Here is a 57,671-nt window from a genome sequence, read left to right on the forward strand (position 1 = left end):
GAGGGGGTGGGCGGGGGGGGGAGGGAGACGGGAGGGAAGTCAGCCGCGGACGCCGCGGAGGGACATGGCCACCGCCGCCTCCGTGATCTCCGTCGGATCCTCCGCCGCTCCCAGTTCGATCCGGCGGACCGCGGCGTCGACGACGCCCTGCAAGAGCATCGCGGCGAGGCGCGGCTGCTCGTGGCCGAGCGCCGCCAGGGCCTCGACGATCATGGCGATGAGGCCGCCGTGCGCGGCGCGGATCTTCTCGCGGGCGCCGGCGTCCAGCTCACCCGCCGAGATCGCCACGACGGCGCGGTGCCGGCGGTCGCCGACGAGGGCGAGCTGCTGCCGTACGTACGCCTCGATCTTCTCCTCGGGCGTCTCGACGCGCTCCATGGCGGCTTCGACCTCCGCGGCCCAGACCGGGAAGTCGACGGCGCAGAGCTCTTCGACGACGGCGGCGCGGGAGCGGAAGTACTCGTACACGGAAGAGCGCGCGAGGCCCGTTCGCTCGGCGAGGGCGGGGAAGGACAGAGCCTCCGTACCGCCTTCGGACAGCAAAGTACGCGCAGCGTCCAACAGGGCGTCGCGCTGCATGGTCCGGTGCTCGGCCACTGAGGCCGCTCGAATCCTGGGCACGTCACCACTGTACGGATGCGTCCCCGGCAGTGGCACTCCGCGGCACGATGTAAACCGCGGCGTGCCGCGTCAGCAATGGTCAGCGGCCCACGTCGGCCAGCTTGGCGCGCAGCTGGAGAACGGACTTGGTGTGGATCTGACTGACCCGGCTCTCGGTAACGCCGAGGACGTTGCCGATCTCGGCGAGGGTGAGGCCTTCGTAGTAGTAGAGCGTGACGACGGTCTTCTCGCGCTCGGGGAGCGTGTTGATCGCTCGGGCGAGCAGTCGGCGCAGCTCGCGGTCCTCGGCGATCTCGACCGGGTTCTCGGCCGCCGTGTCCTCAAGGGTGTCCATGAGGCTCAGCCGGTCGCCACCCTCACCGCCGGCGTGCAGCAGCTCTTCGAGGGCGACGACGTTGGCCAGGGACAACTGGCTGAAGACGGCATGCAGTTCTTCGAGGGCGATGCCCATCTCCGCGGCGACCTCGGCTTCGGAGGGGGTGCGACGCAGCTGCGCTTCGAGCGTGGCGTACGCGCGCTCGACGGCCCTCGCCTTCTGGCGGACCGAGCGGGGGATCCAGTCGAGGGCCCGCAGTTCGTCGATCATCGCGCCGCGGATGCGGGTGATGGCGTACGTCTCGAACTTGATGGACCGTTCCGGTTCGAACTTCTCGATGGCGTCGATCAGCCCGAACACGCCGCTGGAGACGAAGTCGGCCTGCTCGACGTTGGGCGGCAGGCCGACGCTGACGCGGCCCGCGACGTATTTGACCAGCGGTGAGTAGTGCAGGATCAGCTGCTCCCGCAGCCGTTCGTCGCCCGTCGCCTTGTAGGAGCGCCAGAGCTCCTCTAGCGAGGTGGGCGCTGCCGGGCGCACGCTGCCGCGGGCGGCGGGAGGTACCGCCGCGCGGTCAGACCCGGAAGTGTGCTGGGGCATTCGTCGCCTTGAGCCGTTCTGCCGAGACGCTGGTGAAGAGGGGCGTGAGGGTCGGGTGGTCCGTGGAGGGCGGATGCCTTGCGAGCGTAGCGTTACTACGGTGTCGCTGTGTGCGATCAGAGCGTGTTCGGGTGTGCGCAGATTCGTCCGGTAGTCCGCACCCTCGGATGACGTCGGGCGACTTCGCAGTCGTCCACGCGAAACTCGCAAAGATGCATCCTGCGGTCATCCCTCTCACCTTTTCACCCGTTCGCCCCAGGTCAAGAACCGCCTCGCCGGTAACCTCCCGCCGAAGGGTCGCGGGGCGGCAACTCCCAGCGAGGTCCGCACCTTTGAACGAATCCGAGCGCCTGGAGTTCGAAGAGCTTCGCTTGGGTCACTTCGAGGGCCGTGCCCGAGTCACAGGCGATCTGCCGGGCCTCGGCGGCTCCCCGTACGGGAAGCGCTTCGAGCAGACGTGCGGCCGTCGGGTCCAGCAGGTCGCGCGCCAGGACCGGTCCGCGCCGTTCGGGAGCCAGGTCGCCGATGCTGCCGACCAGTTCGATGATCTCGGCCGCGTCGGCGACCACTGCGGCCTCGCCTCTGAGTAGTTGGTGGACTCCGGCCGACAGGCCGCTGGTGACCGGGCCGGGCACGCCCATCGTGAACCGTCCCAGCTCGGCCGCTCGGCGGGCGGTGGCCAGTGATCCGCTGCGCAGCGCGGCCTCGACCACGACCGTGCCGCGAGTGAGTGCGGCGATCACGCGGTTGCGCTGGATGAATCTGCTGCGGGTCGGATGATCGCCGGGTGGTAGTTCCGCGATGATCAATCCCTGTTCGGCGATGCGCTCGAGCAGCTCGGTGTGCCCGCTCGGGTAGACGCGGTCGACGCCCGAGGCGAGGACCGCGACAGTTGCCCCGCCTGCTGCCAGTGCGCCCCGATGCGCGGCGCCATCCACGCCGTACGCGGCACCGGACACCACCGACCAGCCGCGTTCGGCGAGCCCCGCAGCCAGAGTGGCCGCGACGTGTGCGCCGTACTCCGTGCAGGCGCGGGCGCCGACGAGGGCTACGGAGCGCAGGGCCCACAGCCGGAGGTTCGCCGTACCGCGTACCCACAGGCCCACGGGGCGGGCGTCGCCCAGGTCGTCCAGCTGTCGGGGCCACTCGTCGTCGCCTGGGCAGAGGAACCGGCCACCGAGCGCGGTGACGGTGGCCAGGTCGGCCTCGGGCGACGCGCGCTCGGCACGTAACCGCAGGCCCGCCACCTTTGTCTCGCCGGCGCCTTCGGGCGGGTCGTCCGCGCCGAGGAGCGAGCGCCAGAGGGCTATCGGTCCCATTCGCCGCAGCCATCCCCCGGTGACCTCGTCGCCGGGTTCCAGGACGCGGGTGAGGGCTGCCCGGGCGAGCCGCTCCGGCTCGGGATCGGAGCTTGCGCCCGTACCCGGCCCGGGCACCCGGCCTTTGCGCCCGTCGCCCGATGCGCTGCCGAGAAGGCTCATGATCGGCTCACCGCCAGGGGTACGCCGCGGTGCACGCCGGTGCGCAGTTCCAGGGCCCAGTCGACGTCCTCGGCCGTCGGCCGGTCGCGGCCGGCGAGATCGGCAGCGGTCCATGCGACGCGCAGTACGCGGTCCAGGCCGCGGGCGGTGAGCAGGCCGTTCTCCAGGTCGCGCTCGGCCTGGAGGAGTGCCCCCGGGGCCACGGACCACCGGGTGCGCAGCTCATGCCCGGGCACTTCGTTGTTCGTCCGCCAGGGGGTGCCCTCGAAGCGATGGGCGGCGCGCTCCCTGGCGGCGCGGATCCGGTCGGCGACGACGGCGGTGGATTCGCCGCGCGTGCCCGCGACCAGTTCGCTGCGGGCGACCGGTTCGACGGCGATCCGCAGGTCGACGCGGTCCATCAGCGGTCCGGAGAGCCGGGCGCGGTAGCGAGTGATCGAGGAGGGGCGGCACTCGCAGCCGCCCGTGGTGGTGCCGTAACGCCCGCAGGGGCAGGGGTTGGCGGCCAGGACCAGCAGGAAGGACGCCGGGAGCCGCATCATTCCGGCGGCGCGGGCGACCACGATGTGGCCGGCTTCGAGGGGCTGGCGTAGCGCGTCGAGCACCTTGGCGCTGCATTCGGCGGCCTCGTCCACGAACAGGACGCCGCGATGGGCGAGGGACACCGCACCGGGTCGGGGCAGCCCGCTGCCGCCGCCCACGAGGGAGGCCATGGTGGCGGAGTGGTGCGGTGCGCAGTACGGCGGGCGGCTCACCAGGGGCTGGCCGGGTGGGAGCATGCCCGCCACCGAGTGCACCGCGGTGACCTCCAGGGACTCCTTGGGCGAGAGGGGCGGCAGGAGTCCGGGGAGCCGTTCGGCGAGCATGGTCTTGCCCGCGCCCGGTGGTCCCTTCAGGAAGATGTGGTGCCGTCCGGCGGCGGCGACCTCCAAAGCGCGCCGTGCACCGTGCTGACCTGCGACGTCCGCCAGGTCCGGCGGTCGTCCCTCGGGTGGCGGTCCGACGCAGGATCCGGCGCCCGGTACGACCAGTCCGGCGAGCAGCGGGTCCGGGCGGCCGGGCTCGTCGCCTTCGTCCTCCTCCTCGGGGACGGGTCCGTCGGTGAGGACGGCGATGAGCTGGCGCAGGCTCCGGACGCCCAGGACGGAGATGCCGGGGACGAGCGAGGCCTCGGCGGCGGTCCGCTCGGGGACGACCACCTGGCGGTATCCCGCGTCGGCGGCGGCGAGGACGGCGGGCAGTACGCCACGTACGGGGCGCACCCGGCCGTCGAGGCCCAGCTCGCCGATCATGACGAGGTCAGTGAGCTCCCGGGGGTCGATGAGCTCGGCGGCGCCCAGGACGGCGCAGGCGACGGCCAGGTCGAAGCCGCTGCCGCCCTTGGGGACGGAGGCCGGGCTGAGCCCGACGGTGAGCTTCTTCTGTGGCCATTCGGAGCCCGAATTGACCACGGCGGCGCGCACCCGGTCGCGCGATTCGATGAGGCTCTTGTCGGGGAGGCCGACGAGGGTGAAGGCGGCGACACCCGGTTCGAGGTCGGCCTGGACCTCGACGACGACGCCTTCGACGCCGACCAGCGCGACCGAGCAGGTACGGGCGAATCCCATCAGGTCACCCCCCGTACGTGAGTCACGACGGGAGCGCCGCGGGTGGGGAGCTGCACGCCGATCACGTCGATGCGTACGCCGCCCGCGGGCGGGCCGCCGTGCGCCGCGGTCCAGTGCTCGGCGAGGAGGCACAAGCGGCGGGCTTTGGTCGGCGTGACGGCCGCCATGGGATGTTCGTACGGGCCCGCGCGCCTGGTCTTGACCTCGCACGCCACGAACGCGTCGGCTTCGGCGGCGACGATGTCGATTTCTCCGAAGCGGCAGCGCCAGTTGCGGTCGAGGACGCGCATGCCGTGGGCCGTCAGCCACCTCGCGGCGAGGTCCTCGCCGTACCGCCCGAGTCCTGAGCGGCGGCTCCCCGCTCGGGCGCGGCCGGCCGGGCCGCCCCGGCGCCTCGGGTGCCTGCGTCGTGTCCTCGCCGGGCCGACCGATCTCGTCGAGCCGGAGTCCACGCGTCCCGGTCCGGTGCCTGTCCGGCCCGAACCGGGATCTGCCCGGTCCGGTCCGGGATCTGTCCGCTTCGATCCGGGATCTGTCGTACCGCTTCCGACCGCGGTGTTTCCTGCTGTGGCGTTCATCCGGCACCACCTCCGGCACCGACTGTGACGCCTCAGCCACCAAGTATTGGATCTTGGTGGACAACTCGACGGCTGTGCGTAACCTCGTCACCCGTCGGAGTGAACCGACCCGCTCCTCGGCCGGTCACGCGGAAACGGTCACTCAGCCGCTCGGCAGTTCGAGGTCGCTCTTGTTCAGCTCCTCGATGTTCACGTCCTTGAACGTGAGCACGCGCACCTGCTTCACGAACCTGGCCGGCCGATACATGTCCCAGACCCAGGCGTCCGCCATCGACACTTCGAAAAAGACCTCACCCTGCACCGAGTGCACCTGCATCTCGTAGTCGTTGGTGAGGTAGAACCGACGCTCTGTCTCGATCACGTATTTGAACAGTCCGACGACGTCTCGGTACTCCCGGTAGAGCTTCAGCTCCATCTCGGTCTCGTACTTTTCGAGGTCCTCGGCGCTCATGGCAGATCCCCTTCAGCCGTGCGTCCCCCTATTGTGCGTCAGGCACTCTCGGTCTCCAGGACCACCGGCGCACTAGGGGGGCCTTCGTCGAGCAGCGTGCGCAGCAGCTCGGCGAGTCTGGTCGGATACACCGTCTCATGGGAAGCGGAAAGTTCCGCCACCGTCCACCATCGCAGACCCGCCACGCTGCGCCGTTCCAGCTCCGTCAGGCCGCTCAGCCGGGTCGCGGTGCTCCGCGTACGTGCCAGGTAGTACCACTCGTCCTGGTCCCAGCGCCGCCCGTCGAACGGGAACGAGCAATGCCGCTGCCACAGCACGGGGCCGAGCTCCGCGTCCGTGATCCCGGTTTCCTCGGCCAGCTCCCGCAGCGCGGCCTCCTCCCGGCTCTCGGCGCCCTCCAGGCCGCCGCCCGGCGTGAACCACCAGGTCCTCGACGGTTCGTCCGGTTCGAAACCGTGCATCAGCAGGACCCGGTCCTCGGGGTCGAGCAGGATCACCCTGGAGACACGCCGCAGCGCCGTGTCCGAGAGCGCCTCGGCGTGCTCCTGTATGCCGGTGTCCGCCTCAGACACGCGTCCGCCTCCTCCGGTTCGCGATCGGCCCGTAGGCCGCTCCCCCCAGTATCAGCACCGCGCCGGCCACGATGGCCACCATGATGGGCCGCAGGGGGCCGGGCTGGGAGGTGCCACCGGGCAGGTCGGAGAAGCCCGTGGGCCGCTGCAGCATCCCGAAGCTGCCGACCGGCCAGGCCTCGGCGTCGACCCGGGCGTCGACGGCACTGCGCGGCACGGCGCCGTGATCGCCGTCCGTGAGGTGCACCCGCGAGTCCATGGAGTCACTGCGGTGATCACCGAGGAGGAAGAGCTGTCCCTTGGGGACCTCGGCCTTGAAGCCCACGGGGGAGGCCGGGCCGCCGCCCTGGAGGTACGGCTCCTCGATCGGCTTGCCGTTGACGGTGAGCTTGCCGTCGGTGTTGCAGCAGGCGACCTTGTCGCCGCCGACGCCGACGACCCGCTTCACCATGGGGACGTCCCCCCACACCGAGTCCTGGAAGACGACGACGTCGCCGCGGCGCACTTCCGAGCCGTCCACATGCTGCGCCAGAACGCGGGCGCCCGCCTCGATGGTGGGCGCCATCGAATCGGTCGGCACGGTGTAGGGCCGGTAGAGCACCGCGCCCCATATGAATCCGCCGAGGAACAGCACACAGCCGACGGCCACCGCCAGCCCGGACAGCACACTGCCCGCGGTCCGGACGTGGCCGTCCCCCGTACGCACCCTGGTCCCGCTCATCCCGCGCTCCTGCCCCGCGGGCGAGCCCCGCGTCGAAGATCCGGGACGGCACATTACCTGGGGTTACGCGCCCTGGTCAGCCTCCGGCCGACGACCCGATCGGGCATCCCGGACGCCGTTGCGCAACGTCCGCCGCACATCGACCGTCCGTCCGCCGGAAGCACACACATCCCTCACCTGCGGGATGTGCTCAGCCCTCGCGGGGCTCCTTGCCGGTCGCGCCCACAGCGACGTTCGCCGGCAGCTTGGCGAGCACCCGCCGGCGCCGCCAGAGCACGATCGGCACCGCACCGGCAAGGCCCAGCGCCGCCGGCGCCGCGGCCATCGCCTGGCTCAGGCCGGGCTGGTCGAAGGTGTCCGGCACCGGGAGCAGCGACCAGCGGTTGACCGGCCAGGCGATCGTGAAGGCGCGGCCCACGACCTCGTCCTCCGAGACCGTGCCGTTGCCCTTGAGGTCCTGGTGGTAGCGCGAGTCCAGGGAGTCCTGGCGGTGGTCGCCCATCACCCAGATCCGGCCCTCGGGGACCTTGAGGGGACCGAAGGGCTTGTCGCCGCACGGGGTGTTCCCCGCGAAGAGGTACGAGTCCTCCTTGAGCGCCTTGCCGTTGACCTTCACCGGGCCCGTGCCCTTGCACTCCACCGTGTCGCCGCCGACCGCGATGACCCGCTTGATCAGGTCCTTCTCCTCCGCGGACGGCATCAGGCCGATCCAGCTGAGGACCTTCTGGACCGGATTGGGCGCCGGAGTGGGCACCTCGTTGAGCCAGCCGCCCGGGTCGTGGAACACGACGACCTCGCCGCGCTCCGGCTTCGAGCCGAACCACGGGGTCAGCTTGTCCACCAGCACCCGGTCGCCGCGCTGCAGGGTGTTCTGCATCGAGTCGGACGGGATCGAGAACGCCTGGACCAGGAAGGTCTTGATGACCAGCGCCAAGGCCAGCGCGATGAGGATCAGGAGCGGCAGCTCCTTCCAGAAGGAACGCGGCTTTTTCTCCGACGTCACGCCGCCGTTCTCCTCTTCCCTGTCCTGTCGCGCGTGCTGCGGCTGCTGTTCCGGATGCGCCGCGCCCGCCGCGGGGGAACTATCGCGCCCCTCTGGTTCTTCGGGCTCTTCGGTTCCGGACCGTGCGCCGACCGCCAAGTCCCCCACATTCACTCCTTACTCCAAGCCGCCGCCTGCTCGTCAAACGGTGCAGGCCCACCACTCCCATAACGAGCGGGAGTTCCGCAGGGGTCGGGAGTACGGTCAAACCTTCGGGTGACACACTATGCGGCGCTGCGGCCTGCGTCGTCGGTGCACCCGGCGCGTCGCGCACAGAAGCGTACGTATCGGGCTCTTCCAGGCGTCGCCAGTGGCTGAACGGCCAGGCGATCACGACGGCGCGGCCGACGACGCTGTCCTCCGACACCGTGCCGCGGTACGGCTCGTCCAAGTGGTAGCGGGAGTCCGCCGAGTTCGACCGGTGGTCCCCCATCATGAAGAGCCGTCCGGTCGGCACGGTGACCTCGAACCTCAGTTGCGAGGGCGGGTTGCCCGGGTGGATGTACGGCTCGCTCAGGGGCGTGCCGTTCACGGTGACCCGGCCGCTCTTGTCGCAGCACTTGACGGTGTCGCCGCCGACCGCGACCACGCGCTTGATCAGGTCCTGCTCGTCCGCCGACGGCAGCAGCCCGATGAAGGTGAGGGCTTCCTTGACCTGCTTCACGCCCACCGCGTCGTCGGCCACGGTGGTGCGCTCCCCCTTGAGCCAGTGGTTCGGGTCCTTGAAGACGACCACGTCGCCGCGCTTCGGCTCGGCGCCGAACCACGGGGTCAATTTGTCGACCAGCACTCGGTCGCCGATCTTGATCGTCTGCTCCATGGAGCCCGACGGGATCACGAAGGCCTGCACGAGGAACGTCTTCAGGACCAGCGCGATCGCCAGCGCGACCCCGATCAGGATCGGGATCTCCTTCAGGTACGACCGCTGCCTGCGCCTCTTGATGCGCTTGGCTTGGCGTCTCCGTTCGGCCCGGCCACCGGTCGCCGGCAGGGTCGTACGCGTCGCCGAACCGCTCGTCCGCACGTCGGCCTCGTAAGGAGCGGCACCGGCCGCTCCGAGGTCGTGCGCACCGTCCGCCCCGGAGGCGTGCGCGTCGCGCTTCTCTTGTGGTGCGCCTTCCCGATGGTGTCCGTGGCGCGGGCGCCCTCTGTTACCCATGCGCCCCTGCCGGAGCCGGTATGCCGTCGAAGTCGTGCGGCCGCTTCAGGGACGCCCAGCGGCTCACGGGCCAGCCGATCCAGTCGGCGCGGCCGATCACCTTGTCCACCGGTACGGTGCCGCCGCCCGGGTCTCCGAGGTGATCGCGGGAGTCGCTGGACCTGGCGCGGTGGTCCCCCATGACCCAGAGCTTCCCTTCGGGGACGACCACGTCGAAAGGCACGTCCGAAGCGCTGTCCCCGGGATGGAGGTAGGGCTCGTCCACCGGTTTGCCGTTCACCTTGATCCGCCCCCGTTTGCCGCAGCAGGTCACCCGGTCCCCGCCGACGCCGATCACACGCTTGATGTAGTCCGTCTCCGCGGCGGGCACCAGTCCGACCGCGGCACCGGCACCGCGCAGCAGCCCCGTCACCGGGTTGCCTCCCGGCGCCTCCTGGACGAATGATCCGGTGCCGTCGAACACGACGGCGTCTCCCCGGCGGGGCTCATCGCCGAACCGGTACGCCAGCTTGTTCACCAGCACCCGGTCGCCGACCTGGAGCGTGTTCTCCATCGACGAGCTGGGGATCAGGAACGGCTGGACGACGAAGGCGCTCAGCAGCCCCACGAACGCCAGACAGGCCAGCACCAGCAGAACCGGCCCACGGCGCAGCAGCGGGCGCGCCTCGGCCTCCTCGCGGCCTTCCTCGTGGCTCTCGCCGGGCTCCTCCGACGCGCCGTCGCCGGTCGTACCGGCGGGCCGCTCACCGACCCACTGCCGCCGCCGGAAAAAACGCGCGGAGCGCGCCCCCTGCCCCACCCCGTGGTCGGGGGCGGAAGAGGGGTCGCGCTCCGGAAGCGTTGAAGACTGTGCGTCGGTGTCCATCGAGCCCAGAGCCTATCCGGCCCCGGCGTAAGGACACCGTACGGCCGCTCAGTTCTCGCGCTTCTCCTTGATCTTGGCGGCCTTGCCGCGCAGCTCACGGAGGTAGTACAGCTTGGCGCGACGGACGTCACCGCGGGTCACGACCTCGATCTTCTCGACGATCGGGGTGTGCACCGGGAAGGTGCGCTCGACGCCGACGGAGAAGCTGACCTTGCGGACCGTGAAGGTCTCGCGGACGCCGGCGCCCTGGCGGCGGATGACAACGCCCTTGAACTGCTGCACACGGGAGCGGTTGCCCTCGATGACGCGGACGTGGACGTTGACGGTGTCACCCGGACGGAACGCGGGGACGTCCTCGCGCAGCGATGCGGCGTCGACGGAGTCGAGAAGGTGCATGACCTACTGCTTTCTTCGCTGATGCCACAGGTCATCAGCGGAATTCGTGATGATGTATCGGAGACCGAACGATACGTTCGGGTGCCGGTCCGTCGGGCGGGCGTCGTTCCCCCTGTGGCAGGGGCGCACGCCGGACGCACAGCAGCGGCCTATTCTTCCACGGGCTCGGTCATCCGCCCAAATCGTCCGTCGGGTCCGGGGCCCCACCCCAGTATGGAGAGGATTTCGCGGTCCTTCTTGTCGAAGGCGGCGGGGTCGGCACGTTCGATCAGGTCCGGACGGTTGGCGTCCGTACGACGGAAGGCCTCGTCGCGCCGCCAGCGGGCGATCTTCCCGTGGTGGCCGCTGAGCAGCACCTCAGGGATGCCGCGACCGCGCCACTCCGGGGGCTTGGTGTAGACGGGCCCCTCCAGGAGGTCGGCCATCGCCCCGGGGGCGAAGGAGTCGTCCTGGTGGGAGGCGGCGTTGCCCAGCACTCCCGGGAGGAGCCGGGCGATGGCCTCGACCATGACCAGTACGGGAGCCTCGCCGCCGGCCAGCACGTAGTCACCGATGGAGACCTCACGGACGTCCAGGTGATCGCCGTACTCCTCGATGACGCGGCGGTCGATGCCTTCGTAGCGGGCGGGCGTGAAGACCAGCCAGGGCTTCTCGGACAGCTCGACGGCGAGCTGCTGGGTGAAGGGCCGGCCGCTGGGCGTGGGGACGACGAGCACCGGCTTGTCCTCGCCCTCGCCCGACGCGAGGACCGAGTCCAGCGCCTCGCCCCACGGCTCGGGCTTCATGACCATGCCCGGGCCGCCGCCGTACGGGGTGTCGTCCACGGTGTTGTGCTTGTCGTGCGTGAACTCGCGCAGGTCGTGGATGCGTACGTCCAGCTGTCCACGGGCCCGTGCCTTGCCGACCAGGGAGACGTTCAGCGGTTCGAGGTACTCGGGGAAGATCGTGACGACGTCGAGGCGCATGTCAGGCGTCCTCACCGCGCGACGCCCGGTCGCCCTCGGGGGCCTGCCCCTCGTCGCCTGCGTCGGTCGTCTCCGCGTCGGCCGCCGCCTCCCGGCTGGAGGCGACCTCCGCCTGCGCGTCGTCCAGCAGACCCGGCGGCGGGGTGATCACCGCGCGCTGCTCCTCCAGGTCGATCTCGGGCACGATCTCCGCGACGAACGGGATCATGACCTCGCTGCCGTCGGCGCGCTCCACGACCAGCAGGTCGTGGTAGGGCAGGTGCGAGACCTCGGTGATGCGACCGACCTCCGTGCCGTCCGCGGTGACCACGTCGAGGTCGACCAGCTGGTGGTCATAGAACTCCTCGGGGTCCTCGGGAAGCACCTCGGGATCCACCTCGGCGATCAGGAGGGTGTTGCGCAGCGCCTCTGCAGCCGTGCGGTCCTTCACGCCCTTGAAGCGCAGCAGCAGCCGTCCGCTGTGCACACGACCGGTCTCGATGGTCAGCGGGCCGACGGACGCGGGGTCGGTGGCCAGGACCGCGCCCGGTGCGAGCCGCAGCTCGGGCTCGTCCGTGCGCACCTCCACCGTGACCTCGCCCTTGATCCCGTGGGCGCGCCCGATCCGCGCGACAACCAGCTGCACGATTGCGCCTTGCCTTTCCTTGCGGCTAATCCGCCGCCGCTCTCGCGGAGGCGGTTCTCGCCATCGTGGTTCCTCGATTGATGGTTGCGGTCGACCGCATGCCGCCGCAAAACGGCACGGGCCGGGGTGGGCCGAAGCCCGCCCCGGCCCGTGCCGGTGTTCCGATGCTCAGCGGACCTGGTCCACGTCGACGAGGTCGACGCGGATGCCGCGGCCGCCGAGGGCACCCACGACCGTACGCAGAGCGCGCGCGGTGCGGCCGTTACGGCCGATCACCTTGCCGAGGTCGTCCGGGTGCACCCGGACCTCCAGGACGCGCCCACGGCGCAGATTGCGCGAGGCGACCTGCACGTCGTCGGGGTTGTCAACGATGCCTTTTACGAGGTGCTCAAGAGCCTCCTCGAGCATGCTCAGGCCTCGGTCGACTCGGACTTGGCCGCCTCGGCCTCGGCCTCGTCCGCCTTCTTGTCAGCCTTCTTGGCCTTGGGGGTGATGGCCTCACCCTTGGGCTCGTCACCGGCGTCCTTGGCGGCGGCCTCGAAGAGGGCGCGCTTGTCGGCCTTGGGCTCGGCAACCTTCATCGGGGCCGGGGCGGGCAGACCCTTGAACTTCTGCCAGTCGCCGGTGACCTTGAGGATGGCCGCGACGGGCTCGGTCGGCTGCGCGCCGACACCCAGCCAGTACTGGACGCGCTCGGAGTCGACCTCGATGCGCGAGGGGTTCTGCACCGGGTGGTACAGGCCGATCTCCTCGATGGCCCGGCCGTCACGGCGGGTGCGGGAGTCGGCGACGACGATGCGGTAGTGAGGCGAACGGATCTTGCCCAGACGCTTCAGCTTGATCTTGACTGCCACGGGAGTGGTGTCTCCTGGTGTTGACGTGGTTGGGCACAACGAGATGCCACGTGGGGTTGCGGTACCCGAGTGCCCGATGGACGCGTCAGCCGGAGGAGAGAGGGGTCCTGTGCGACTGTCGAGTACAGCTAGCCATTGTGCCATACGAGCGGGGAACGGCTGACCCCGGGCGTCCTGCCGTCACTCCTGCCCGGCAGGGCCGCCCCTCGCCCTCCTCGGAGCCTCGGCCGGCCGCGGGCGCGGGGCGGCCGGCCTGGGCACCCGGTCAGCCGACCGCGGCCACCTCGGGGATACGGAACGGCTTGCCGCAGCCGCCGCACATGATGGGGGCCTGGGCGAGCACGGAGGGGACGACCCGGACGTTGCGCCCGCAGTCGCAGACGGCCTTGACCCGTACGCCGCCACCGGAGGAGCCGTGCCGCGCAGCCGGACCGCGGAAGCTCCGGCTGCTGTCGGCCGCGGTGGCGACGGTGTGCGCCTTGAGGGCTCTGCCGAGCCGCTCGATGGCGGGGCGGTATCGCCTTCTGGCCTCGGGGTTGAGCGTGACCAGGGAGAAGCCGCTGCTGGGATGCGGCTCGTCCGCGTGGTCCAGGCCCAGTTCCTCGGCGATCGCCAGGAATCGGCGGTTGTGGTAACGACCGGCGCGTGAGGTGTCGCGGACGCCGCGGGAGGCGGCGATGCCGTGCACTGCCTCATGAAGCAGCCGTTCGAAGGAGAGCTCGGCGCCACAGGCGGACGAGGACTCTCCGATCAGGGATTCGGGCGCGGCCAAATCCGGCAGCTCGGGATGGTGCCGTTGAATGTCGGCCCAAGCGAGCGCCAGCTCGGCGGCGAGAACAGGTGTCGTGCTCACGTCGTGACAACGAGCCGGTGCCGCCCAGTGTTCCGATTCCGGGGCATCCCAAATAATTTGCACGTACCGGTCAGTTTCTGGTCATGCGCCGCACGGAGGGCGGGTGCGCAGTTCTCCGGAGGAGACACGCACGGAGTACCCGGTCGGCACGTACCGGGGCGTACGTCCGGCCGCTCCGAGGAATGGACGGCACATGCACTTCTTCGTGCCCGGCACCCCACAGGCCCCGAGGGAACGGCCTCGCCTCAAGGGCGACCGATGATCACCGCGATGCTACCCGTGATGCCGCGACCGCCCGGCGCCGCCCCGTCCACAGCGGTCCGGACGCCCTACGCCCCGGGATACGAGAAGGCGTACGCCAGCCGGGTGACAGCGGCAACGGAGCGCCTGAACGACGCCGGACCACAGCCACCTTCGCCTCCGTCGCCGACCGGGGGGCGACCCGAGGGCGCAAACGGGGGCGCGCGGTAGACAACCGGGCGCAACCCCTGGACTCTGGGATCGATGGGGGGTTGTCTGGATCGGGGGGCACAGCGCAACAAATCGGGGGCGGAAGACCATTTCCTCAGCTCGGGCTCTCGGCGGATAGGGGCGCTTTCCATGACACCCACGCTCGTACAGCACGGCCTCCAGCGTTCCGGTCCTTCTGGTCAACCGGTACCGGACGGCTCCGGTTCGGGGGCACGTGCCCGTGACTGGGCGGAGATCCAGGAACGGATGCTGGTGCCGCTGTATGAGGCCGTTTACCAGCGCCTGGACGTCGGCCCGCACACCCGACTGCTCGCGCTGGGCTGCGGTTCGGGGCTCGCCCTGCTCATGGCGGCGACCCGTGGCGCGCAGGTGAGCGGGGTGGACATGGACGAGCCACGGCTGCGGCTGGCCCGCGAGCGGCTGACGCCCCAGCCGGAGGCGAGTGCGGCCGCTGCGGGCTCCGCCGCCCGCCTGGCCCACGGCGGGCCGGAGCGGATGGGCACGCCGGAGCGGGGACGCTTCAACCTGGTGACGGCGTTCCACCCCGTGGGCTGCGCCGGCAGCACCGAAGGGCTGGCAAGCTCTCTGCAGAAGGCGACGGCTCTCGCCGAGCGCGGCAGTCCAGTGGTGCTGGGCGGTTGGGGCCCCTTCGAGAGGTGCGCGACAGCCGGCGTACTCCGAGTGGCGCAACGCCTTGCGGATCCGTCCTTCTCCCTCGATCGGACGCCTCCGACCGGAACGAGCAGCTGGCGACCGAGCGGCCGGGACGACCTGGAGGAGCTCGCCGAGCGCGCGGGGCTGCGGCCGGACGGATCGGGCCGGGTGGCCTGCCCGTTCGGGTACGCCGACATGCCGAGCGCGATGCGCGGACTGCTGTCGACGGGCATGTTCGACGCGGCGCTGGAGGTCGCCGATCCGGCGCAGGTGGAGAAGGAGCTGTCCGAGGCGCTGCATCCGTACCAGCGCGCGGACGGCACGGTCTGGATGCCGAACGTCTTCCGTTATCTGATCGCCCGGACGCGCTGAGCAACGCCTGCCCACGGGCACGGAGCAGGACTCGCCGCCGCGGGAAAGCCGCGGGAAAGGGGGCGGACGTCGCTCGCCGGATCGGCACGGCTCGGGGTCGACGAGCAGCCGTGCGTACGGCGTGCGACGTCCGCGACCAGCGCCTTCCACGGCCCGGCCCACGCCTCGGCATGCGCGTCCCCGACCTCGCGTGCGTAGCTGACCCCGTTTTGCGCAGCTTTGCACCGATTCGCGCGGGCGACACCTCCGCTCGCGCGAGAAAAACGCCTTGGCAAAATCCAGAATCCTGGTTACTGTCATTTGCGTGAACAGTGTCGACGAGCGGTTCCTCACCCGCAACGGACTGGCCGCCCGGCAGCTCGCGGTCCTGCTGCTCAATCATGACGAGGACACCCGCCTCCCGCGCGTCCGCGACTTCGCCGAGGAGCTCGGCGTGGGCAACGGCACGGTGCAGGCCGCCCTCCAGCTGCTGGAGGCGGCCGGCGCGATCGAGACTGTCGCCCGCGGCCACCTCGGCACCTTCCTCGTGCGGGCCGACCGGAACATACTGTGGCGCCTGTCGGGCCTGGGCACCCTGCTCGCCGCCATGCCGCTCCCCTATTCACGACGGTACGAGGGGCTCGCCACCGGCTTGCGTACGGCGTTCGAAGGCGCCGGCGCCCCGTTCGCCATCACGTTCATGCGCGGCGCGGCCACCCGCGTCGAAGCCCTGCTGGAAAGCAAGGTCGACCTGGTGGTGCTCTCCCGGTTCGCCGCCGACCGGTTCCTGGACGAGCTCCCTCTGGAGTTGGTCGCCGATCTCGGTCCGGCCACGTACGTCGGCGCGCACGGCATGCTGCTGCGGCACGGCGTCGATCCGGAGACGCCGGGGCTGCGCGTGGCGGTCGACTCCGCGTCCGAGGACCTGCGGATGCTGGCCGCGCGCGCGTTCGCCGGGCGCGACGACATCCAATGGGTGGAGTCCTCCTACATGCAGCTGCGGGACCTGTTCGCACGCGGCGAGGTGGACGCCACGGTATGGAATCTCGACGAGGCGCAGGACCACCTCGGGCCGGACGTCGACGTACAGCCGCTGGGCGATGAGATCACCCGCGATCTGGCGCTCCGTAACTCCAGCGCCGCACTCATAGGGCGTGCGCAGGGTGCGGGAGCCTTGAGTGCCGTGCGGGACGGTCTGAATCTGTCCCTCGTCACCGACCTGCAGGGGGAGGTACTGCGCGGCGAGCGCATGCCGTCGTACTGACCGCGGGGCGACGGCATCACGCAGGAATCGCGGCGCCGTCGGCGCCCGCACCCGGCTGCGAGTGCGGCATCGCCCCCGCCCTCCGGATCGAACAAACCGTCAATCAGAACGAAGCTCACTCACTCATTCGAAAAAGAAGGCCCCCGACTCTCGTCAATATCCAGAATCCTGGTTACTGTCGATAACGCGGACAACTCAGGCAACGCGAGGAAAGGACGGCTCATGGAGGACAGACTCGCCCTCCGCATCCAGGTCTTCCGGGACAGCGGACAGGCGCCACCGCAGGTGATGCGCTTCGTCGAGGAGGAGCTGGGCGCTCTGGCGGCCGAGGGACACACCGTCACCGAGGACACCGCCGGCATGCTGACGAGCCACCTCGTCATGGCCCTCACCCGGCTGCTGAACGGCGAGCCCATCGAGCAGTTCCTGACCGACGAGGAAGTGGCCGCGGAGCTCGCCGGCCATCCCGATGCCGTCGAGCGCGCCCGCGCCGTCTCCCTACGCGCCGAGAGGGAGCTGGGCGCCACGCTGCCCGACTCCGAGATCAATTTCCTGGCGATGCATCTCGCCCTGCTCCACAAGAACGCAGTCAGAAGGGACGTGTCATGACGAAGATCCTCACCGGTGGTGTCGGCAAGGCCCAGGTCGCCGAGACCGTGCAGAAGCTGGCCCTGGACGGCGTGGACGTCGTCGTCTCCAGCGACATGGACGCGGCGATGAAGCTGCGCGCGGGGCAGGCCGATTACTACCTCGGCACCTGCCACACCGGCGCCGGCGCCTCGCTCGGTGTCCTGCTGGGCCTGCTGGGCAGCGGCGCCTGCCACACCTTCGGCCGCTCCGTCCCCACGGAGGACGAGGTGACGGCGCTCATCGGCGACGGGAAGAAGGTCTTCGGCTTCGGCATGGACCAGATCGACGCCGCCGCTCCCGTCATCGCCCGCGCCATCGCGGCACACGGCGCCTGAACCGCATCCGGCATTGAGGAGTGAGCCGTGAGTGGGAACCTCGTCGCCGCAGCCGCCGGCAGCACCGATCTCAGTCTGTCGCTGCCGCAGCAGCTGACCGTCATCGCCCTCTGCGCCCTGACGGCCTTCATCTCGCACCTGGCCCTGGCCGTCTTCAATGACGGCGTACGCCCCTTCATGCTGGATTTCATCCAGGGGCGCACCACCCGCAGCGCCACCACGGCCGTGTCGTTCGGACTCTCCGCGGGCTTCATCTTCGGGCTGGGCGCGCCGATGGCACTGTCCACCGGGGTGCTGAACCCGTGGCTGGTCTTCCTGCCCACCGACATCCTCGGCATCCTCTCCCCGAAGAAGTGGCTGGCGCCGATCCTCGGTGCGGCCTGGGGCGCGGTCATCGTCTTCGGACTGAACGGCGCCAACAGCTTCGCACACGACCTCCCGGTCGACTTCCTCACCGCGATGCAGCAGATGTCGACGCCGATCCTCTTCCTTTTCACGCTCTTTCCGGTGCTGGCCATCACGAAGCAGTTCGGCAAGGTACGCGGCGCCATCGCGGGCGCCGTCGAACTGGTGCTGGTCGTCGCCACGATGAAACTGTGGCCGAACGTCTTCGCCGGTGCCATCGCGATGGCGGTGGGCGTGCTGATGCTGATCGCGTTCGCCGTCTCCAAGGACCTGCGACAGCGCAAGCTGGAGCGGGCCGAGCGGATCGCGAACGGCGACGGTGCGGCGGAGGCGACGCCGGATGACGACGATCCGATGGCGTCGCTGTTCAGCGCGAGCGCGACCCGGCTCCGCAAGCACCTGCCGCTGTTCATGCTGCTGGGCGCCGGGGTCTGCCTGCTCGCGCAGATGCATGTCTTCGGCGGCGGCGAGGCGACCAGCTTCCTGATCGCCAAGGGCGACTACAGCGGCGCTGCCCAGGTGGACTTCTACCGCGTCTTCGGCTTCATCCCGCTGATCGCCACCACGGCGCTGGCCTCAGGTGCGTACGGCATCGCCGGCTTCACCCTGGTGTACCCGATCGGTTATCTCCTGCCGAACCCCTGGCTGGCGCTGATATGTGGCGCCGCGGTGTTCGCCGTCGAGGTGTCGGCGCTCTCCTGGATCGGTCGGGTGCTGGGCGGGTTGCCGTCGGTCCGGGACTCCTCGGAGCATCTGCGCGGCGCGATCAGCGACTCACTGCAGCTGGCCATCCTCTTCGGCTCACTGATGGCGGCCAACGCCATGGGCGGTGGCCTCGGCATTCTCGTCGTCGGCGGGCTGTACCTGGTGAACGAGGCGATGGGCCGGGTCGTGGTCCGCATGGCCGCGGCACCCGCCGCCGTGATCGTCGGCGGCATCCTCCTCAATGTCCTGTACTGGCTGGACCTGTTCACTCCCGTCAAGGGCGGCTGACGCGTTCCGAGACCCGAGGCCGAGGGCCGCCCCGGCGGAGCCGGCATTCCGGCACCGGCACCGGCACCGGCACCGGCACTCCGACGATCCTGCACTCCACCGCCTCGGCACTCTGGCACTACGCCACTTCGGCGCTTCGGCAGGAAGGAAGCAAGGCAGCACCATGTACGACATCCGGACCGTCACCGGTCCCCTCTCCCCCGCCGCCGTACGGGGCCCCGCGCTCGCACACGAGCACCTGGCGCTCGACCTGCGCCGGGACGCCGACCGGGCAGCGGTGCTCGGCGCCGCGCACGCCGACGCGGTCACGCGCGAACTCGCCGTGCTGCGCGAGGAATACGGGCTCGCGCTGGTCGTCGAGCTGACCTGCCGGGGCATGGGTCGCGACGTGGCGGCGCTGGCCCGGATCGCCAAGGACTCCGGCGTGCCGGTCGTCGCGGCCACCGGCTGGTACTACGAGCCCTTCCACCCCTCTGAGGTCGACGGCGCCGATGTTGAGGAACTGACCGGCACGCTGGTACGCGAGATCACCGAAGGGATCGGGCCGGAGCGGGTCCTCCCCGGCGTCATCGGAGAGGTCGGCAGCCACGGCGACCGGCCGAGCGTGCCGGAGGTCCGTACCCTCACGGCGGCCGCGCGGGCCGCGGTGGCCACCGGCCTGTCCGTCGCCACACATGCGCAGCTCGGCCGGGGAGGCCCTGCCCAGCTGGCCCTGCTCACCGCCGAGGGCCTGCCGGCGCACCGAATCTGCGTCGGCCACCAGGACCTGCTGGACGACCCCGCCGTACATCGGGAGCTGGCGGAGCGGGGCGCGTATGTCGCGTTCGACACGGTGGGCAAGGAGAGTTACCAGAGCGATACGACCCGGCTGCGGCTGCTGCTCGCACTGCTGGAAGCCGGACACGCGGACCGGGCGCTGCTCAGCTGCGACGTGTCCCGCCACGGTTACCTGCGGGGCGAGGGGGGCCAGGGCTACGGCCACTTGTTCCGTTCCTTCCTGCCTCGGCTCAGGGCGGCAGGCGTGGACGACGACACGGTCGACCTGTTGACCCGGCGGAACCCGCTGCGCTTCCTGACCGGCGCGCGCACCGAGGAGGTGACCTGAGATGGCCGTGGCGGAAGGCGGGTTGCCGGAGACCTTCCCGTTGCCGACCGTGCCACTGGAGGGCGCCGTCGCCCGCCAGTACCGGCTGATGGAGTGCGTCACGCGGCACTTCGAAGGCGAGCGACTCTTCGAGGCGGACGCCGGCGTGGTCCCCGGGCTGGGCCGGCCGCGTACGACCGCCGGGGTGGAGGCCGTGCTCGCCGACTTCTTCGGCGCCGAGGCCGCCGCCCTCGTACAGGGCGCAGGCACCGGGGCCATCCGCGCCGCGCTCTCCGCGGTGCTCGGCGCGGGCGATCCGCTGCTCATCCACGATGCGCCGGTCTACCGCACCACCGCCGTCACGCTGCGCGGCTTGGGCGTGGTGGTGACCGAGGTGGACTTCAACGACCGCGGGGCGCTCACGGAGGCGCTGGCGAGCGGGCGGTTCGCCTGGGCGTACGTGCAGCACACCCGGCAGCGGCTGACCGACTCCTACGACCCGGGCGAGGTGTTGGCGGCCTGCCGTGCGGCGGGGGTCCGTACGGTCGTCGACGACAACTACGCGGTCATGCGGGTGCCGCGGAGCGGGGTCGAGCTGGGCGCCGACGCCTCCTGCTTCTCGCTCTTCAAGCTGCACGGCCCGGAGGGCGTCGGGGTGGTGGTGGGCGCCGCCGACCTGGTGGCGCGGGTGCACGCCGACAATTACTCCGGGGGCGGGCAGGTGCAGGGGCACCAGGCGCTCGACGCGCTGCGCGCCCTCACCCACGTGCCGGTCATGTGGTCGTTGCAGTCCGCGGTGGGTGCGGAGGTGGCGGAGCGGTTGGCGGCCGGTGAGGTTCCCGGCGTCGCCGAGGTCCGGATCGCCAACGCGCAGGACCGTTGTCTGCTGGTGCGACTGGACCGGCCGGTGGCGCGCGAGCTGCCTGCCGTGGCGGCGCGGTCCGGAGCGGCGCCGTACCCGGTCGGGTCCAACTCCCGTTACGAGATCGCCCCGTTGTTCTACCGCATGTCGAGCTCGTCCCTGGAGGCCGCGCCCGGGCTCACGGAGTGGACCGTGCGGATCAATCCCATGCGCGCCGGCGCGGACCTCGTGCTGGACATCCTCCGCCGATCACTGCACGACCTTCGTGAGACAGGGGTCTGACCGTGTTCCTCGACACCGTCCTGCACCGCAACCCCGAACTGGTCGCCTTCGCGACCGAGTTGCATGACTCCGGGGCCATCCCGCCGGACACGTATGTCATGGACCTCGACGCCGTCGAGTCCAATGCCGCACTGCTGGCGCGGGAAGCGGACCGGCTCGGCCTGTCGCTGTGGTTCGTGGTCAAGCAGATCGGCCGCAACCCGGAGCTGATCGAGGCCATCGCGCGGCACATCCCCCGGTTCGCGGCCATCGATCCGCCCGAGGCACGCCTCCTGCACGCGACAGGGGCGCAGGCCGGCAACCTCGGCCACCTCGTGCAGATCCCGGCGCGCGCGCTGCCGGAAATGCTCGCCTGGCGCCCGGAGACCGTCACAGTCTACGACCTGGAGAACGCCCGGGCCGTCTCGGACGCCGCCACCCGACTCGGCTTCGTCCAGGACGTACTGATCCGCCTGGAGGGTGCGCCCGGAGCCGTCTATGCGGGGCAGGAGGGCGGGGTACGGCTCGACGACGGGGTACGGCTCGATGCGGACGTACGGTCCGACGCGGACGTACGGCTCGACGCGGGCGTACAACGCGGTACGGGCGTACGACGCGGTACGGGCGTGCTGCTTGACGGTGACGGGACTGAACGGCCTGGGGGCACGGGCGGCTCGGGCAGGGCGGCGGCGTCCAGCGGCCTCGACGGGCTGGACGCGTTTCTCGACGAGGCCGAGCGGTTGCCGGGGATCCGGGTGGCCGGGGTGACGGCGTTCCCGTGCGTGCTGTGTGATCCGGAGACCGGGGAGCCTCGGCCGATGCCCAACTTCGCGCTGGCCCGCAGGGCCATCGATCGACTCGCCGCCCGCGGTCACACGGACCTCAAGCTCAGCGCGCCCAGCGCCACGTCGATGGCTACCCTGCCGCTGCTGGCCCGGCTGGGCGCCACGCACGGCGAGCCCGGCCACGCCCTGACCGGCACGACCCCGTTGCATGCGGTGGATCACGAGCAGCCGGAGCGCCCCGCGTACGTGTACGTCAGCGAGGTGGCCCATACCCTCGCCGACGGCCGGCCGGCGCTCTACGGGGGCGGCTTCTACGCCCGGGGCGGCGCCCAGGAGGCCCTGATCCCGCGTACCGGGGCGCGGTTGCGGGTCGAGGACGCACCCGCGGCGAACATCGACTACTACCGACTGCTCGCCCCCGGTGACGCGCGGGTGGGGGACACCGCCGTGCTGGCGTTCCGTACGCAGATCTTCGTCACCCGCAGCACCGTCGCGGTCGTCTCCGGACTGTCCTCGGGCAGGCCGAAGCTCAGTGGTCGCTACGACCCCCTCGGGAGGCCTTATTGATCGGAGGCCTCATAGATCGGCCAACGTCGCGGCCATCCCACACCGACTTCGGCACCGGCGCCGACACCGACAGGCGTCGGAAGGCACCGGTACCAACAGGCACCGGTACCAACAGGCACCGGTACCAACAGGCACCGGTACCGACAGGCACCGGTACCGACAGGCACCGGTACCGACGGGCGCCGGCAGGCCCAGCTGCATCGGCACCCGCGTCCGACCCGTACCGCCCCTCGGACAGGGCCGCCCCTACGCGCACGAACCGCACGCACCCACTCCCCTCCGCACCTCTGCACCTGCCACCTGCCCGTACACGCCTCATTCCTCTCGGACGCCAGGAACCGCCATGAGCAAGATCGTCATTCTCGTCGTCGACGGCTTCGGCATCGGCGCGATGCCGGACGCCGGAGCGCTGCGCCCCGGCGACGCCGAAGCCGACACCCTCGGCCACCTTCTCGACCACCACCGTGCGACGACCGGACGCCCCTTGGAGCTGCCCTCGTTCGGCGCCCTCGGCCTGGGCGCCGTCCATCCGCACCCGGACCTCGCGCCGCGCCCCTCGCTGCCGGTAGCGGCCGGTCGGGCGGCGCTGGGCTACCCGGGCGCGGACACGTACGCCGGGCATCAGACGATGATGGGCGCCGACTTCAACCGGGTGACGGTGGCGCGGCTCGCCAAGCACCTGCAGGAGGTCGTCGCGGCCCTGCGGGCGGCGGGGCACCGTACGGAACTGCTCGACGGCAAGCCGCTGGTGGTGGTCGACGGGCGGATCCTGGTGCACGACAACCTGGAGGCCGATCCCGGCATCAACTGGAACGCCTCGGCGCGGCTGGCGGACGCGCCGTTCGCACAGGTGCTGGGCGTGGCACGCGTGGTGAGGACGGTCGCGCCGGTGGCCCGGGTGATCGCGGTGGGCGGCCACGCGGACGGGCCGCTGGCCGGGTTCGTGCGGCACGGGGAGGCCGGCACGGTCGGGTTGGACACTCCGGCCAGCGGCTTCTACCGCAACGGTGGGCTGGAGGTGCAGCACCTGGGTGCGCCGCTGGACCACACCCGCCAGCTGCCGGACGCCGCGGCCCGCGCGGGTGTCCCCGTGACACTCGTCGGCAAGGCGGCCGACATCCTCGCCTGCGAGGCGGCGGTACGGCGGCCGGCGGTGGACACCGAAGAGGTGCTGCGGCACACGGTGGACACGGTCCGCGCGGCCGGCCGAGGCGGAGCGGACGGGCGGGGCGAAGGAGCCGGCCGAGGCGGAGCGGACGGGCGGGGCGAAGGAGCCGGGCGAGGCGGAGGGGCCGGGCAGGGGTCGGTGCTGGTGGTCAGTAACGTGCAGGAGACCGACCTGGCCGGTCATGAACAGGACCCGGACCGTTACGCGGCGGTGCTGCGGCGGGTGGACGAGGGGCTTGCGGCACTGCTGCCGCTGCTCAGCGCGCCCGGGGACCGGCTGATCGTCACCGGCGACCACGGCAACGATCCCACGATCGGACACGCCTTCCACACGCGGGAGTACGTACCGGTGCTCATTCACCGTCCCGATGCCGGAGCCGCCGAGCGCCTCCCGGACGCCGCGTCGCTGGCGGACGTGGGCGCCACCGCGGCCGTCGCGCTTGGGCTGAGCCCGGCCGGGCTGGCCAACGGCGCGCCGCTTCACGTGGAGCGCCCTATACGTGGCGCAGCCGCCTTCCGTTCCGCCCACGCCGCGCACTGACAGGGGCGCCCGCGACGCGACGCGCCGTCCGCGCCCCACGGCACTCACGACACCCGCGGCACGCGGACTGCTCCAGGTACGCCGACGGCTACGGGTGGTGCGTCCACAGCCACGGGTGGTACAGCGACGGCCCCGGCCGGAGGATTCCGGGCGGGGCCGTGGGGGCGGGCGGCTACTGCCTGCGGGCGTGCGCCGGTTGCCTCAGCTGCGTCAACCGGCTCTCCTGCCGCTACCTCAGCCCATGAACTTCTTGAATTCCTCGGGGAGTTCGAAGTCCTTCGGGTCGCCCTGGCCGCCCTGCGGAAGGCCGAGCGGGTTGCCGTTCTGGGCGGCCTCGCGGCGGGCCGCGGCGGCCTCCTCCTCGGCCTTGCGCTTCATGGGGTTGCCACTGCGCTGCTTGCCCTTGGCCTTCTTCTGCTGCTTCTTCTTCTTGGCGCCGCCGCCCATGCCGGGCATCCCCGGCATGCCAGGCATCCCCGGCATGCCGCCGCCCTGGGCCATCTTCGACATCATCTTGCGGGCGTCGAAGAAGCGCTCGACCAGGCTCTTCACGGCGCTGACGTCGACACCCGAACCGCGCGCGATACGGGCGCGGCGCGAGCCGTTGATGATGGTCGGGTCCTGGCGCTCGCCCGGGGTCATCGACTTGATGATCGCGGCGGTGCGGTCGACGTCCCGCTCGTCGAGGTTGTTGATCTGGTCCTTCATCTGCGCCATGCCGGGCAGCATGCCGAGCAGCTTGGAGATGGAGCCCATCTTGCGGACCTGCTCCATCTGGGCCAGGAAGTCGTCGAGCGTGAACTCCTTCGGGCCCTTCTGCAGCTTGGCCGCCATCTTCTCGGCCTCGGCCTGGCTGAAGGTCTGCTCGGCCTTCTCGATGAGCGACAGCATGTCGCCCATGCCGAGGATGCGGGACGCCATGCGGTCCGGGTGGAACGCGTCGAAGTCGTCCAGCTTCTCGCCGTTGGAGGCGAACATGATCTGCTTGCCGGTGACGTGCGCGATGGAGAGCGCGGCACCACCGCGGGCGTCGCCGTCGAGCTTGGAGAGCACGACGCCGTCGAAGCCGACGCCGTCCCGGAAGGCCTCGGCGGTGTTGACCGCGTCCTGGCCGATCATGGCGTCGACGACGAAGAGGACCTCGTCGGGCTTGACCGCGTCGCGGATGTCCGCGGCCTGCTGCATCAGCTCCTGGTCGATGCCCAGGCGGCCGGCGGTGTCGACGAGCACGACGTCGTGCTGCTTGGCGCGGGCGAACTCGATCGAGTCCTGGGCGACCTTGACCGGGTCGCCGACGCCGTTGCCCGGCTCCGGGGCGAAGATCGCCACACCGGCGCGCTCGGCGACGACGCTGAGCTGGTTCACGGCGTTCGGACGCTGGAGGTCACAGGCGACGAGCAGCGGGGCGTGGCCCTGCGCCTTGAGCCAGCGGCCCAGCTTGCCGGCCAGCGTGGTCTTACCGGCACCCTGCAGACCGGCGAGCATGATGACCGTCGGCGGCTGCTTGGCGAAGCGCAGGCGACGGGTCTCGCCACCGAGGATGCCGATGAGCTCCTCGTTGACGATCTTGATGACCTGCTGGGCGGGGTTCAGCGCCTGGGAGACCTCGGCGCCCAGCGCACGCTCCTTCACCTGCTTGATGAAGGCGCGGACGACGGGGAGCGCGACATCCGCTTCGAGCAGGGCGATACGGATCTCGCGCGCGGTGGCGTCGATGTCCGCCTCGGAGAGGCGCCCCTTGCCCCGGAGATTTTTGAAAGTACTCGCCAGGCGGTCGGAAAGCGTATCGAACACGGCGGTCGTCGATCCTCGGGGTCGGGGGTGGAGTCAATCGGCTTCTAGAGTATCCGCCCCACGGTACAGAACGTCCCGGCCTACCCGAAGAGGCGGATGGGGGCGGTATCTGCAGGTGCTCGGGGTGCGCCACGGCACGGGTGCGGCAGCCGCAACGCCGCTGGCGCCTGTGCCTGTCCCCGTCCTGCCCGGCTCCAGAGCAGGACCCGTCCTGCCCGGCTCCAGAGCAGGAGGAGTGCAGCGGTCACTCACGGGAGGAGTGCCGCGATCACTGGCGGGAGGGACGCCGCGGTCACTTCAGGGCGCGCTCCACCGCCTGGGCCAGCTCCGTCGCGGTGGCGGACGGCAGGGGGGAGCCGTCGGCGTCGGTGACGTAGAAGGCGTCCACCGCGTTGGCGCCCAGGGTGCTGACGTGGGCGCTGCGTACGGTGACACCCGCGTCCTCCAGAGCCCGGCCGATCCGGTACAGCAGCCCCTGGGCGTCCTGGGCGCGTACCTCGATCACGGTGGCGGAGCGGGATCCGCCGGGCGCCACCGTCACCCGAGGCGGCGGCGCCTGCAGCCCTCGCGAGCGCCGCGCGTAGGCCCGTTCGCGCTCGGCGAGGCGGGCGGGGATGTCCAGGGTGCCGTCCAGGGCGCGTACGAGGTCGGCGCGGAGCCGGGTCACCTGCGGGAGCGCGCCGTACTCGGCCGCCACCCGCCAGCTGAGGAGCAGTACGGGGCGGTCGGCGGCGTGCGGGGCGCCGTCCCCCGCGCCAACCTCCACACCGTCCCCCACGCCGACCTCCACACCGTCCCCCGCACCGTGCAAGCCCTCGGGCAGGGGCATGACGCGCAGGTCGGCGGCGCGGACGGTGAGACGGTGCACGGCGAGTACGCCCGCGGTGGCGGGGAGGACGCCCGGGCGGTCCGGTACGGCGAGCAGCAGCTCGACGCCGACCGGTTCCGGGTCCCCGGTGGACTCCTGGTCCGCCGGGACCGCCCCGAGGACCGAAGATTCCGGAGTTGCCGGGGAGGCCGGGGCGGTGCCGGGCGGCTCGGTCCGGGTGTGCAGGGCCAGTACGGGGCCGCTCGTGCGCCAGGCCTCGACGGCGAGGCGCTCCTGTTCCGCGGTGGGCTCCCACGGGGTGGTCGTGGTCGCCTCCGGCTCCCCCGCGAGCAGGCCGCCGACCCGCCGGACGAGGTCGGCGACCAGCCCCTCGCGCCAGCGGCTCCACGCGGCGGGCCCGGTGGCCAGGGCATCCGCTTCGGTGAGCGCGTGCAGCAGTTCCAGTGTCCCGGCGGTACGGACGACCCGGGCGACCGAGGCGATCGTGGCCGGGTCGTCCAGGTCCCGGCGGGTGGCGGTCTCGATGAGGAGGAGGTGGTGGCGGACCAGGGTGGCGATGACGTCCGTGTCCTTCGCGTCGAAGCCGAGCCGGGCGGCCACGTCGCGGGCGATGGTCTCGCCGGACACCGAGTGGTCGCCGGGCCAACCCTTGCCGATGTCGTGCAGGAGGGCTGCCATGAGGAGCAGGTCGGGCCGGTGGACGCGGCGGGTCAGCGCGGAGGCCCGTACGGCCGTCTCGACGAGGTGCCGGTCGACGGTCCAGCGGTGCACGGCGTTGCGCTGCGGGCGGCAGCGCACCCGCTCCCAGTCCGGCAGCAGCCGGGTGATGATCCCCTCGGCCTCCAGCGCCTCCCAGACAGGCACGGTGCGCGCGCCCGCGCCCAGCAGGGTCAGCAGCTCCTCGCGGGCCTCGGCGGGCCAGGGCACGGGCAGCGGGCGGGCCGCCGCGGCCAGCCGGCGCACGGCGTGCGGGGAGAGCGGCAGGCCGGCCTGGGCGGCGGCGGCCGCGGCGCGCAGCGGCAGCACGGCGTCGCGTTCGGGGCGCGCGGTGCGGGCCAGTACGGCCTCGCCCTCGTGCTCGACGACGCCCTCGGCCAGCGGCGAGCGCTCGCCGCGGCCCGCCGCCGGCCCGCCCCGGTTCGCGGACCGCCCGCCCCGGCCGCTGATCAGGCCGCGCAGCGACGGCCGTACGGAGCGGGCGCGGAGCACCCGGCCGACCTCGCGCCAGGTGACGTCGCCCGCATACGAGATCGTGCGGGCTGATTCGTATACCTGGCGCAGCAGGGCGTCGGCGTCTAGGAGGCCGAGGGCCGCCGCGACCTGGTCCTGCTCCTGGAGCGCGAGCCGGTCGGTGGCCCGGCCGGTGACGAGGTGCAGGGCGTCGCGTACGTCCAGCAGGCGGCCGCGGGCCTCTTCCAGGCCGGCCCGGGGGGCGTCGGCGAGCCAGGACGCGGCGACCGCGCGCAGGGCGGTGACGTCGCGGAGGCCACCTCTGGCCTCCTTGAGGTCGGGTTCGAGGAGGTACTGCAGTTCGCCCTGGCGATCGGCCCGGTCCAGGCAGAGGGCGTGGAGTTCGGGGAGGCGTTTGGGTGCCGTCTCGCGCCAGTCGGCGAAGCTCGCGGTGCGCAGGGCGGCGGTGAGGTCGGCGCTGCCGGCGAGGTGGCGGGCGTCCAGCAGGCCGAGCTGGGCCTTGAGGTCGTCGCGGGCGGTGCGGCGGGCCTCGGCCGGGGTGCGGACGGAGTGGTCCAGGTCCAGGCCGAGGTCCCACAGGGGGTACCAGAGGCGGTCGGCGAGAGCCGCGACGTCCCTGGCCGAGGCCTTGCCGTCGTGGAGGAGGAGCAGGTCGAGGTCGCTGCGGGGGGAGAGTTCGCCGCGGCCGTAGCCGCCTACGGCGACGAGGGCGGCACCGCCGATGCCGCTCCGCGCGGCGGCGCTCTCGAAGAGGCCCGCCAGCCACTGGTCGGTCAGCCGGGCCAGAGCGGCGCGGCGCTCCGCGCCGGCCATCGCGCCGTCCTGGAGCAGCCGCTGCCGGGCGGCGGCATGGTCCTCCTCGTCGGCGCGCTTGCCGGAGTCGGCCCCACCGGCACGGTTATCAGTCGCGTCACCGCCGGAGTCGGCCCCACCGGCACCGGACTCGACCCCGCCGACGCCGGAGTCGGCCGCACCGGCACCGGACTCGACCCCGCCGACGTCGGAATCGGTCGCGTCGACGCCGCCGGAATCGGCTCCACCGACGCCTGGCCCGGCTCTACCGGCACCGGGATCGGCCCCGTGGGCACCGGGATCGGCCGCGACGGAACCGGACTCGGCCGCGTCAGCGCCGGGATCGGTCATGTCGTGACCAGGCTTCGTCACCTCGACGCCGGAATCGGCTCCGCCGGCCCGGAACGCCCGTCCGGCAGCCGTCGCCGGTCCACCGGCCGGTCCCGGCCGGCCCGGCGTCGCCGCTTCGTCCACGCTGTCCGTCACCTCAGGCGCTCCTCGGTCGTCTCGGTCGTTCCCCCCCCGGGTGGTCGTCCGCCCCTCGCCCGGACAAGCTGCCCGCTCACCGCCGGGACGGCCGCGCGCCGTACGCGCCTCACCCGTACGGGCCGGGCGCTGCCCGCCGGTCGCCCGTACGCCGTGTCCGCCGCCCGGGCCATCGACACCCGCCCGCCACTCCCACACGCCCCACCCCCGCGGACCACGCTTCACCCCACGGACCACGTCCCCCCACGGACCACGCCCCCCACGGGGGCACACCCCTACAGGAGCTCACCCATGGAAGCTCACCCTCATGGGGACTCCCCTTTCGGAAGCTCACCCCCATGAGGACTCCCCTCCCGGAAGCTCACCCCACGGGGACTCCCCCCGGAAGCTCACCCCACGGCAGCTTCTCCCAGGGGAGCTCACCCCCACGGCACCCTCAGGCCACGCCCGCCGCCTGCCGCCCATCGCGCGCCGCGCGCCGCCCGCGAGAGGGCACCTGCTCAGAGCGCGTCCGGGCCCCGTTCTCCCGTGCGGACGCGGACCGCCTCGTCCACCGGGACGCTCCAGACCTTGCCGTCGCCGATCTTGCCGGTGCGGGCGGCCTTGACGACGACCTCGATGAGCTGTTCGGCGTCCGCGTCCTCCACCAGCACCTCGATGCGGATCTTGGGCACCAGGTCCACGGTGTACTCGGCGCCGCGGTACACCTCCGTGTGACCGCGCTGCCGGCCGTATCCGCTGGCCTCGGTGACGGTCAGGCCGTGCACGCCGAACGACTGCAGGGCCTCCTTCACCTCGTCCAGCCGGTGCGGCTTGATGACTGCCGTGATGAGCTTCACGCTTCCACCTTCTTCGCCTTGCCCGGAGTACGGTCCTGGGCCTGAGCCGATGATCCTGCCTGTGAGGCCTGAGCCGTGCTCCCGGCCGCGCCGGGCTCCGGGTCGTCACCGGATGCCGATCCCGATGCCGACGCCGCTGCCGAGCCGGTGGCCGATGCCGCCGTGCGGGTCAGGGCCGAGCCGCCGCCGGTGCCGCCGTAGTCGTACGCCGTCTCCGCGTGGGCGGCCTGGTCCACACCCGCCAGCTCCTCGTCCTCACTGACCCGGAAGCCCATCACCAGGTCGATGACCTTGGCAAGGAGGAACGAGAGCACGAGGGAGTACAGCAGTACGCAGACCACCCCGACGGACTGCTTGCCCAGCTGGGCCAGGCCGCCGCCGTAGAAGAGTCCCTTGGCGTCGCTCTGGACGCCGCCGGTGGCGAAGAAGCCGATGAGCAGGGAGCCGACGACGCCACCGACCAGGTGGACGCCTACGACGTCGAGGGAGTCGTCGTAGCCGAAGCGGTACTTCAGGCCGACGGCCATGGCGCACAGGACGCCCGCGATGATGCCGATGGCGATCGCGCCGAGCGGGCTGACGGAGCCGCAGGCGGGGGTGATCGCGACCAGGCCCGCGACCGCGCCGGAAGCGGCGCCCAGGGTGGTGAAGGAGCCGTGCCGGATCTTCTCGTACGCGAGCCAGCCGAGCATGGCCGCGGCCGTGGCGACCTGCGTGTTCAGGAAGGCCACCGCGCCCACGCCGTCGCTGTTGCCGAGCCAGGAGCCGGCGTTGAAGCCGAACCAGCCGAACCACAGCAGGCCGGCGCCGAGCATGACCAGCGGCAGGCTGTGCGGCCGCATGGGGTCCTTCTTGAAGCCGATGCGCTTGCCCACGACGAAGATCACGCCGAGCGCTGCGGCACCCGCGTTGATGTGGACGGCCGTACCGCCCGCGAAGTCGATCACGCCGAGCTCGAAGAGCCAGCCCCCGGCGCCCCACACCCAGTGGGCGACCGGGAAGTACACGACGGTCACCCACAGGACGACGAACAGCGCCCAGGCGGAGAACTTGACGCGGTCGGCGAGCGCGCCGCTGATCAGCGCGGGGGTGAGGACGGCGAACATCAGCTGGAAGGCGGCGAAGACGTAGACCGGGATGGTGTAGCCGTCCCACAGCTCGGTGAGTCCGATGCCGCTGAGTCCTACGTAGTCGCCGCTGAAGCCTATGACGGAGCCGTGGTCGGTGCCGAAGGCGAGGCTGAAGCCGTACAGCACCCACAGGACGGTCACCAGACCGAGGCTGATGAAACTCATCATCAGCATGTTCAGGACGCTCTTCACGCGGACCATGCCGCCGTAGAAGAACGCGAGCGCGGGGGTCATCACCATCACCAGGGCGGTGGCGATCAGCATGAAACCGGTGTCGGCCGGGCTCAGCTCGACTTTGTCTGCCGAGAGGCTCACTGCGTTCGTCAGGATGCCTGGGGGCATCGGCGTCTCCTCGTCGTCGATGCGGCCCGCGCGGGGTGGTGCGGAGGGGCCGGCTTTCGCCACGAGAGTGACGCAGCGCCGTTTCCGGTGAGGCGCCCCGGTGTTTCGCCGCCGTGACGAAGGCGACGGCGGTGTTACGCCCGGATGAACGCCTGTGCGGGCCAACAAAACCGCTGTATAGGCCAACGGAGCCCCTGCCCAGGCGGCAGAACCGCTGTGCGAGCGACCGACGGAGCCGCCGTGCGAGCGGCGACGGAACCGCTGTGCAAGCGGCCCACGGAACTGCCGTGCAAGCGGCCGACGGAACCGCGGACCGGCCGCGACCGATGCCCTCAGACCTGGCGATGGGGGAGCCGAGTCGGACTGTACGGGGCGTGGTCGCGGCCGGGGTCTTGACGGGTGCCGCGGACGGGCGCGGGTGCTGCGGCCGGGCCGCTAGACGGCCTCCGCTGCCGTCTCCGGCAGGTGGTGCTGCAGCTCCTCGGTCAGCTGGATGACCTCGGCGATCTCGGAGAAGTCCCGGGCGGCGGTGTCCACGGTCTTACGCAGCCGGGTGTTGACCCGCTCCGAGCGCACCTGCTTCGCGAACGGTATGGCCTGCCGGGCCAGGTCCGCGCACTGCTCGGGCTCACGTTGCAGCAGATGGACCGTGGCCATGCCGATGAGGTTCAGGGCGTACGAGCGCTGGTGCTCCTGGTCCTTGCCGAACAGCTCGACGGCGCGCTCCATCACCGGCTGGGCCAGCGAGGCGTACGTGGGGCTGCGGCCGGCGACGTAGGCGAGGTCGCGGTACGAGTGGGCGTTCTCCGCGTTCAGCTCGGCCTCGGAGAAGAAGCGGATCCAGTCCGGCTCGGGCTGCGCGCCGGGCTCGACGTCGGCGAAGGTGTCCTCGGCCATCCGCACGGCCCGCTTGACCTTGCTGGGCTGCCCGATGCCGGCGTACGCGCGGGCCTCCATCGCATACAGCATCGCCTGGGTGCGCGGGGTGGCCGTTTCCCGACTGCCGTACTGCGCGAGATGGATCAGCTCCAGGGCGTCCTCGGAGCGTCCGAGGTGGATCATCTGGCGGCTCATGCTGGAGAGGATGTACGAGCCCAGGGGCTTGTCGCCGGCTTCCTTGGACGCGTGCAGTGCGAGGACGAAGTACTTCTGCGCCGTGGGCTGCAGACCGATGTCGTAGCTCATCCAGCCCGCCAGCTCGGCCAGTTCGGCGGCGACCTTGAACAGCCGCTTGGAGACCGCTTCGGGGTGCGACTCCTGGAGCAGGTCGGTGACTTCGTGGAGCTGCCCGACGACGGCCTTGCGGCGCAGTCCGCCGCCGCACTGGGCGTCCCACTGCCGGAACATCATGGTCGTGGACTCCAGCAGCTCCAGCTCGGGCTGCGAGAGCCGGCCACCGCGGCGGCGTCCGCCGTCGGATCCCGTCTCACCGGCGCCGCCGGTCGGCGTGGGGACCAGCCAGCGCTGCATCGGTTCGATGAGGGCGGGCCCCGCGGCCAGCGCCAACGAGGTCCCGAGAAAGCCACGCCGCGCCAGCATCAGGTCGCTGCGCGAGAACTCGCTGATGAGCGAGACCGTCTGGGGCCCTGCCCAGGGAAGGTCCACACCGGAGACGGAAGGGGACTGGTGTGCGCTGCGCAAGCCCAGGTCCTCGACGCCGACGACGCACCCGAAGCGCTCGGAGAACAGCTCCGAGAGGATGCGCGGGATCGGTTCGCGGGGCTGCTCGCCGTCCAGCCAGCGGCGGACCCGCGAGGTGTCCGTACTGATGTGGTGCGCGCCCAGCTGCCGGGCGCGGCGGTTGACCTGGCGGGCGAGTTCGCCCTTGGACCAGCCGCTGCGCACGAACCACGAGCCCAATTGCTCGTTCGGGCGCTTGTCAGCGCACGCGCCGCCGTTGCCGCCCAACTCGAACGCCCCCATCCGGATCTGTTGCCCTGTCACGAACCTCCGACAGGATGCCGCTCCTTCGCGACGCCTGTCCTGGAGTGACCCCAGCCGACCACGGATTCCGGCCGCCGGAAAGCCGCCGGATGGTCACTCTCTTGCCGTTGGCATACCCGCGTGGCGGATACCCCTCCCGGTTCGTGCACCGAAAGTAATCCTACGATCACGCCTCCCGCGAGGCCGAGCCGGGAAACGCCACCATTCGCCACCCCTTTGAATGAACTCCTCCCCGGCTCCGCGCGATTGACTTGACACAGGTCGCGAAGGATTGGGCGCAGAGAAGCACTTGAGGGCGCGTCTGCCGCACCGCACAACCCGAAGCGCCACGTCACACCATCGGCGACAACGACTTTCGACGGAGCGTCACGGCAAGACTCCGGCACGTAACCACTGGCATGCAGGACCCGTTGGAGGGGGTATGGGCTTCACGATCGGCGGCATCCGGGAGTTCCGCGACATCCGCCATGGCGCCAAGAGGCGTGTCCGCTCGGCCGAGGGCACCGCGGTGGCGGAGTACACCGGGCTCTGGGGCTGGGACGTCGTGCCCGGCGCCCGCGCGGCCCGAGGCGGCGACGGCCGGGTCACCTGCTCGTGCGGCGCGGCGGGCTGCCCGGCCCCCGGCGCCCACCCCCTCGCCTTCGCGGACGCCCTGCCCGCCGGCACCACGCTGGAGAAGGCCGCGGCCGTCTGGGCGGAGACGCCGGGCGCCGCTGTGCTGCTGCCGGTCGGCCGCACCTTCGACGTACTGGACGTACCGGTGGCGGCGGGCCGCACGGCCCTGGTCCGGCTCGAACGGATGGGCCTACCGCTGGGCCCGGTGGCCGCCACCCCGACCGGCCGGGCACTGTTCTTCGTGGCGCCGGGCGCCGCGGCCGGACTGCCGAACCTGCTGTACCGGATGGGCTGGGACGACGCCTCGCTGGACCTCCGCTGCCTGGGCCCCGGCGATCACGTCGTCGCGCCGCCCTGCGACCTGGCGGGCCTGGGGCCGATGCGCTGGCTGCGGCCGCCCACGCTGGACAGCGCGGGCCACCCCCCGGAGGCGAAGCTGCTGCTGGGCACCCTGGCGTACGTCTGTCATCGCCTGTGCGCCTGAGCCGGCGCGCCCTGTGCGCCTAAGTCGGCGCGGCCCTTTGCGCCTAAGTCGGCGCGGCCCTGTGCGCCTAAGCCGGCGCCGCTTTCGCGGAGGTGGTTGGGCGCCGTGGGGGTTGCTCAATTGATGGTTGCGGTGCGCGGGTCGGGAAGACGAGGCGTCGGCCGTGTTGAATTGTTGGATCCCTTCGCCAAGACGAGGCGCCGGTCATGCTGGATCCCTTCGCCAAGACGAGGCGCCGGTCACGCTGGGGCCCTTCGCCAAGACGAGGCGCCGGTCACGCTGCGGCCCCTTCGCCAAGACGAGGCGCCGCCGCATTGGGGCCCCTCGCCTGCGCTCGGCCCCGGAGCCAGCCGCCCGCGCTCTGTCCATGGAGACGGCCGCAATCGCTCGACCCCGGAGCCAGCCGCCCACGCTCGGCCCCGAAGTCGCCCGCACGCACTCCGATTCCGCACGCACTCCGATTGCGCCCTCGCTCCGGTTCCGCCCTCGCTCCGATTCAGCCGTCTCGCGCGCCCGCGTCCTCGTGCACCCGCCCGAAAACCATCGCCCGCGCCCGGTCGCCGGGCGCGTCGTCCCCGCGCCGCGCCGCCGGGCGCACGCGCCGAGCCCCGCCGCACTTCGTGTGCGGCGGGGCTCGGTGTATTCGTATCGGTGCGGGTGCCCGGGTTAACCCGTTCACGCTCCGGTCAGTCGCCGATCAGTGCGTCGACGAAGGCCTCGGGCTCGAACGGCGCCAGGTCGTCGGCGCCCTCGCCCAGGCCCACCAGCTTCACCGGGACGCCCAGTTCGCGCTGGACCGCGACGATGATGCCGCCCTTGGCCGTGCCGTCCAGCTTGGTGAGGACCACGCCGGTGATGTCCACGACCTCGGCGAAGACCCGGGCCTGGACCAGGCCGTTCTGGCCGGTGGTGGCGTCCAGGACGAGCAGCACCTCGCCGACCGGGCCGTGCTTCTCCACGACCCGCTTGACCTTGCCCAGCTCGTCCATGAGGCCGGTCTTGGTGTGCAGCCGGCCGGCGGTGTCGATGAGGACGACGTCCGCGCCCTCGGAGATACCTTCCTTCACCGAGTCGAAGGCGACCGAGGCCGGGTCGCCCTCCTCGGGGCCGCGCACGGTGCGGGCGCCGACCCGGTCGCCCCAGGTCTGCAGCTGGTCGACCGCGGCGGCGCGGAAGGTGTCGGCCGCGCCCAGCACGACGGACTTGCCGTCGGCGACCAGCACGCGGGCGAGCTTGCCGGTGGTGGTGGTCTTGCCGGTGCCGTTGACGCCGACGACCATGACGACGCCGGGGATCTCCTGACCGTTCACGCCCAGGCCGTTCGCCGTGTTCACGGTGCGGTCGGCCTCGGTGCCGATGAGGTTCAGCAGCTCCTCGCGGAGCAGTGCGCGCAGCTCGTCGGGGGTGCGGGTGCCGAGCACCCGTACGCGCTCGCGCAGCCGCTCGACCAGCTCCTGCGTGGGCTGCACACCGACGTCGGCGGTGAGCAGGGTGTCCTCGATCTCCTCCCAGGTGTCCTCGTCCAGGTGTTCCCGGGAGAGCAGCGTGAGCAGGCCCTTGCCCAGGGAGTTCTGCGAGCGGGAGAGCCGGGCGCGCAGCCGGACGAGCCGGCCGGCGGTCGGCTCCGGGACCTCGACCTCGGGCGCCGCGGGCGCCGCCGGCTCGGCGACGGGCGGTTCCTCGACGAGGGTGGCGCCGGAGTCCGGCAGCCCGACCTCTTCTATGGTGCGACGTTCCTCGTCGCGGGGGGTCTCGGCGTCCTCACCGACCTGCGGCTCCGCAGGGGGCGCGGTGACGGACGGGGTGGTCGGCGGGGGCGGCGGCAGCTGCTGCTTCTTCCTGCGGCTGCTGACGACGAGCCCGCTGATCGCGCCGAGCGCGACCACAGCGATGACTACAGCAAGGATGACGATTTCCATAACTCCCTCAGTATCGGGCACGCAGCGCCGGCGGGGTCGCACGCCACAGATCGCGGAGACGCACCACCCCGCACATGAATCCGGATGCTGTCTGTCCAGGCTTCAATCTGGATGTGTACTATCCGGAATCACCCCCGCGGAACGTGCCGCGGGACACTCGGAAGGAGATTCCGGATGCCGGATGTCCTGATTGTGGGCGGCGGTTTCGCCGGGACCTGGGCCGCCGCCGGCGCCGCCCGCCTGCTGCGCGCCCACGACGCCTCCGCCACGGTCACCCTGCTCGCCCCGGGTCCCGACCTGGTGATCCGCCCCCGCCTCTACCAGGCGGCCCCGGCGGCGCACCGGGTCCCGCTGGACCGCGTCCTCGGCCCCATCGGCGTACGACGCGTCGCGGCGACCGCGACCGGCATCGACACCGCCCGCCGGACCGTCACCGCCGACGGCGCCGAGGGCCGTACGGAGTACCGCTACGAGCGGCTGGTGCTGGCCACGGGTAGCGCGCTGGTCCGCCCGGACCTCCCCGGCGCCGAGCGGCTGCACGACGTCGACACGATGGCCGCGGCCGTCGCCCTGGAGGACCACCTGCAGGCGCTGCCGGAGGCTTCCGCGGGGCCGGGGCGGTTCACGGCGGTGGTGGTCGGCGCCGGGTTCACCGGGGTGGAGATCGCGGCCGAGCTGGTGGGCCGGTTGCGGGCGGTCGCCGCGCCGCACGGCCTGGCGGACGAGGTCGAGGTCGTCCTGGTCGAGCGGGACGAGGTCGTCGGGCGCGGGCTCGGCGAGCCGGCGCGGCCGGTGATCGAGCGGGCGCTGGACGAGCTGGGCGTCGCACGGCGGCTGGGCGTCACGGTGGCGGGCGTGGACGAGCGGGCCGTGCGCCTCTCCGACGGCACGGCGATTCCCGCCCGTACGGCCGTCTGGACGGCCGGGGTGCGGGCCGACGGCCTCACCGCGCAGATACCCGCCGCGCGCGACGCTCTGGGACGGCTGGCGGTCGACGAGTGGCTGCGGGTGCGCGGGGTGCCGGAGGTGTACGCGGCCGGCGACACGGCCGCCGCGCCGGCCGAGGACGGCCACACCGTGACGCAGTCTTGTCAGCACGCGACGCCGCAGGGGAAGTTCGCCGGGCACAACGCGGCGGCCGACCTGCTGGGGCTCGCGCGGGAGCCGTTCACCACCGACCCGTACGTCACCTGCCTCGACCTCGGCGGGGCGGGCGCGGTGCTGACCAAGGGCTTCGACCGGGCGCTGAACGACGTCCCGGCCACGGAGGCCAAGGCCCGGAAGCGCGCGATCAACGAGAGCTGGATCTATCCGCCGGTGGATGACGCGGCGGAGATCCTGCGCGCCGCCGACCACCGGGTGAGCCAGCGCGGACCGGTGCCGGCACCACCTCGCTGACCAGGGCGCCCGCCCGCCGCTCGGTCCCTCCGACGAGAAGTGTGACGCGCCCGACTCGTCGGAGGGTCCAATAGGGCTTACGGCGGGAAGTTGGTGCAAAGTACGATGGTGGATGGCCGCGCAACGCGCGTAGAGTCCTCGTCGGCCACCGCGCCCCGCAGCCAGGCACCACCGCCGCTGCCGACTGCCCCCTGTGGGGGTGCCCTTGCCCCAGCGCACGAGAGACACCTGCACCATGGACACCACGGCCTCCCCCGAGACCGAAGGCACCGTCGAGACCCGAGGCATCGAGCCGGTCCCCGACGACGAACGCCGCGGCCGGGTCCGCGAGCTCTTCCCCACCTGGGTCGCCGCCAACATCAGCGTGCTGCTCCTGACCATGGGCGCGTCCCTGGTCGTCTTCAACGGGCTGAACTTCTGGCAGGTGCTCGTCGTCGCGCTGATCGCCGCGGCGGTCTCCTTCGGACTCACCGGCCTGCTGTCGGTCACCGGCAAGTGGGGCGGCGCGCCCGGCCTGATGCTCTCGCGCGCCACCTTCGGCGTACGGGGGAACTACTTCCCCGGCATGATCCTGTGGGTCGCCCGCTTCGGCTGGGAGACGATCAACGCGGTCACCGGCGCGTTCGCGCTGCTCACGGTCCTGAAGCTGCTCTTCGGTATCGAGAGCAACGACTTCCTGACCGTCCTCACCCTGTTCGCCTTCGTGGCGACCACGTTCCTGGTCTCCGGCCTCGGCCGGAAGGCGCTGAACGTCTGCAACAAGTGGTCGACGTACCTCTTCGGCATCTTCAGCGTGATGGTGCTGGTGTACCTGATCGCCAAGATGGACTGGCAGCAGGTCTTCTCCCAGAAGGCCGGCGACACGGCGATGATGATCGCGGGCATCGGCACCATAGCGGCCGGCGGCATCAGCTGGATCCCCTCGGGCCCGGACTTCACCCGGTATCTCCCGCACGCCGCGTCCGGCAAGAAGATCGTCGCCACCACCGTCTCGGGTGCGGGGCTGGTCATGGTGCCGATGGTCCTCATGGGCGCCGTGATGTCCTCCCGCACGCCCGACCTGGCCAAGGCCAGCGACCCGGTCGCGTTCCTCGGCGACGTGCTGCCCACCTGGCTGGCCGTGCCGTACCTGATCACCGCGCTGGTCGGCATGCTGCTGATCAACAGCCTGTCGATGTACTCCGCCGGCTTCACCGCGCAGACCATGGGCGTGAAGCTGCCGCGCCCGCTGGCGGTCAGCATCAACGCCCTCATCAGCCTGGTCGGCGGTGCGTTCATGATGCTGGTGGCGACCAGCTTCATCAGCCAGTTCATCGCCTTCCTGACGCTCCTCGCGGTCTCCTTCTCGGCCTGGGTCGGGGTGTACGCGATCGACATGGCGCGGCGCTCCCGGCGCACCATCCGGTACCACGCCGACGCGCTGATGGACACCACCCGCACCGGCCGCTACTGGTACGCGGGCGGCTTCTGCTGGCAGGCGCTGACCGCCTGGGGCGTGGCGCTGGCCCTCGGCCTGTGCCTGACCAAGGTCCAGTGGTTCGCGGGGCCGCTGGCCGGCACCTGGTTCGGCACCCACGGCCTGGGCTGGGCCGTCACGATCGTGGTCGCCGCCGTGGTCTTCGCGGTGCTGCCCGCGCCGCGCGAGAACGCCCCCGCGAAGGGCGACGCGGCGCCGGAGCCGATACCGGCCGGGCGGTAGCGAAGCCGGGCGGCCGTGCCGCCGACCCCCTCCACAACTGACACCGCATCAGATAACGTCCCCTTCGCCACCTCCCGGCGAAGGGGACGTCGTCATGCCCGTCACGGTCCTGCGCTTCAACCTGGTCGACCCCGAGCCCACGCCCGAGGGCCTGGCGGCCCGCTATCAGGCGGCCGTCGCGATGGCCCGGTACGCCGACGACATGGGCCTCACGACGGTGCAGACCGAGGAGCACCACGCCACCGACAACGGCTGGATGCCCGCACCGCTCGCCTTCGCCGGCGCCGTGCTCGGCGCCACCCGGCGGATCACCGTCACCGTCTCCGCGCTGATCACCCCGCTGCACGACCCGCTGCGGCTGGCCGAGGACCTCGCGGTACTGGATCTGCTCGGCGGCGGCCGGCTGGTCACCGTCGCGGGCATCGGCTACCGACCCGAGGAGTACGCGGCCCACGGCAAGGAGTGGGAACGGCGCGGCGCGCTCCAGGACGAGGCACTGGAGACGCTGCTGCGCGCCTGGACCGGCGAGCCGTTCGAATACCGGGGGCGCACGGTGCGCGTCACGCCGCGCCCGGCCACCCGTCCGCACCCCCTCCTCCTGGTGGGCGGCGCCTCGCGGCCCGCCGCACGCCGCGCGGCCCGGCTCGGCCTGCCGTTCTTCCCCAGCGCCCACCTGCCGGAGCTCACCGCGTACTACCACCGGCAGTGCGCCGAGCACGGACACGAGGGATGGGTGAGGGAGCCGCCGGCCGCCACGGCGCTGCTGCACGTCGCGGAGGACCCGGAAGAGGCCTGGGAGCGGTACGGGCGGCACTTCCTGTACGAGGCGCGGACGTACGCGGGCTGGCAGGCGGGGGCCGGCACGCACTCGGCCGTGCGCTCGGCGGCGACGGACGTGGCGGCGCTGCGCGAGGAGGGGGTGTACCGGGTGCTGACGCCCGAGGAGTGCGTGGCGTACGCGGGGAAGGCGGCGGCGTCGGACTCGCTGATCCTGCATCCGCTGTGCGGCGGGATGCCGGTGGACGAGGGGTGGCGGTCGCTGCACCTCTTTGCGGAGCGGGTACTGCCGGAGCTGTCGGGGTGACCCGGCCGGGCCGGTGCGCCCGCTGCGGACATGCGGCTGCCCCGGCTCCATCGGGGAGCCGGGGCAGTTCCGTGGTGAGGAGAGAGGCTGGCGGGGTGGTTAACCCATCTCCTCCAACGCCTTGCCCTTCGTCTCCTTCACGAACTTGAGCACGAAGGGGATGGAGAGCAGGGCGAAGATCATGTAGATCACGTACGTGCCGGAGAGGTTCCAGTCCGACAGGCTCGGGAAGCTGGCCGTGATCGCCCAGTTGGCGATCCACTGGGCCGAGGCGGCGACGCCGAGGGCCGCGGCGCGGATCTTGTTCGGGAACATCTCGCCGAGGAAGACCCAGACCACCACGCCCCACGAGAGGGCGAAGAAGAGCACGAATCCGTGGGCGGCGATCAGCGCGACCACGCCCTGGGCGTGCGGCAGGGTGCCGCCCGTGGTCTTGGCGGCGAACGCCCACGCCTCCAGCGCCAGCGCGACGGCCATACCGGCGGAGCCGATCAGCGCCAGCGGACGGCGGCCGATCTTGTCGACGAAGACCATCGCGATCACGGTGCCGATGATGTTGATGATCGACGTGGTGAAGCTGTAGAAGAACGAGCTCTGCGGGTTGATGCCCACGGACTGCCACAGCGTCGACGAGTAGTAGAACGCGACGTTGATGCCGACCAGCTGCTGGAAGACCGACAGGCCGATGCCGATCCAGACGATCGGGAGGAAGCCGGCCTTGCCGCCGAGCAGGTCCTTGAACGTGGACTTGTGCTCACTGCGCATCGCGTGCTCGATCTCGTTGACCCGCAGTTCCAGGTCCACGTTCTGGCCCTCGACCTCGGCGAGCACCTCCTTGGCCCGGTCGCGGCGCCCGGCGCTGATCAGGAAGCGGGGCGACTCGGGGATGGCGAAGGAGAGCAGGCCGTAGAGCACGGCCGGGACGACCATGACGCCGAGCATCCACTGCCAGGCCTCCAGGCCGGCGAGCTCGCCGCGCTGATCGCCGCCGGCGAGGTTGAGGATGCCCCAGTTGACCAGCTGGGAGATGGCGATGCCGATGACGATCGCGCCCTGCTGGAAGGAGCCGAGCCGACCGCGGTACGCGGGCGGCGCGACCTCCGCGATGTAGGCCGGGCCGATGACCGAGGCCATACCGATGCCGAAGCCGCCGATGATGCGCCAGATGGCCAGGTCCCAGATGGCGAACGGCAGCGCCGAGCCGACGGCGCTGACCGTGAAGAGCAGCGCGGCGATCTGCATGACGCGGATACGGCCGATGCGGTCGGCGAGCCGGCCCGCCGCAGCGGCGCCGATGGCGCTGCCGATCAGGGCGATCGCGACCACCTGGGCGAGGCCCGCGGAACCGACGTCGTAACGGTCCCGGATGGCCTCGACGGCACCGTTGATCACGGAGCTGTCGTAACCGAACAGGAAGCCGCCCATCGCGGCAGCCGCGGTGATGAAGATGACATGGCCGAGGTGGTCCGGCTGGGCCTTGCGGCCTTCCGTCCCCGCCGGCTGCGCGGTGCTGGTCAACGTGTACTCCAGTGGCCCGGCTGCGCTGCCGGGCGTAGGGGGCTGGCCCTTCCAGTGGCGCATACGAACGCGGCACCCACCACTTGAAGGTAAAAGCAACGTTGCAGAGACTATGCCTTCAAGTTTCTAAGTCAATAGAGAGCACTGAATTGACTTGGGCTGTCACTTTCCGCAGTTGCGTTCATGTTGTGAACAATGCGGGTCGGTCTCTTGATCACCCGCACGGCCGTCTCAGTGCAGGCGCTGGCTGATGACCTTGGAGACCCCGTCGCCCTGCATGGACACGCCGTACAGCGCGTCGGCGACCTCCATCGTCCGCTTCTGGTGAGTGATCACGATGAGCTGTGAGCTCTCCTGCAGCTCCTCCATGATCCGGATCAGCCGCTGCAGATTGGTGTCGTCCAGCGCCGCCTCGACCTCGTCCATCACGTAGAACGGGCTCGGCCGCGCCTTGAAGATCGAGACCAGCAGGGCCACCGCGGTCAGCGAGCGCTCGCCGCCCGAGAGCAGCGAGAGCCGCTTGACCTTCTTGCCCGGCGGCCGCGCCTCCACGTCGACGCCGGTCGTCAGCATGTTGTCCGGGTCGGTGAGCACGAGACGGCCCTCGCCGCCCGGGAAGAGCCGCGAGAAGACCCCTTCGAACTCGCGTGCGGTGTCCCAGTACGCCTCGGTGAAGACCTGCTCGACCCGCTCGTCGACCTCCTTGACCACCTGCAGCAGGTCCGCGCGGGTCTTCTTCAAGTCTTCAAGCTGCTCGCTGAGGAACTTGTGCCGCTCCTCCAGCGCCGCGAACTCCTCCAGCGCCAGCGGGTTCACCTTCCCGAGCTGCTGATACGCCCGCTCGGCCGCCTTGAGCCGCTTCTCCTGCTCGGCCCGTACGAACGGCACCGGCTGGTTCCGGGGATGCTCCGGGTCGGCCGGCAGCTCCTCCCCCTCGGCGGGCGGGGACGGCGGCACGAGCTGGTCCGGGCCGTACTCGGCAGCCAGCGCGGCCGGCTCCACGCCCAGCTCCTCCAGCGCCTTGGTCTCCAGCTGCTCGATCTTCATGCGCTTCTCGGCGCCCAGCACCTCGCCCCGGTGCACCGAGTCGGTCAGCTTGTCCAGCGCGTCCTTCAGCTCGCGGTCCCGGTCGCGCTCGGCGGCCAGCGCCTGCTCCCGCTCGGCCTTCGCCTCCTCGGCGGCGGCCCGCTCCTCCTCGGCCCGCACCAGCGAGACCTCGATGTGCGCGAGCAGCTGCCGCGCGCCCTCGGCGACCGCCGACGCGACCCGCGCCTCGTGGCGCAGCCGGGCACGCCGCTGTTCGGCCCGCGCCCGCGCCTCCCGCTCGGCACGCGCCGCCCGGTCCAGCCCGTCCGCCCGTCCCGCGAGCCCCTTGACACGCTCCTCGTGCGTACGGACCTGAAGGCGCGCCTCCATCTCGGTCTGCCGCGCGTTGGCCCCGTCGGCGGCGAGCCGGTCCCGTACGGCGGTGTCCGGCTCCTCCGCACCTCCCTCACCCGAGGTGGCTTCCTCCTCGGCGACGGCGAGACGTTCCGCCAACTCCTCGGCCTCCTGGGTCGCGCGGGCCAGCGCCTCCTCGGCCTTGGCGACCGCCGCCGCCGACCGTTCGGCCTCGCCCGCGGCGCCCCGCGCCTGTCCACCGAGACGCCCCAGCGACTGCGCGACCTGCGACTTCTCCCGGTCGGCCGCCCGCCGGCGCTCCCCCAGCTCCTCGACCGCCGCGGCCCGCTCGGCCCGGCGCTCGGTGGCCAGCCGCTGTTCCTCGGCCAACTCCTCGCAGCGCGCGGCCAGCTCCTCCAGCTCCGCCGCCGCCTCGTCCACGGAGGCCTGCACCTCCAGCAGGCTCGGCGCACCGGCCGAGCCGCCCTGCGCGAAGTGCGCCCCGAGCAGGTCGCCCTCGGCCGTCACGGCGGTCACCTCGGGCCGCGTGGCCACCAGGTCTTCGGCGTCCTCCAGCGTGCTCACGACGACCACGTCCCGCAGCAGCCGCCGCACGGCGGGCAGCAACTCGGCGGGCCCGTCGACCAGTTCCGCGGCGGCGGGCGGTCCGCCTGGCGTACGGGCTGCGGGTACCGCGGCGAAGGCCGCGCCGCCATCGGCGCCTTCGGCCGGCACGGCGGCGGTGCGCGCACCGGGGACGGCGGGGTGGTCGGAGGCGGGTCCGCCGGCCGCGGGCCGGTCGGTCGCGGGCCGGTCAGCATGCGACGCACCGTCAGGACGAGGCCCTGCGCCGGGAGCCGACGCACCGTCAGCTCCCGCCGCGCCGTCGCCACCACTCACCGCGCCACCACTCACCGCGCCACCGGCACCCGCCGCCGCAGCCGCGCCGTCGTACGGTGCCGTCCCGGCGAGGGAGCCGTGCGGCATCGTCCCCGCGAGGGAACGTTCCCCCGCCGCACCGGTCAGCGGGCGGTCCGCCGGGGCCGCCGGCAGCAGCACCGCGCGGCCCGCGTCCTGCTTGCGCAACAGGCGGATGGCCTCCGCCGCCGTCGCCGGATCCGCGACGGCGATCGCGTCGGCCGCCGCGCCCAGCGCCGCCGCGACCGGCACCTCGTACCCCGGCCGCACCGTCAGCAGCTCAGCGGCCGGGCCGAGCAGCCCGCCCAGCCGGTCGGCGGCGGCCAGCAGCGCACCCGTACCGTCCTTGCGGCGCAGCCCCAGCGCCAGCGCATCATGCCGCGCCGCGGTCGCCGCGCGCTTGCGTTCCACCGCCGTCAGCGCCTCGCGGGCCGCCGTCAGCGCGCGCTCCGCCTCGGCCAGCTCCTCCTTGGCCCGCTCGTGCTGCTCCGCCAGCTCCTCGTCACCCGCGTCCAGCCCGTCGACCTCGGCCTTGAGCTGCTCGTACTCCCGCTGGGCCGCCTCCGCGCGCTGCCGCGCCGCGTCCCGCGACTCGGTCAGCCGGTCGATCTCGGCCTGGGCCGAGGCGGCCCGGCCGTGTGCCGCGGTGACCTGGCCGTGCAGCCGGGCCAGCCCCTCGCGCCGGTCGGCGATGGCCCGTGCCGCATCCCTTATCCGGCGCTCCTCGTCCTGCAGCTGCCGTTCCAGCCCCGCACGGTGCTCGACCATGTCGTCCAGCGCCCGGGTCGCCGCCTCCAGCGCGGCCTCCAGCTCCGCCTCCTGCTCGCGGATCCGGGCCGCCTCGCGCTCCATCTCCTCGGGCTCGCGCCCGCGCCGCTCTTCGGGGGGCGCGGCCTGCGCGCTCTTCACCCGCGCCTCGGCCAGCGAGATCGTGCCGCGCACCCGCTCCGCCAGCTGCGACAGCTCGTACCAGGTCTGCTGGGCGCGCTGGAGCCGCGGCGCGAGCGTGCGCACCTCTTCCTCCAGCACCGCCTCGCGCCGCAGCGCCTCCTTCAGCTCGGCCTCGGTGGCCTCCCGGCGCTTCTTGAGCGCGGCCTCGTCGGCGATCTCCGTACGGAGCGCCTCGCGCAGCGTCACGAGGTCGTCGGCGAGCAGCCGGAGGCGGGCGTCGCGCAGGTCGGCCTGGATGACGGCGGCCCGGCGGGCGACGGCCGCCTGCCGCCCGAGCGGCTTCAGCTGCCGCCGCAGCTCATCCGTCAGGTCCTGGACGCGCGCGAGGTTCGCCTGCATCGCGTCCAGTTTCCGCAGCGCCTTCTCCTTGCGCTTGCGGTGCTTCAGGACGCCGGCCGCCTCCTCGATGAAGGCGCGGCGGCCCATCGGGTCGGCGTGCAGCACGCCGTCCAGCTGGCCCTGCCCGACGATCACGTGCATCTCGCGGCCGATGCCGGAGTCCGAGAGCAGCTCCTGGATGTCCAGCAGCCGGCAGGTGTCGCCGTTGAGCTGGTACTCGCTGCCGCCGTTGCGGAACATGATCCGCGTGATGGTGACCTCGGCGTAGTCGATGGGCAGCGCGCCGTCGGAGTTGTCGATGGTGAGCGAGACCTCGGCGCGGCCCAGGGGCGGGCGGCCCGTGGTGCCGGCGAAGATGACGTCCTCCATCTTGCCGCCGCGCAGCGACTTCGCGCCCTGCTCGCCCATGACCCAGGAGAGGGCGTCCACCACGTTGGACTTGCCGGAGCCGTTGGGGCCCACGACACAGGTGATGCCGGGCTCGAAGCGCAGCGTGGTGGCGGATGCGAAGGACTTGAATCCTCGCAGGGTCAGGCTCTTGAGGTGCACGCCTTCGGACTTTACCGCCCACCCGCCACCGCCCTTGGAGGAGACGCTGGCGCGCCGCGCGTTCTCGTCACCGGCGACCGCTCTCGTCCCGCGGGTCCCGGGCGGCTCGCGGCCGGCCGACGTCGCGCCGGGGGACGTCCCGCGGGGTTCCGGCCGCCGGTCCGGCCTCCGGGAGACGGGGGCGCCCGCTGTCCTGTCCGGACCTTTTCGGTTTCGCCGCGTAACGTGCAGGGCACATCATGCGGTAAGAAGGCGCCGGGAAGCGGAGGCGTGAACGACGAAGGGACGCCGAAGCGTCCCTTGAATCTTCATAGAGCGGTGCCTCAAGTGGCTGTCGTATCAGCCCGACCGGCCCTTGGGGCGATGGTCAGGTGAGCGCCGGCTCCGCCTGGGATACGTCGATGCTGTCGAGCAGCGAGTCGCCGTGACGTGCGGCAGCCGACAGCGCGTCGTTCTCGGCCTGAATCCTGATGAGCTCGGATTCGAGGTCCTGGACGCGCTGCTGAAGCCGTCGCATCTCGGCGAGGACTCGGGGGTCGGAGCCGCCGACGTAACCGAGAAGCGCCTTTGCCATGATGGATGGTCCTCCACACTGAGTGACCGACCGAAGCGGTGGTGGGTCGTGAGGGAATCGCACCCGCGGTGTCTGTCATTCTCTGGTGTACGCAATGCCAAACAGCTAAGGTGCGCGGGGATTCCAGAGTCTCACCAAATGGATTGACGGTCAACACGATCACGCCCCGTATCCGGGGCTCGTGTGCGCGCACAGCGGCAGAAGGCTCGCGGCGACGCTCCGGAAACGCACCCGGGGGCGTGGAGATCATCCTTACTGCGGCAGCCTTCCACGGGTCGGCGGAAATGGCAACCACCAGGTGATTTCTGCTCCCCGCCACTGTCCGCGGCATGCCATGAGACGGGTCGCCGCCGGTCCGGACGGCCGGACGGCGCCCCTCCGTCAGCGGATCGCGAAGCCGTCGTACCCGCCTCGCGGCGTGTCCCAAATCTCACTCACCCCGTCGACCCGCCCGGGCGTGTCCCCGGTCCGCAGCCACTCCAGCAACTCCTCGCACCGCTCGCGGGGCCCCTCGGCCACCACCTGGACGCGCCCGTCCTCCCGGTTGATGGCGAATCCGACGAGCCCTCCGATGCGCAGCGCGTTGGCCCGGGTGAACCAGCGGAAGCCGACACCTTGCACACGACCGCGAACCCAGGCCGTCAGACGGACATCTTCGTTCATGCGTGCACGTTAACCGGCCAATTGCTCGCCGAGCACGTCGGCTCCGTACGTCGTGCCGTACAGTCACGCGACATCAGTGGTCACTCGTACGGGTGATTCAGATGTGGCGTTCGTGGACGCGAGTCCATGACGGTCGTGGACGGAAGGAAGACACCGGATGGGCCGCCACCGACGCACCGCTCCCGTCCCGCCCGGAGCACCGCCCGCCGACGCGCCCGCGGGCCGCCACCGCGGCCCTCGCCCCTCGGGCGCCGTGCGCCCCACCCTCCCCGTACGCACCGACAGCACCGTCCGCTCCCCCGCCACCTCGTACCCCGGTGCGTCCTCCCGCCCGGACGCTGCCCCGCACTCCGGCGCACCCTCCCGCCCGGGCGGCCTGCTGCGGACCGCGCCCGTACGCACCGGTCTGCTCGGCGTCTCGGCGGCGCTGGCGATGGGAGCCGTGGCTGTCTCGGCGGGGCTCCTGCCGGGCGGCGCCTACGAGCCCGGAGGCGCGGACGGCTCCGGCGGCCGGATCCGTACCGGCGCACTGCCGGAGGTGACCAGCACGCAGGGCGCGCGCTCGCCGCTCCCCGCGGACCGCGGCACGCCCCCGGCCGACCGCGGCGCCGCCCGCCCGGACGCCCCCGGCGCGGGCTCCACCGACGACGGCTCCGCCCCCTCTGCCGACGAGCGGAACGGTACGGCCGGCGGCCGCGCGACCGAAGGCGGCACGTCCGGCACCGGCTCAGCGGGCTCCGCCGACTCCTCCAGGACCGACGGCTCCCCCTCCGACCGTGCCGGCGGCTCCTCCGCCGCTTCCGGCGGCGCGTCCGCCCCCGCCCAGGCCGAGACCCGCGCGGGGAAGCCGGCACCCACCACCGGGGACCGCCGGGCCGCCGCCCGGGTCCTCACCCTGGTCAACAAGGAACGCGTCACGGCCGGCTGCGCCCCGCTCACCGCCGACGGCGACCTCACCGGCCTCGCCCAGTCGTTCAGCGAGGACATGGCCCGCCGCGACTTCTTCGCCCACACCGACCCGGACGGCGCCACCCCTTGGGACCGCGCCAAGACCGCCGGCATCGCCGACCTCGGCGGCGAGAACATCGCCCGCGGCCAGCGCACCCCCGAAGCGGTCATGGAATCCTGGATGAACAGCCCCGGCCACCGTGCCAACATTCTCAACTGCGACTACCGTACCCTCGGCATAGGCATCCACCGCTCCCCAGGCGGCCCTTGGTGGACGCAGGACTTCGGGTTCTGACGCCGCACCTGTCTCTGCTGTCTCCCACGTCCCGCACACCGAGCGCATCGCTCGCCGCGCGCCCCCGTACGGCTGTCACGCCCTACGCTGCGCACCACTGCGCCGTGATCGCACCCTGCTGCCGCAAGACCGAGCTCAACGTGCAAGCCGGTGGATCCACCCGGCCGCCCCGCGCCCGGAGGACGAGGTGTCCTCGGCACACGACGCCGTGTGTGCCACGGTCCAGGACGGATCACCGGTGCGCTAGCGCACCCTCGGCGCCCGCTGGCACTTGGGGCAGTAGTAGCTGGATCGGTTCATCCAGGGGCGGCGGCGGATGGGGGTGGTGCAGCGGCGGCAGGGTTCGTCCTCGCGGCCGTAGGCGTCCAGGGAGCGTTCGAAGTAGCCGGACTCGCCGTTGACGTTGACGTAGAGGCTGTCGAAGCTGGTACCGCCGACGGCGAGGGCCGCGCTCATCACCTCCCGGACGTGGCCGAGGAGTTCGGCGGTGCGCGGGCGGGTGAGGGTGGCGGTGGGGCGGTCGTAGTGGAGGCGGCTGCGCCACAGGGCCTCGTCGGCGTAGATGTTGCCGACGCCGCTGATCAGGGACTGGTCCAGGAGCGCGCGCTTGATCGTCGTACGGCGGCGGCGCAGCGCCTCGTGGAACGCGGCGTCGTCGAAGGCCTCGTCGAGGGGGTCGCGCGCGATGTGGGCGATCACGTCGGGGAGGCCGTCGGGGTCGCCCGGGACGGTGGGGTGGAGGGAGAGGCCCCCGAAGGTGCGCTGGTCGACGAAGCGGAGCTCGGTGTCGACCGTGTCCGAGGGGAGGTCGTCGGCGGGCGCGACGCCGGGCGCCGCGGGTCCCGCGTCCGGGACGCTCGCCGCGTCCGTGAAGCGGATCCGGATGCGCAGGTGCTTCTCGTCCGGCACGTCCTGCGGCTGGACCAGGAGCTGGCCGCTCATGCCGAGGTGCGCGAGGACGGAGAGGTCGTCGGAGAGCGGCAGCCAGAGGTACTTGCCGCGGCGCCGGGCCTCGCCGACGCGGTGGCCGGCCAGCCGCGCCGCGAAGTCCGCGCCGCCCGCGACGTGGCGGCGTACCGCCCGCGGGTGCAGGACCTCGACCGTGTCGATGGTCCGGCCGCTGACCCAGCGTTCCAGACCGCGCCGTACGACCTCGACCTCGGGAAGCTCGGGCAAGGGATCTCCTCGGGAGGCGGGGGGGTGCCGTGGGGGTGCCGTGGCGGGGCGGGTTCCAGGCGTCGGGGGAAGGAAACCTCGCCCGACCGCCCCGGGCGCCGAACGGAGACGACCTGGCCCCGGGTGCCGGAACGAGGTGCCCCCGCCGGCGCCGGAACGAGGAAACCCCGCCCGACCTGCCCCGTGACGGGCCGGCCGGGCGGGGGCCGCGTGCGCTCGGCACGCGGGTCGCTCAGCTCGCGGGGCCGCCGGTGGTGGCTTCCGTGGCGGCCTCGGCCGCCGCGTCCGCCGCCGCGCGGATCTCCCGCCAGGCGGACTCGGCCGCCTGCTGTTCGGCTTCCTTCTTGCTGCGGCCGGTGCCGGTGCCGTACGAGACACCACCGACGCGGGCGGCAGCAGTGAAGGTCTTCTCGTGGTCCGGACCGGTCTCGGTGACCAGGTACTCGGGGACCCCGAGTCCTTCGGTTGCGGTCAGTTCCTGGAGGCTGGTCTTCCAGTCCAGGCCGGCGCCCAGGCTGGAGGACTTCTCGATCAGCGGGTCGAACAGGCGGTGCACCAGTTCGGAAGCTGCGTCGAGGCCCTGGTCCAGGTAGACCGCGCCGATCACGGCTTCGAGCGTGTCGGCGAGGATGGAGGCCTTGTCCCGGCCGCCCGTGCCTTCTTCACCCCGGCCGAGCCGGATGAAGGCACCGAGGTCGAGGCCGCGGCCCACCTCGGCGAGCGCACGCGAGTTGACCACCGCGGCCCGCAGCTTGGCCAGCTGGCCTTCGGGCAGGTCGGGGTGGGTGCGGTACAGCGTGTCGGTGACCACCAGGCCCAGCACGGAGTCCCCCAGGAACTCCAGGCGCTCGTTGGTGGGCAGCCCGCCGTTCTCGTATGCGTAACTGCGGTGCGTCAGCGCACGCACCAGAAGGGCGGACTCGAGCTGGTACCCGAGCCGCCCTTCCAGAAGCGTGTGGGACGAGGCCGTGTCCGCAGACGGAGTCTTCGAGGAGTTCTTCGACGAATCAGCGTCTGACATAGAGCCTGTCACCAGCCGATCAGACCTCGAGGACCTGGCGCTTGTTGTAGGTGCCGCAAGCGGGGCACGCGATGTGCTGCTGCTTGGGCTCGTGGCAGCGCTCGCACGCCACCAGGGTGGGGACCGCAGCCTTCCACTGCGACCGGCGGTGGCGCGTGTTGCTGCGCGACATCTTCCGCTTCGGAACAGCCACGGCTACTTCTCCTGCTTCTCGTCGACGCCCGCATCGGCGCCGCCCATGTTGTCCTTCTCGCCGTCCTGGATGGATTCGGCGAGTCCCTGCAGTGCCGCCCAACGGATGTCGACGGCATCGTGGTGGTGGTCCGGGTCGTCCGCGAGCCGGGCTCCGCACTCGGAGCACAGGCCCGGACAGTCGTCCTGGCACACCGGCTGCATCGGCAGTGCGAGCACCACCGCATCACGCAGCACGGGTTCGAGGTCGAACATGTCGTCCTCGAGGAAGAGGGTGTCCTCCTCGTCCTCGGCGTCGTCGTCCTGATCCGCTTCACGGACCCGGGCGTCGGCGTCGGGGTAGGAGAACATCTCCTGGAAATCCGCTTCGAGCTCATGCCCGACCGGCTCCAGACACCTTACGCACTCCCCCTTCACGGATGCACGGGCGGTGCCTGTGACAAGCACCCCGTCCATGACCGATTCCAGGCGGAGGTCGAGTTCCACCGGTGCGCCCTGGGGTACTCCGATGACCTCGTTGCCGAGATCCTCGGGGGCCTCGACAGAGCGGGAGACCTTCTTCATCGCACCGGGACGCCGGCCCAGCTCGCGTGTGTCGAACACGAGAGGGGAGCGGTGGTCGAGGCGGGCGTTGATGGCTTCCTGCTTTCTACGGCGGTACGAGCCGCCCACGCCGCCGTAGCGGTCGTCGGGCAGCACAGATCGCGGACGTATGCGCGACCGAACAGCCAGGATACTGGACGCGCCCCGATTGACCCAATCCACGGCCGGCGGCCCCGGGAGGAGCGCGCCGGCGGTCCCCGCAGGCCCCGTCAGCGGCCCTGCTCGTACTGCTGCTCGTACTGCCGCAGCTGGTCCAGGTCGATCATGCTGGTGTCGAAGAGGCTCGTCTCGTCCAGCGCCGCGGGCTGCTGACCGGGCTGGTGCGGGGCGTGCTGCGCCTGCTGGCCGTGCGGCGGCTGCGGGGCCTGCGCCTGCTGGGGGAAGTACGCTCCGGCGTCGTACCCCTGCTGGGCGTGCTGGGCCTGCTGCTGCCAGCCGTAGCCGTACGGGTCCTGCTGCTGGGCGTACTGCTGCGGCTGCTGGTAGCCGTACGCGTCCTGGCCGTACTGCGCCGCGGCGTAATAGTCCTGCTGCTGGGCCGCGGGCTCCATGGCGGGCTGCGCCTCGGGGGGCGTGCCGGGCATCGGGGGGACCTGGGGGGCCGCGGGCTGCGCGATGGCGGCGAGGTCGGCGAGGTACTCGGCGTCGCCGGACTGCGGCAGCCCCGTCGCGGGGTCGGTGTGCGCCGCGAACTGCGCCCCCAGCTCGTCCGTGGGCCGGGCCCCCAGCAGCTTCTGACGGCCGCGTCCGACCGCCTCCAGGGTCTTGGTCAGCACGGCCTCGAAGGCGCCGAACTTGGCGTCGACGTACGCGTCGGCCCGCTGCCGCAGCGTCTCGGGGTCCGCGCTGCGCTCGGGCGCCTCGGCGTCCTCGTATCCGTCCTGGTCCAGGCCCGGGCCGCGGCCGAGCAGCTTCTCGCGGCCCCGGTCCACGGACCCGATGGTCTTGGTCAGGACGACCTCGAAGTTGGCGAGCTTGGAGTCGACGTAGTCGTCGGCCTCGGCGCGGATCTCCTCGGCCTCCCGGCGGGCCTCGGCGAGGATGCGGTCGGCCTCCTCCTGGGACTGCCGGGCGACCTCGGTGTCGGAGATCAGCGAACCGCGCTGGGCGTGCGCGCTCTCGATGATCCGCTCCGCCTCGGCGCGGGCCTCCTCGACCAGCTGCTCGCGCCCGCCGAGCAGCTCCTGCGCCTGCGCCAGTGATCCCGGGAGCGCGGCCCGTACCTCTTCGAGCATGGCCAGCAGCTCCGCGCGGTTCACCACGCAGGAGGCCGACATGGGCATGGACCGGGCATGGCCGACGGTCTCGACGATCTCGTCGAGCTTCTTCTGCACGTCCACTGGGGGCTCGCCACTCTCTGGGGGATGAAACGACGGAACGGGACCGACTGTACGGCCACCCGCCCACGCACCGACACCCACTGACGCCCCGTCAGCCGGACGGCCCTCCGCCGCTTCCGGCGTCACTTCTCCCCGAGGCGCTCGGTGAGCGCTTCGAAGACGAAGTCCGGTACCAGGTGGGAGACGTCGCCGCCCCAGGCCGCAACCTCCTTGACCAGGCTGGACGAGAGGAAGCTGTAGGTCGGGTTGGTCGGGACGAAGAGCGTCTCGACGCCGGAGAGGCCGTTGTTCATCTGGGCCATCTGCAGCTCGTAGTCGAAGTCGCTGACCGCGCGCAGGCCCTTCACGATGGCCGGAATGTCACGCTGCTTGCAGAAGTCGACGAGGAGCCCGTGGAACGCCTCGACCTCGACGTTCCCGTACTCGGCGGTCGCCCGGCGGATCAGGTCGATCCGCTCGTCGACCGTGAAGAGACCCTGCTTCGACTTGTTGATCATCACGGCGACGTGGACCACGTCGTAGAGCTTGGAGGCCCGGGCGATGATGTCCAGATGCCCGTTGGTGACGGGGTCGAACGACCCCGGACAGACGGCACGGCGCACTTGAGGTTCCTCGCTATCCGATCCGGTCATGACTCGCTTGCCGACGTGGCGGTCCGCTGGTCCTTCTCGTCGTCCTGGTCGTCCTGGTCGTCCTGGTCGTCCTCGCACGTCGGAGCGGCGCGACCGTACCAAAGCGTGGCCTCGCCGTAGCGGCGGGACCGCAGGCCCTCGAAACCGTCGGGCCAGCGGAATTCTCCGCCTCGGGTGCTCCGCTCCACGGTGGCGAGCGCATCGTCCGTGATCCAGCCCTGGGCACGGAGTGTGAGGAGGATCTCCCGAAGATCGTCATCAGCCACGGCGTACGGCGGATCCAGGAAGACGATGTCGTACGGCTCCCCGGCGACCGGGCCCGCGGCCACCTGCTCGGCCTTCGCCGCGCGGAATTCGGCGCCGGACAGGCCGAGGCTGCGGATGTTGTCCCGGATGGTCCGGGCGGCCTTCGGGTCGGCCTCGGCCAGCAGCACCGCCTCGGCACCGCGGGAGAGCGCCTCCAGGCCGACCGCGCCGGACCCGCCGTACAGGTCCAGCACCCGGGCCCCGGCCAGCGGGCCGTCCAGCGCCTCCCAGGTGGAGAACAGGCCTTCGCGCGCCCGGTCGGAGGTCGGGCGGGTGCCCGTGCCCGGCGGCACGGCCAGACGCCGGCCGCGGGCCACGCCGGCGATCACGCGAGTCATACGATCTTCGTCCTCGTCCTGTGCTGCCCATGCGGCCCATGGGCGGGGCGGGACCGGGAGCGGCCCCACCCCACGATATGGCGTGCGCGCCTCACCCGCCGTCGGTCTCCCCAGCCCCGCCCACCAGCGCCGGTGAGGCGTACCGCGACCAGGACAGGCAGCCGTCCGGCGGGCAGTACTCCGGGCGGCGCGGGTCGTGGCCCAGCTCACGCAGTTTCGTCCGTACCGAATCGGGCGTACGGCCGAAGCGGGCGGCGATCCGGGCGATGGTCTCGCCCGCGTGGAACCGGCGGGTCAGGTCCTCCTCGTGCTGCGGCACCCAGGGGGCGCCGTGCCCGGGGAACAGCTCGCGCAGCACATCCCGGTCCGGTATCGGCTCGGCCACGTCGGCGACCAGCGCGAGGGCGCGCAGGGCGCGGTTCAGCGCGATCCGCAGGGCCGGTACCTCGGCCAGGGGCAGGGTGAGGGCACCGGAGGCGAGGAGCGTCTCGGGCGCTTCCTCGTGCCAGCCGGTGAGGGTGAGGGTGACGGTCGCGTCGTCGTCGCTGGCGAGCTCGATACGGAAGACCTTGTCGCCGAGCGGTAGTTCATTGAGATGCCGGAATGCCATGAGAGGCCCCCCTGGTCCGCGCACGGCCGGCCGCCGAAGGAGCGCCGCGCGGAGCGGCACGGGCCGGCTCGTACGGAATCCAGTCTGGCAGGGGGGTCCGACAACGGGCCGGTCCGCCGTCCGATCCGCCCGCCCCCACCGCCCCTCACCCCTTGTCCAGGTAGCTCTCCCGCTCGGTGTCCAGCAGGGCGTCCAGCGCGATCCGCAACTCGGGCAGTCCGGCCAGCTCCGGGTCGTCGGCCACGGTCGCCGTCGCCTCCTCGCGAGCCGCCTCGATGACGTCCTCGTCCTCGATGACCGCCAGCATCCGCAGGCTGGAGCGCACGCCGGACTGCGCCTGCCCCAGCACGTCGCCCTCGCGCCGCTGCTCCAGGTCGATCCGGGACAGCTCGAAGCCGTCCAGGGTGCTCGCCACGGCGCCGAGCCGGGCGCGCGCCGGGCTCGCCTCGGGCATCTCCGTCACCAGCAAGCACAGGCCGGGCGCCGAACCGCGCCCCACCCGGCCGCGCAGCTGGTGCAGCTGCGAGACGCCGAACCGGTCCGCGTCCATGATCACCATGGCGGTGGCGTTCGGCACGTTCACGCCGACCTCGATCACCGTCGTCGCGACCAGGACGTCGACCTCGCCGGCGGCGAACCGGCGCATCACGTCGTCCTTGTCGTCCGGCTGCATCCGGCCGTGCAGCACCTCCACCCGCAACCCCGCGAGCGGGCCCTTCGCCAACTGCTCGGCGACGTCCAGCACGGCCAGCGGCGGCCGCTTCCCGTCCTCCTCCGCCGCGGCCTCCTCCTCGGCCCTCTCCTCGGCCCCCTTGCCCTTCTTCTTCGCCGCCTTGGGGTCCTCCGCCTCGTCACCGATCCGCGGGCACACCACGTACGCCTGGTGGCCGTTCCCGACCTCCTCGCGCACCCGCTCCCAGGCGCGCGCCAGGAAGTGCGGCTTGTCCTTGGCCGGCACCACATGGCTGGCGATCGGCGACCGCCCGGCCGGCAACTGGTCCAGTACGGACGTCTCCAGGTCGCCGAAGACCGTCATCGCGACCGTCCGCGGGATGGGCGTGGCGGTCATCACCAGGAGGTGCGGCGGCTGCTTGCCCTTCGAGCGCAGCGCGTCCCGCTGCTCCACACCGAATCGGTGCTGCTCGTCGACCACGACCAGGCCCAGGTCGTGGAACTGCACCTTGTCCTCGATCAGCGCGTGCGTGCCGATCACGATGCCGGCCTCGCCCGTGACGAGGTCCAGCAGCGCCTGCTTGCGCGCGGCGGTCCCCATGGACCCGGTGAGCAGCACGACCTTCGTGCCGTGCTCCGCGCCCCCGAGCATGCCGCCCTCGGCCAGCTCCCCCATCATCTCGGTGATCGACCGGTGGTGCTGCTGCGCCAGCACCTCGGTCGGCGCCAGCATCGCCGCCTGCCCGCCGCAGTCCACGACGGCGAGCATGGCCCGCAGCGCGACCATCGTGTTGTGCGTGACGGTGAAGTTGTCGGTCACGTAGGCGTGGCTCGGATGCGCAACGCTGATGCACTGGACGGGCTTCCGGCCGACGTACTCGACCGCTCGGATGCCCCGGCGGAACGTGTGGTACTTCGCCCTTCCGCGCATGCGGCCGGCTTTCCGTGCCAGCCTGAAAGGCGGGAAACCGTCCGGCAGCGCCACGGAGACGTCGAAGGCGTTCCGCTTCGGCAGCACCCGCGCCCGGCCGCCGAGCGAACGCACCAGCCAGGCGACGTCCTCGGCCAATCGACGCGAAGCCGAGCAGAACGAAGCGGACATTCCGTTCTGCTGGACCGTGCCGTCCGTGTCCATGAGCCCCTGCAGGACGGCCAGCCGGTCCTTCACCGGTGCGTTCTTGTAGCCGAGCGGTACAAATTTCGTGTGCGAGGTGGCGCCCCACAGGTTCAGTTCGCGCAGGGCCGTGATCACGGGGTTGCGGCCTGTACCGCCCTTCGGCCCGGTCATGTGGATTGTGTGATCGCAGTTCTCTCCCGATACGGGCACCAGTGCACAGTCCGGAGCCACCATGGCGTCGACTGCCGCCACGAGCTCTTCGTCGACGCTGGAGAACCGCAGGTTGTGCCGGAAAGAGCCGTCTCCGAGGAGGAGCCCCAGCAGATACGGGTCGAGCGGCCGGGCGTCTTCGCTCTCGAGATCCACTGCCGTGGCGGGCGCGATGTACCACTTCGACGAACCATTGGCCTTGAAGGTGTCCGTCCTGATCTCGCGGGTGGTCATCACTTTGGGTCGCTCGCCGCGGTCCCAGGCGCAACTGGTCGCGACGATCCACAGGTGTTCGTCATCGCATTCGACGGTGCTTCCGTCGGACAGCAGGAGGCGCCAGACGTCCCGCTCGCCTTGCGGGAAGACCCCGTCGACCGTGGCGATCTCTCCGTTCGGCACCACCACTTCGTCGCCGAGCGCCATGTCCCCCATTCGGCGGAATCCCCCGGGCGTCAGGACCGAGGCGTCGAGCGGCTGGGCCTTGCCCGAGCCGACTTCCCCTTGGAGGAGGCGGTGCATCGGGTGGTCCGTGGCGAGGTCGTCGAAGATCTCGCGGCTGACCTTCTGCTGGCCTTCGGTGAGGGTGAAGGGGAGCCGGGCGTCGAAGGCGTCGAGGAGGCCGTCGTCGGTCAACGGGCGGGGTACGGCGGGCAGCTGGGTCTCGGCGAACCGGCGGCGGGCCAGGGCGACCTGGAGG

The 57,671-nt window shown here is 71.8% G+C and carries 50 protein-coding genes (1 of these 50 running past the window's edge); 14 read left to right on the top strand and 36 right to left on the bottom strand.

Annotation, left to right across the window (positions count from 1 at the left end):
- Positions 1-39: 39 nt before the first annotated feature.
- The 17 genes from IF20_RS10950 to IF20_RS11030 all read right to left on the bottom strand — a co-directional run bounded on the left by IF20_RS10950 (position 40) and on the right by IF20_RS11030 (position 13,706).
- Positions 40-579: a TetR/AcrR family transcriptional regulator gene (locus IF20_RS10950; protein ID WP_052865177.1), complete on the bottom strand. Its 540-nt coding sequence runs from the start codon at positions 577-579 to the stop codon at positions 40-42.
- Between the two features lie 121 nt (positions 580-700).
- Positions 701-1,537, bottom strand: coding sequence for an RNA polymerase sigma factor WhiG (gene whiG, locus IF20_RS10955; RefSeq protein ID WP_052864923.1), 837 nt, complete (start codon positions 1,535-1,537; stop codon positions 701-703).
- A 260-nt stretch (positions 1,538-1,797) separates the two neighbouring features.
- Positions 1,798-3,018 carry a DNA-processing protein DprA gene (gene dprA, locus IF20_RS10960; protein WP_199896554.1) on the bottom strand — a complete coding sequence of 407 codons (1,221 nt, stop codon included), beginning with the start codon at positions 3,016-3,018 and terminating at the stop codon, positions 1,798-1,800.
- On the bottom strand, positions 3,015-4,625 hold the full coding sequence (locus IF20_RS10965) for a YifB family Mg chelatase-like AAA ATPase (protein ID WP_052864924.1): 1,611 nt from the start codon (positions 4,623-4,625) through the stop codon (positions 3,015-3,017). The genes dprA and IF20_RS10965 overlap by 4 nt, the downstream gene beginning before the upstream one ends.
- Positions 4,625-5,077: a YraN family protein gene (locus IF20_RS39885; RefSeq protein WP_267881125.1), complete on the bottom strand. Its 453-nt coding sequence runs from the start codon at positions 5,075-5,077 to the stop codon at positions 4,625-4,627. The genes IF20_RS10965 and IF20_RS39885 overlap by 1 nt, the downstream gene beginning before the upstream one ends.
- A 268-nt stretch (positions 5,078-5,345) precedes the next feature.
- Entirely contained in the window at positions 5,346-5,654 is a 309-nt protein-coding gene (locus IF20_RS10975) for a DUF2469 domain-containing protein (RefSeq protein WP_003993268.1), read from the bottom strand.
- Between the two features lie 38 nt (positions 5,655-5,692).
- Positions 5,693-6,226 carry an NUDIX hydrolase gene (locus IF20_RS10980; protein WP_052864925.1) on the bottom strand — a complete coding sequence of 178 codons (534 nt, stop codon included), beginning with the start codon at positions 6,224-6,226 and terminating at the stop codon, positions 5,693-5,695.
- Positions 6,219-6,947 carry a signal peptidase I gene (gene lepB / locus IF20_RS10985; RefSeq protein ID WP_052864926.1) on the bottom strand — a complete coding sequence of 243 codons (729 nt, stop codon included), beginning with the start codon at positions 6,945-6,947 and terminating at the stop codon, positions 6,219-6,221. The genes IF20_RS10980 and lepB (IF20_RS10985) overlap by 8 nt, the downstream gene beginning before the upstream one ends.
- A gap of 190 nt (positions 6,948-7,137) precedes the next feature.
- Positions 7,138-8,088, bottom strand: coding sequence for a signal peptidase I (gene lepB, locus IF20_RS10990; RefSeq protein WP_110944092.1), 951 nt, complete (start codon positions 8,086-8,088; stop codon positions 7,138-7,140).
- Positions 8,030-9,148, bottom strand: a complete 1,119-nt coding sequence (lepB, locus tag IF20_RS10995) for a signal peptidase I (RefSeq protein WP_234426605.1) — start codon at positions 9,146-9,148, stop codon at positions 8,030-8,032. Before lepB (IF20_RS10995) ends, lepB (IF20_RS10990) begins: the two co-directional genes overlap by 59 nt.
- Entirely contained in the window at positions 9,141-10,013 is an 873-nt protein-coding gene (lepB, locus tag IF20_RS11000; protein ID WP_052864929.1) for a signal peptidase I, read from the bottom strand. Before lepB (IF20_RS11000) ends, lepB (IF20_RS10995) begins: the two co-directional genes overlap by 8 nt.
- Positions 10,014-10,061: 48 nt before the next feature.
- Positions 10,062-10,409, bottom strand: coding sequence for a 50S ribosomal protein L19 (rplS, locus tag IF20_RS11005; protein WP_052864930.1), 348 nt, complete (start codon positions 10,407-10,409; stop codon positions 10,062-10,064).
- 149 nt (positions 10,410-10,558) lie between these two features.
- Positions 10,559-11,374 (bottom strand): tRNA (guanosine(37)-N1)-methyltransferase TrmD, encoded by an 816-nt coding sequence (trmD, locus tag IF20_RS11010; RefSeq protein ID WP_052864931.1) that lies wholly within the window; start codon positions 11,372-11,374, stop codon positions 10,559-10,561.
- 1 nt (position 11,375) lies between these two features.
- Complete coding sequence (gene rimM / locus IF20_RS11015) at positions 11,376-11,999, bottom strand: ribosome maturation factor RimM (RefSeq protein WP_052864932.1); 624 nt, start codon at positions 11,997-11,999, stop codon at positions 11,376-11,378.
- A gap of 168 nt (positions 12,000-12,167) precedes the next feature.
- On the bottom strand, positions 12,168-12,407 hold the full coding sequence (locus tag IF20_RS11020; RefSeq protein ID WP_030267150.1) for an RNA-binding protein: 240 nt from the start codon (positions 12,405-12,407) through the stop codon (positions 12,168-12,170).
- A 2-nt stretch (positions 12,408-12,409) separates the two neighbouring features.
- On the bottom strand, positions 12,410-12,853 hold the full coding sequence (gene rpsP / locus IF20_RS11025) for a 30S ribosomal protein S16 (protein WP_052864933.1): 444 nt from the start codon (positions 12,851-12,853) through the stop codon (positions 12,410-12,412).
- A gap of 265 nt (positions 12,854-13,118) precedes the next feature.
- Entirely contained in the window at positions 13,119-13,706 is a 588-nt protein-coding gene (locus IF20_RS11030) for a hypothetical protein (protein ID WP_052864934.1), read from the bottom strand.
- A gap of 600 nt (positions 13,707-14,306) precedes the next feature.
- Between IF20_RS11030 and IF20_RS11035 the strand changes: the two genes are divergently transcribed.
- From IF20_RS11035 to IF20_RS11075, 9 genes are all read left to right on the top strand, one after another.
- Positions 14,307-15,203 carry a class I SAM-dependent methyltransferase gene (locus IF20_RS11035; RefSeq protein ID WP_110944066.1) on the top strand — a complete coding sequence of 299 codons (897 nt, stop codon included), beginning with the start codon at positions 14,307-14,309 and terminating at the stop codon, positions 15,201-15,203.
- A 304-nt stretch (positions 15,204-15,507) separates the two neighbouring features.
- Positions 15,508-16,446 carry a GntR family transcriptional regulator YhfZ gene (gene yhfZ / locus IF20_RS11040; RefSeq protein WP_052864936.1) on the top strand — a complete coding sequence of 313 codons (939 nt, stop codon included), beginning with the start codon at positions 15,508-15,510 and terminating at the stop codon, positions 16,444-16,446.
- Positions 16,447-16,668: 222 nt separating this feature from the next.
- A complete protein-coding gene (locus IF20_RS11045) occupies positions 16,669-17,055 on the top strand; it encodes a PRD domain-containing protein (protein ID WP_052864937.1) in 387 nt (128 codons plus the stop codon).
- Positions 17,052-17,411, top strand: a complete 360-nt coding sequence (locus tag IF20_RS11050) for a DUF2620 family protein (RefSeq protein WP_052864938.1) — start codon at positions 17,052-17,054, stop codon at positions 17,409-17,411. Before IF20_RS11045 ends, IF20_RS11050 begins: the two co-directional genes overlap by 4 nt.
- A gap of 27 nt (positions 17,412-17,438) precedes the next feature.
- The gene (locus IF20_RS11055; protein WP_052864939.1) at positions 17,439-18,809 is read left to right on the top strand and encodes a YhfT family protein; all 1,371 of its coding nucleotides are present in this window, start codon (positions 17,439-17,441) and stop codon (positions 18,807-18,809) included.
- A 163-nt stretch (positions 18,810-18,972) separates the two neighbouring features.
- A complete protein-coding gene (locus IF20_RS11060; protein WP_052864940.1) occupies positions 18,973-19,914 on the top strand; it encodes a phosphotriesterase family protein in 942 nt (313 codons plus the stop codon).
- A 1-nt stretch (position 19,915) separates the two neighbouring features.
- Entirely contained in the window at positions 19,916-21,037 is a 1,122-nt protein-coding gene (locus IF20_RS11065; RefSeq protein WP_052864941.1) for an aminotransferase class V-fold PLP-dependent enzyme, read from the top strand.
- A 2-nt stretch (positions 21,038-21,039) separates the two neighbouring features.
- Positions 21,040-22,368 (top strand): alanine racemase, encoded by a 1,329-nt coding sequence (locus tag IF20_RS11070; RefSeq protein WP_052864942.1) that lies wholly within the window; start codon positions 21,040-21,042, stop codon positions 22,366-22,368.
- A gap of 343 nt (positions 22,369-22,711) precedes the next feature.
- Positions 22,712-24,076, top strand: coding sequence for a phosphopentomutase (locus IF20_RS11075; RefSeq protein ID WP_052864943.1), 1,365 nt, complete (start codon positions 22,712-22,714; stop codon positions 24,074-24,076).
- Positions 24,077-24,310: 234 nt separating this feature from the next.
- Here IF20_RS11075 and ffh read toward each other — a convergent pair whose 3' ends face one another.
- The 5 genes from ffh to nsdA form a co-directional block, all read right to left on the bottom strand.
- A complete protein-coding gene (ffh, locus tag IF20_RS11080; RefSeq protein WP_052864944.1) occupies positions 24,311-25,870 on the bottom strand; it encodes a signal recognition particle protein in 1,560 nt (519 codons plus the stop codon).
- A 292-nt stretch (positions 25,871-26,162) separates the two neighbouring features.
- Positions 26,163-29,033, bottom strand: coding sequence for a [protein-PII] uridylyltransferase (locus IF20_RS11085; protein WP_199896555.1), 2,871 nt, complete (start codon positions 29,031-29,033; stop codon positions 26,163-26,165).
- Between the two features lie 635 nt (positions 29,034-29,668).
- Entirely contained in the window at positions 29,669-30,007 is a 339-nt protein-coding gene (locus IF20_RS11090) for a P-II family nitrogen regulator (RefSeq protein WP_052864945.1), read from the bottom strand.
- Entirely contained in the window at positions 30,004-31,479 is a 1,476-nt protein-coding gene (locus IF20_RS11095; RefSeq protein ID WP_052864946.1) for an ammonium transporter, read from the bottom strand. Before IF20_RS11095 ends, IF20_RS11090 begins: the two co-directional genes overlap by 4 nt.
- 435 nt (positions 31,480-31,914) lie before the next feature.
- Positions 31,915-33,402 carry a transcriptional repressor NsdA gene (gene nsdA / locus IF20_RS11100; RefSeq protein ID WP_234426619.1) on the bottom strand — a complete coding sequence of 496 codons (1,488 nt, stop codon included), beginning with the start codon at positions 33,400-33,402 and terminating at the stop codon, positions 31,915-31,917.
- 442 nt (positions 33,403-33,844) lie between these two features.
- Here nsdA and IF20_RS11105 point away from each other — a divergent pair, with 442 nt between their 5' ends.
- The gene (locus tag IF20_RS11105) at positions 33,845-34,522 is read left to right on the top strand and encodes a bifunctional DNA primase/polymerase (protein ID WP_052864947.1); all 678 of its coding nucleotides are present in this window, start codon (positions 33,845-33,847) and stop codon (positions 34,520-34,522) included.
- Between the two features lie 686 nt (positions 34,523-35,208).
- On the opposite strand, the gene ftsY is transcribed toward IF20_RS11105, so the two are convergent.
- Positions 35,209-36,441 (bottom strand): signal recognition particle-docking protein FtsY, encoded by a 1,233-nt coding sequence (gene ftsY / locus IF20_RS11110; RefSeq protein ID WP_052864948.1) that lies wholly within the window; start codon positions 36,439-36,441, stop codon positions 35,209-35,211.
- Between the two features lie 174 nt (positions 36,442-36,615).
- On the opposite strand from ftsY, the gene IF20_RS11115 reads away from it, so the two are divergent.
- The 3 genes from IF20_RS11115 (at position 36,616) to IF20_RS11125 (ending at position 40,622) form a co-directional block, all read left to right on the top strand.
- The gene (locus IF20_RS11115) at positions 36,616-37,839 is read left to right on the top strand and encodes an NAD(P)/FAD-dependent oxidoreductase (RefSeq protein WP_052864949.1); all 1,224 of its coding nucleotides are present in this window, start codon (positions 36,616-36,618) and stop codon (positions 37,837-37,839) included.
- 235 nt (positions 37,840-38,074) lie between these two features.
- Positions 38,075-39,538: a purine-cytosine permease family protein gene (locus tag IF20_RS11120; RefSeq protein ID WP_052864950.1), complete on the top strand. Its 1,464-nt coding sequence runs from the start codon at positions 38,075-38,077 to the stop codon at positions 39,536-39,538.
- A gap of 94 nt (positions 39,539-39,632) precedes the next feature.
- Positions 39,633-40,622, top strand: a complete 990-nt coding sequence (locus IF20_RS11125) for an LLM class flavin-dependent oxidoreductase (RefSeq protein WP_052864951.1) — start codon at positions 39,633-39,635, stop codon at positions 40,620-40,622.
- Between the two features lie 99 nt (positions 40,623-40,721).
- On the opposite strand, the gene IF20_RS11130 is transcribed toward IF20_RS11125, so the two are convergent.
- From IF20_RS11130 to IF20_RS11145, 4 genes are all read right to left on the bottom strand, one after another.
- Positions 40,722-42,140 carry a sugar porter family MFS transporter gene (locus tag IF20_RS11130; protein ID WP_052864952.1) on the bottom strand — a complete coding sequence of 473 codons (1,419 nt, stop codon included), beginning with the start codon at positions 42,138-42,140 and terminating at the stop codon, positions 40,722-40,724.
- A 231-nt stretch (positions 42,141-42,371) separates the two neighbouring features.
- Positions 42,372-46,277: an AAA family ATPase gene (locus IF20_RS11135; RefSeq protein ID WP_052864953.1), complete on the bottom strand. Its 3,906-nt coding sequence runs from the start codon at positions 46,275-46,277 to the stop codon at positions 42,372-42,374.
- A gap of 367 nt (positions 46,278-46,644) precedes the next feature.
- Positions 46,645-46,851 (bottom strand): hypothetical protein, encoded by a 207-nt coding sequence (locus IF20_RS11140; protein WP_052864954.1) that lies wholly within the window; start codon positions 46,849-46,851, stop codon positions 46,645-46,647.
- A gap of 381 nt (positions 46,852-47,232) precedes the next feature.
- Positions 47,233-47,514, bottom strand: coding sequence for an acylphosphatase (locus IF20_RS11145; protein ID WP_030267085.1), 282 nt, complete (start codon positions 47,512-47,514; stop codon positions 47,233-47,235).
- Between the two features lie 157 nt (positions 47,515-47,671).
- Here IF20_RS11145 and IF20_RS40465 point away from each other — a divergent pair, with 157 nt between their 5' ends.
- The gene (locus IF20_RS40465; protein ID WP_267881126.1) at positions 47,672-48,757 is read left to right on the top strand and encodes a CAP domain-containing protein; all 1,086 of its coding nucleotides are present in this window, start codon (positions 47,672-47,674) and stop codon (positions 48,755-48,757) included.
- Positions 48,758-49,000: 243 nt separating this feature from the next.
- Here the strand turns inward: IF20_RS40465 and mutM are convergent, their stop codons facing one another.
- The 9 genes from mutM to IF20_RS11195 all read right to left on the bottom strand — a co-directional run.
- Positions 49,001-49,933 carry a bifunctional DNA-formamidopyrimidine glycosylase/DNA-(apurinic or apyrimidinic site) lyase gene (gene mutM / locus IF20_RS11155; RefSeq protein WP_052864955.1) on the bottom strand — a complete coding sequence of 311 codons (933 nt, stop codon included), beginning with the start codon at positions 49,931-49,933 and terminating at the stop codon, positions 49,001-49,003.
- A 232-nt stretch (positions 49,934-50,165) separates the two neighbouring features.
- Positions 50,166-50,954 carry a ribonuclease III gene (gene rnc / locus IF20_RS11160; RefSeq protein ID WP_052864956.1) on the bottom strand — a complete coding sequence of 263 codons (789 nt, stop codon included), beginning with the start codon at positions 50,952-50,954 and terminating at the stop codon, positions 50,166-50,168.
- Positions 50,955-50,973: 19 nt separating this feature from the next.
- The gene (gene rpmF, locus IF20_RS11165; protein ID WP_028802425.1) at positions 50,974-51,147 is read right to left on the bottom strand and encodes a 50S ribosomal protein L32; all 174 of its coding nucleotides are present in this window, start codon (positions 51,145-51,147) and stop codon (positions 50,974-50,976) included.
- 2 nt (positions 51,148-51,149) lie between these two features.
- Complete coding sequence (locus IF20_RS11170) at positions 51,150-51,749, bottom strand: YceD family protein (RefSeq protein ID WP_199896567.1); 600 nt, start codon at positions 51,747-51,749, stop codon at positions 51,150-51,152.
- 209 nt (positions 51,750-51,958) lie between these two features.
- Positions 51,959-53,089 (bottom strand): ATP synthase F0 subunit B, encoded by a 1,131-nt coding sequence (locus IF20_RS11175; RefSeq protein WP_052864957.1) that lies wholly within the window; start codon positions 53,087-53,089, stop codon positions 51,959-51,961.
- Positions 53,090-53,211: 122 nt separating this feature from the next.
- A complete protein-coding gene (gene coaD / locus IF20_RS11180) occupies positions 53,212-53,721 on the bottom strand; it encodes a pantetheine-phosphate adenylyltransferase (protein WP_052864958.1) in 510 nt (169 codons plus the stop codon).
- Entirely contained in the window at positions 53,718-54,365 is a 648-nt protein-coding gene (gene rsmD / locus IF20_RS11185) for a 16S rRNA (guanine(966)-N(2))-methyltransferase RsmD (RefSeq protein ID WP_110944067.1), read from the bottom strand. Before rsmD ends, coaD begins: the two co-directional genes overlap by 4 nt.
- A 91-nt stretch (positions 54,366-54,456) precedes the next feature.
- On the bottom strand, positions 54,457-54,975 hold the full coding sequence (locus IF20_RS11190; protein WP_052864959.1) for a hypothetical protein: 519 nt from the start codon (positions 54,973-54,975) through the stop codon (positions 54,457-54,459).
- 145 nt (positions 54,976-55,120) lie between these two features.
- A protein-coding gene (locus IF20_RS11195) for a helicase-related protein (protein WP_234426606.1) crosses the window boundary here: on the bottom strand, positions 55,121-57,671 show its 3' portion. 677 nt of this gene lie beyond the right edge of the window; the window shows 2,551 of its 3,228 coding nt (coding positions 678-3,228); its start codon lies off the right edge, out of view; its stop codon occupies positions 55,121-55,123.

This window comes from Streptomyces niger, from assembly GCF_000718305.1.
In the GTDB taxonomy this organism is placed as follows: domain Bacteria; phylum Actinomycetota; class Actinomycetes; order Streptomycetales; family Streptomycetaceae; genus Streptomyces; species Streptomyces niger.

Coding starts and splice junctions, on each gene's coding strand:
- IF20_RS10950 (WP_052865177.1), bottom strand. CDS start 579: ATGCAGCGCGACGCCCTGTTGGACGCTGCGCGTACTTTGCTGTCCGAA.
- whiG (WP_052864923.1), bottom strand. CDS start 1,537: ATGCCCCAGCACACTTCCGGGTCTGACCGCGCGGCGGTACCTCCCGCC.
- dprA (WP_199896554.1), bottom strand. CDS start 3,018: ATGAGCCTTCTCGGCAGCGCATCGGGCGACGGGCGCAAAGGCCGGGTG.
- IF20_RS10965 (WP_052864924.1), bottom strand. CDS start 4,625: ATGGGATTCGCCCGTACCTGCTCGGTCGCGCTGGTCGGCGTCGAAGGC.
- IF20_RS10975 (WP_003993268.1), bottom strand. CDS start 5,654: ATGAGCGCCGAGGACCTCGAAAAGTACGAGACCGAGATGGAGCTGAAG.
- lepB (WP_052864926.1), bottom strand. CDS start 6,947: ATGAGCGGGACCAGGGTGCGTACGGGGGACGGCCACGTCCGGACCGCG.
- lepB (WP_234426605.1), bottom strand. CDS start 9,148: ATGGGTAACAGAGGGCGCCCGCGCCACGGACACCATCGGGAAGGCGCA.
- lepB (WP_052864929.1), bottom strand. CDS start 10,013: ATGGACACCGACGCACAGTCTTCAACGCTTCCGGAGCGCGACCCCTCT.
- rplS (WP_052864930.1), bottom strand. CDS start 10,409: ATGCACCTTCTCGACTCCGTCGACGCCGCATCGCTGCGCGAGGACGTC.
- trmD (WP_052864931.1), bottom strand. CDS start 11,374: ATGCGCCTCGACGTCGTCACGATCTTCCCCGAGTACCTCGAACCGCTG.
- IF20_RS11020 (WP_030267150.1), bottom strand. CDS start 12,407: ATGCTCGAGGAGGCTCTTGAGCACCTCGTAAAAGGCATCGTTGACAAC.
- IF20_RS11035 (WP_110944066.1), top strand. CDS start 14,307: ATGACACCCACGCTCGTACAGCACGGCCTCCAGCGTTCCGGTCCTTCT.
- IF20_RS11045 (WP_052864937.1), top strand. CDS start 16,669: ATGGAGGACAGACTCGCCCTCCGCATCCAGGTCTTCCGGGACAGCGGA.
- IF20_RS11050 (WP_052864938.1), top strand. CDS start 17,052: ATGACGAAGATCCTCACCGGTGGTGTCGGCAAGGCCCAGGTCGCCGAG.
- IF20_RS11060 (WP_052864940.1), top strand. CDS start 18,973: ATGTACGACATCCGGACCGTCACCGGTCCCCTCTCCCCCGCCGCCGTA.
- IF20_RS11065 (WP_052864941.1), top strand. CDS start 19,916: ATGGCCGTGGCGGAAGGCGGGTTGCCGGAGACCTTCCCGTTGCCGACC.
- IF20_RS11075 (WP_052864943.1), top strand. CDS start 22,712: ATGAGCAAGATCGTCATTCTCGTCGTCGACGGCTTCGGCATCGGCGCG.
- IF20_RS11085 (WP_199896555.1), bottom strand. CDS start 29,033: ATGACCGATCCCGGCGCTGACGCGGCCGAGTCCGGTTCCGTCGCGGCC.
- IF20_RS11095 (WP_052864946.1), bottom strand. CDS start 31,479: ATGCCCCCAGGCATCCTGACGAACGCAGTGAGCCTCTCGGCAGACAAA.
- nsdA (WP_234426619.1), bottom strand. CDS start 33,402: ATGGGGGCGTTCGAGTTGGGCGGCAACGGCGGCGCGTGCGCTGACAAG.
- IF20_RS11105 (WP_052864947.1), top strand. CDS start 33,845: ATGGGCTTCACGATCGGCGGCATCCGGGAGTTCCGCGACATCCGCCAT.
- ftsY (WP_052864948.1), bottom strand. CDS start 36,441: ATGGAAATCGTCATCCTTGCTGTAGTCATCGCTGTGGTCGCGCTCGGC.
- IF20_RS11115 (WP_052864949.1), top strand. CDS start 36,616: ATGCCGGATGTCCTGATTGTGGGCGGCGGTTTCGCCGGGACCTGGGCC.
- IF20_RS11120 (WP_052864950.1), top strand. CDS start 38,075: ATGGACACCACGGCCTCCCCCGAGACCGAAGGCACCGTCGAGACCCGA.
- IF20_RS11125 (WP_052864951.1), top strand. CDS start 39,633: ATGCCCGTCACGGTCCTGCGCTTCAACCTGGTCGACCCCGAGCCCACG.
- IF20_RS11140 (WP_052864954.1), bottom strand. CDS start 46,851: ATGGCAAAGGCGCTTCTCGGTTACGTCGGCGGCTCCGACCCCCGAGTC.
- IF20_RS11145 (WP_030267085.1), bottom strand. CDS start 47,514: ATGAACGAAGATGTCCGTCTGACGGCCTGGGTTCGCGGTCGTGTGCAA.
- IF20_RS40465 (WP_267881126.1), top strand. CDS start 47,672: ATGGGCCGCCACCGACGCACCGCTCCCGTCCCGCCCGGAGCACCGCCC.
- rnc (WP_052864956.1), bottom strand. CDS start 50,954: ATGTCAGACGCTGATTCGTCGAAGAACTCCTCGAAGACTCCGTCTGCG.
- coaD (WP_052864958.1), bottom strand. CDS start 53,721: ATGACCGGATCGGATAGCGAGGAACCTCAAGTGCGCCGTGCCGTCTGT.
- rsmD (WP_110944067.1), bottom strand. CDS start 54,365: ATGACTCGCGTGATCGCCGGCGTGGCCCGCGGCCGGCGTCTGGCCGTG.
- IF20_RS11190 (WP_052864959.1), bottom strand. CDS start 54,975: ATGGCATTCCGGCATCTCAATGAACTACCGCTCGGCGACAAGGTCTTC.